Source organism: Streptococcus mitis (genome assembly GCF_946190065.1).
Lineage (GTDB): Bacteria > Bacillota > Bacilli > Lactobacillales > Streptococcaceae > Streptococcus > Streptococcus mitis_DE.
This window is the reverse complement of sequence record NZ_CAMHZD010000002.1, coordinates 56,823-113,289: the sequence shown is the minus strand read 5'-3', so window position 1 is coordinate 113,289 and position 56,467 is coordinate 56,823. Positions and strand designations below refer to the sequence as shown.

Annotated in this window: 62 protein-coding genes (2 of these 62 only partly in view); 48 read left to right on the top strand and 14 right to left on the bottom strand. The window is 39.5% G+C overall.

The annotated features are described in order from the left end of the window. The 7 genes from OCF96_RS01670 to OCF96_RS01640 form a co-directional block, all read left to right on the top strand. Positions 1-225 carry the 3' portion of a dihydroorotate oxidase gene (locus OCF96_RS01670; RefSeq protein WP_261445479.1) on the top strand. It extends 711 nt beyond the left edge of the window, so 225 of the gene's 936 nt are visible here — the last part of the coding sequence; its start codon lies off the left edge, out of view; the stop codon is at positions 223-225. Between the two features lie 32 nt (positions 226-257). Beyond that, on the top strand, positions 258-1,295 hold the full coding sequence (gene holA / locus OCF96_RS01665) for a DNA polymerase III subunit delta (RefSeq protein WP_261445473.1): 1,038 nt from the start codon (positions 258-260) through the stop codon (positions 1,293-1,295). Positions 1,296-1,565: 270 nt separating this feature from the next. Further along, the gene (gene sodA, locus OCF96_RS01660) at positions 1,566-2,171 is read left to right on the top strand and encodes a superoxide dismutase SodA (RefSeq protein WP_000974733.1); all 606 of its coding nucleotides are present in this window, start codon (positions 1,566-1,568) and stop codon (positions 2,169-2,171) included. A gap of 155 nt (positions 2,172-2,326) precedes the next feature. Beyond that, a complete protein-coding gene (locus OCF96_RS01655) occupies positions 2,327-2,857 on the top strand; it encodes a YutD family protein (RefSeq protein ID WP_261445469.1) in 531 nt (176 codons plus the stop codon). Positions 2,858-2,877: 20 nt separating this feature from the next. Next, positions 2,878-3,963, top strand: coding sequence for a dual-specificity RNA methyltransferase RlmN (gene rlmN, locus OCF96_RS01650; RefSeq protein WP_261445462.1), 1,086 nt, complete (start codon positions 2,878-2,880; stop codon positions 3,961-3,963). Continuing rightward, positions 3,963-4,445 carry a VanZ family protein gene (locus OCF96_RS01645; protein ID WP_261445459.1) on the top strand — a complete coding sequence of 161 codons (483 nt, stop codon included), beginning with the start codon at positions 3,963-3,965 and terminating at the stop codon, positions 4,443-4,445. Before rlmN ends, OCF96_RS01645 begins: the two co-directional genes overlap by 1 nt. Before the next feature lies 1 nt (position 4,446). Then, entirely contained in the window at positions 4,447-5,988 is a 1,542-nt protein-coding gene (locus OCF96_RS01640) for an ABC-F family ATP-binding cassette domain-containing protein (protein ID WP_261445456.1), read from the top strand. Between the two features lie 54 nt (positions 5,989-6,042). Here OCF96_RS01640 and OCF96_RS01635 read toward each other — a convergent pair whose 3' ends face one another. From OCF96_RS01635 to OCF96_RS01625, 3 genes are all read right to left on the bottom strand, one after another. Further along, the gene (locus tag OCF96_RS01635) at positions 6,043-6,846 is read right to left on the bottom strand and encodes a peptidylprolyl isomerase (protein WP_261051510.1); all 804 of its coding nucleotides are present in this window, start codon (positions 6,844-6,846) and stop codon (positions 6,043-6,045) included. A 305-nt stretch (positions 6,847-7,151) separates the two neighbouring features. Then, on the bottom strand, positions 7,152-7,376 hold the full coding sequence (locus tag OCF96_RS01630; protein WP_001041097.1) for a helix-turn-helix transcriptional regulator: 225 nt from the start codon (positions 7,374-7,376) through the stop codon (positions 7,152-7,154). Positions 7,377-7,378: 2 nt separating this feature from the next. Beyond that, entirely contained in the window at positions 7,379-7,975 is a 597-nt protein-coding gene (locus tag OCF96_RS01625; protein WP_261445453.1) for a hypothetical protein, read from the bottom strand. Between the two features lie 797 nt (positions 7,976-8,772). On the opposite strand from OCF96_RS01625, the gene rpsP reads away from it, so the two are divergent. The 7 genes from rpsP to OCF96_RS01590 all read left to right on the top strand — a co-directional run bounded on the left by rpsP (position 8,773) and on the right by OCF96_RS01590 (position 12,470). Then, the gene (gene rpsP / locus OCF96_RS01620; RefSeq protein WP_000268760.1) at positions 8,773-9,045 is read left to right on the top strand and encodes a 30S ribosomal protein S16; all 273 of its coding nucleotides are present in this window, start codon (positions 8,773-8,775) and stop codon (positions 9,043-9,045) included. Positions 9,046-9,064: 19 nt separating this feature from the next. After that, on the top strand, positions 9,065-9,304 hold the full coding sequence (gene kphA, locus OCF96_RS01615; RefSeq protein WP_000379617.1) for an RNA-binding protein KphA: 240 nt from the start codon (positions 9,065-9,067) through the stop codon (positions 9,302-9,304). Between the two features lie 14 nt (positions 9,305-9,318). After that, positions 9,319-9,966 carry a hypothetical protein gene (locus tag OCF96_RS01610; protein ID WP_238395607.1) on the top strand — a complete coding sequence of 216 codons (648 nt, stop codon included), beginning with the start codon at positions 9,319-9,321 and terminating at the stop codon, positions 9,964-9,966. 107 nt (positions 9,967-10,073) lie between these two features. Continuing rightward, a complete protein-coding gene (locus OCF96_RS01605; RefSeq protein WP_125416551.1) occupies positions 10,074-10,862 on the top strand; it encodes an alpha/beta fold hydrolase in 789 nt (262 codons plus the stop codon). A 30-nt stretch (positions 10,863-10,892) separates the two neighbouring features. After that, positions 10,893-11,411, top strand: coding sequence for a ribosome maturation factor RimM (rimM, locus tag OCF96_RS01600; RefSeq protein WP_261445450.1), 519 nt, complete (start codon positions 10,893-10,895; stop codon positions 11,409-11,411). Next, complete coding sequence (gene trmD, locus OCF96_RS01595; protein ID WP_153223461.1) at positions 11,401-12,120, top strand: tRNA (guanosine(37)-N1)-methyltransferase TrmD; 720 nt, start codon at positions 11,401-11,403, stop codon at positions 12,118-12,120. Before rimM ends, trmD begins: the two co-directional genes overlap by 11 nt. A gap of 11 nt (positions 12,121-12,131) precedes the next feature. After that, positions 12,132-12,470: an ATP cone domain-containing protein gene (locus OCF96_RS01590; RefSeq protein ID WP_001196038.1), complete on the top strand. Its 339-nt coding sequence runs from the start codon at positions 12,132-12,134 to the stop codon at positions 12,468-12,470. A 29-nt stretch (positions 12,471-12,499) separates the two neighbouring features. On the opposite strand, the gene OCF96_RS01585 is transcribed toward OCF96_RS01590, so the two are convergent. Next, on the bottom strand, positions 12,500-12,820 hold the full coding sequence (locus OCF96_RS01585; RefSeq protein ID WP_261445444.1) for a hypothetical protein: 321 nt from the start codon (positions 12,818-12,820) through the stop codon (positions 12,500-12,502). Positions 12,821-12,918: 98 nt separating this feature from the next. Here OCF96_RS01585 and OCF96_RS01580 point away from each other — a divergent pair, with 98 nt between their 5' ends. After that, positions 12,919-13,134: a YdbC family protein gene (locus tag OCF96_RS01580; RefSeq protein ID WP_000807437.1), complete on the top strand. Its 216-nt coding sequence runs from the start codon at positions 12,919-12,921 to the stop codon at positions 13,132-13,134. 53 nt (positions 13,135-13,187) lie between these two features. On the opposite strand, the gene OCF96_RS01575 is transcribed toward OCF96_RS01580, so the two are convergent. Then, entirely contained in the window at positions 13,188-13,724 is a 537-nt protein-coding gene (locus OCF96_RS01575; protein ID WP_102210716.1) for a biotin transporter BioY, read from the bottom strand. A 196-nt stretch (positions 13,725-13,920) separates the two neighbouring features. After that, a complete protein-coding gene (gor, locus tag OCF96_RS01570; protein WP_001209567.1) occupies positions 13,921-15,267 on the bottom strand; it encodes a glutathione-disulfide reductase in 1,347 nt (448 codons plus the stop codon). A gap of 285 nt (positions 15,268-15,552) precedes the next feature. On the opposite strand from gor, the gene OCF96_RS01565 reads away from it, so the two are divergent. The 15 genes from OCF96_RS01565 (at position 15,553) to ciaH (ending at position 30,677) form a co-directional block, all read left to right on the top strand. Further along, positions 15,553-16,758: an efflux RND transporter periplasmic adaptor subunit gene (locus OCF96_RS01565; protein ID WP_261445649.1), complete on the top strand. Its 1,206-nt coding sequence runs from the start codon at positions 15,553-15,555 to the stop codon at positions 16,756-16,758. Then, positions 16,742-17,443 carry an ABC transporter ATP-binding protein gene (locus OCF96_RS01560; protein WP_000811469.1) on the top strand — a complete coding sequence of 234 codons (702 nt, stop codon included), beginning with the start codon at positions 16,742-16,744 and terminating at the stop codon, positions 17,441-17,443. The genes OCF96_RS01565 and OCF96_RS01560 overlap by 17 nt, the downstream gene beginning before the upstream one ends. Before the next feature lies 1 nt (position 17,444). After that, the gene (locus OCF96_RS01555; protein ID WP_001180432.1) at positions 17,445-18,704 is read left to right on the top strand and encodes an ABC transporter permease; all 1,260 of its coding nucleotides are present in this window, start codon (positions 17,445-17,447) and stop codon (positions 18,702-18,704) included. A 123-nt stretch (positions 18,705-18,827) separates the two neighbouring features. Then, positions 18,828-20,825 carry a methionine--tRNA ligase gene (metG, locus tag OCF96_RS01550; RefSeq protein ID WP_261445427.1) on the top strand — a complete coding sequence of 666 codons (1,998 nt, stop codon included), beginning with the start codon at positions 18,828-18,830 and terminating at the stop codon, positions 20,823-20,825. A gap of 136 nt (positions 20,826-20,961) precedes the next feature. Further along, positions 20,962-21,282 (top strand): PadR family transcriptional regulator, encoded by a 321-nt coding sequence (locus tag OCF96_RS01545; protein ID WP_261445422.1) that lies wholly within the window; start codon positions 20,962-20,964, stop codon positions 21,280-21,282. A gap of 3 nt (positions 21,283-21,285) precedes the next feature. After that, positions 21,286-22,101, top strand: coding sequence for a hypothetical protein (locus OCF96_RS01540; RefSeq protein WP_261445421.1), 816 nt, complete (start codon positions 21,286-21,288; stop codon positions 22,099-22,101). A 74-nt stretch (positions 22,102-22,175) separates the two neighbouring features. Further along, a complete protein-coding gene (locus OCF96_RS01535; RefSeq protein WP_261445419.1) occupies positions 22,176-23,102 on the top strand; it encodes an aldo/keto reductase in 927 nt (308 codons plus the stop codon). Between the two features lie 99 nt (positions 23,103-23,201). Then, on the top strand, positions 23,202-23,438 hold the full coding sequence (locus OCF96_RS01530) for a DUF2829 domain-containing protein (protein ID WP_000141914.1): 237 nt from the start codon (positions 23,202-23,204) through the stop codon (positions 23,436-23,438). After that, positions 23,431-24,129 (top strand): 3-oxoacyl-ACP reductase, encoded by a 699-nt coding sequence (locus OCF96_RS01525; protein WP_261445415.1) that lies wholly within the window; start codon positions 23,431-23,433, stop codon positions 24,127-24,129. The genes OCF96_RS01530 and OCF96_RS01525 overlap by 8 nt, the downstream gene beginning before the upstream one ends. A gap of 10 nt (positions 24,130-24,139) precedes the next feature. After that, positions 24,140-24,640 (top strand): NUDIX hydrolase, encoded by a 501-nt coding sequence (locus OCF96_RS01520; RefSeq protein WP_261445414.1) that lies wholly within the window; start codon positions 24,140-24,142, stop codon positions 24,638-24,640. Next, positions 24,618-25,493, top strand: coding sequence for a putative PEP-binding protein (locus OCF96_RS01515; RefSeq protein ID WP_261445647.1), 876 nt, complete (start codon positions 24,618-24,620; stop codon positions 25,491-25,493). Before OCF96_RS01520 ends, OCF96_RS01515 begins: the two co-directional genes overlap by 23 nt. Beyond that, positions 25,462-25,902 carry an ASCH domain-containing protein gene (locus OCF96_RS01510; RefSeq protein ID WP_261445413.1) on the top strand — a complete coding sequence of 147 codons (441 nt, stop codon included), beginning with the start codon at positions 25,462-25,464 and terminating at the stop codon, positions 25,900-25,902. Before OCF96_RS01515 ends, OCF96_RS01510 begins: the two co-directional genes overlap by 32 nt. Before the next feature lie 121 nt (positions 25,903-26,023). Beyond that, positions 26,024-28,570 carry a M1 family metallopeptidase gene (locus tag OCF96_RS01505; RefSeq protein ID WP_261445410.1) on the top strand — a complete coding sequence of 849 codons (2,547 nt, stop codon included), beginning with the start codon at positions 26,024-26,026 and terminating at the stop codon, positions 28,568-28,570. Positions 28,571-28,678: 108 nt separating this feature from the next. After that, on the top strand, positions 28,679-29,353 hold the full coding sequence (ciaR, locus tag OCF96_RS01500) for a two-component system response regulator CiaR (RefSeq protein WP_000590636.1): 675 nt from the start codon (positions 28,679-28,681) through the stop codon (positions 29,351-29,353). Further along, positions 29,343-30,677, top strand: a complete 1,335-nt coding sequence (gene ciaH / locus OCF96_RS01495; RefSeq protein WP_261445406.1) for a two-component system sensor histidine kinase CiaH — start codon at positions 29,343-29,345, stop codon at positions 30,675-30,677. Before ciaR ends, ciaH begins: the two co-directional genes overlap by 11 nt. 33 nt (positions 30,678-30,710) lie before the next feature. Here ciaH and OCF96_RS01490 read toward each other — a convergent pair whose 3' ends face one another. Continuing rightward, positions 30,711-30,998, bottom strand: coding sequence for a DUF3270 domain-containing protein (locus OCF96_RS01490; RefSeq protein WP_261445400.1), 288 nt, complete (start codon positions 30,996-30,998; stop codon positions 30,711-30,713). 139 nt (positions 30,999-31,137) lie between these two features. On the opposite strand from OCF96_RS01490, the gene OCF96_RS01485 reads away from it, so the two are divergent. The 7 genes from OCF96_RS01485 (at position 31,138) to ezrA (ending at position 40,959) form a co-directional block, all read left to right on the top strand. Next, a complete protein-coding gene (locus OCF96_RS01485; RefSeq protein ID WP_261445398.1) occupies positions 31,138-32,067 on the top strand; it encodes a peptidase U32 family protein in 930 nt (309 codons plus the stop codon). A 198-nt stretch (positions 32,068-32,265) separates the two neighbouring features. Further along, positions 32,266-34,716 carry a bifunctional DnaQ family exonuclease/ATP-dependent helicase gene (locus tag OCF96_RS01480; protein WP_261445397.1) on the top strand — a complete coding sequence of 817 codons (2,451 nt, stop codon included), beginning with the start codon at positions 32,266-32,268 and terminating at the stop codon, positions 34,714-34,716. Between the two features lie 35 nt (positions 34,717-34,751). Then, on the top strand, positions 34,752-35,975 hold the full coding sequence (locus OCF96_RS01475; protein ID WP_261445394.1) for an FtsW/RodA/SpoVE family cell cycle protein: 1,224 nt from the start codon (positions 34,752-34,754) through the stop codon (positions 35,973-35,975). A 10-nt stretch (positions 35,976-35,985) separates the two neighbouring features. Continuing rightward, positions 35,986-36,540, top strand: a complete 555-nt coding sequence (locus OCF96_RS01470) for a DJ-1 family glyoxalase III (RefSeq protein WP_203213331.1) — start codon at positions 35,986-35,988, stop codon at positions 36,538-36,540. An 85-nt stretch (positions 36,541-36,625) separates the two neighbouring features. Next, positions 36,626-37,189, top strand: a complete 564-nt coding sequence (locus tag OCF96_RS01465) for an HAD family hydrolase (RefSeq protein ID WP_192855392.1) — start codon at positions 36,626-36,628, stop codon at positions 37,187-37,189. Between the two features lie 14 nt (positions 37,190-37,203). Beyond that, positions 37,204-39,150 carry a DNA topoisomerase (ATP-hydrolyzing) subunit B gene (gene gyrB / locus OCF96_RS01460; protein ID WP_061864016.1) on the top strand — a complete coding sequence of 649 codons (1,947 nt, stop codon included), beginning with the start codon at positions 37,204-37,206 and terminating at the stop codon, positions 39,148-39,150. A gap of 81 nt (positions 39,151-39,231) precedes the next feature. Beyond that, positions 39,232-40,959, top strand: coding sequence for a septation ring formation regulator EzrA (gene ezrA / locus OCF96_RS01455; RefSeq protein ID WP_261445383.1), 1,728 nt, complete (start codon positions 39,232-39,234; stop codon positions 40,957-40,959). A 46-nt stretch (positions 40,960-41,005) separates the two neighbouring features. On the opposite strand, the gene OCF96_RS01450 is transcribed toward ezrA, so the two are convergent. From OCF96_RS01450 to OCF96_RS01430, 5 genes are all read right to left on the bottom strand, one after another. Further along, positions 41,006-41,638: a GNAT family N-acetyltransferase gene (locus OCF96_RS01450; protein WP_261445382.1), complete on the bottom strand. Its 633-nt coding sequence runs from the start codon at positions 41,636-41,638 to the stop codon at positions 41,006-41,008. A gap of 134 nt (positions 41,639-41,772) precedes the next feature. Then, a complete protein-coding gene (locus tag OCF96_RS01445; RefSeq protein WP_000767189.1) occupies positions 41,773-42,072 on the bottom strand; it encodes a DUF1827 family protein in 300 nt (99 codons plus the stop codon). A gap of 58 nt (positions 42,073-42,130) precedes the next feature. Continuing rightward, complete coding sequence (locus OCF96_RS01440; RefSeq protein ID WP_020902950.1) at positions 42,131-42,583, bottom strand: NUDIX hydrolase; 453 nt, start codon at positions 42,581-42,583, stop codon at positions 42,131-42,133. Between the two features lie 131 nt (positions 42,584-42,714). Next, on the bottom strand, positions 42,715-44,973 hold the full coding sequence (locus OCF96_RS01435; RefSeq protein ID WP_261445380.1) for an ATP-dependent Clp protease ATP-binding subunit: 2,259 nt from the start codon (positions 44,971-44,973) through the stop codon (positions 42,715-42,717). Positions 44,974-45,203: 230 nt separating this feature from the next. After that, positions 45,204-45,434, bottom strand: coding sequence for a DUF1797 family protein (locus OCF96_RS01430; protein ID WP_000443570.1), 231 nt, complete (start codon positions 45,432-45,434; stop codon positions 45,204-45,206). Positions 45,435-45,624: 190 nt separating this feature from the next. Between OCF96_RS01430 and OCF96_RS01425 the strand changes: the two genes are divergently transcribed. From OCF96_RS01425 to OCF96_RS01405, 5 genes are all read left to right on the top strand, one after another. Next, positions 45,625-46,308, top strand: a complete 684-nt coding sequence (locus OCF96_RS01425) for an amino acid ABC transporter permease (RefSeq protein WP_004256547.1) — start codon at positions 45,625-45,627, stop codon at positions 46,306-46,308. Next, positions 46,308-47,042, top strand: a complete 735-nt coding sequence (locus tag OCF96_RS01420; protein WP_004256549.1) for an amino acid ABC transporter ATP-binding protein — start codon at positions 46,308-46,310, stop codon at positions 47,040-47,042. The genes OCF96_RS01425 and OCF96_RS01420 overlap by 1 nt, the downstream gene beginning before the upstream one ends. A 177-nt stretch (positions 47,043-47,219) precedes the next feature. Beyond that, positions 47,220-48,077: a bifunctional methylenetetrahydrofolate dehydrogenase/methenyltetrahydrofolate cyclohydrolase gene (locus OCF96_RS01415; protein ID WP_261445361.1), complete on the top strand. Its 858-nt coding sequence runs from the start codon at positions 47,220-47,222 to the stop codon at positions 48,075-48,077. 137 nt (positions 48,078-48,214) lie between these two features. Continuing rightward, positions 48,215-49,036, top strand: coding sequence for a phosphate ABC transporter ATPase (locus OCF96_RS01410; protein ID WP_261445360.1), 822 nt, complete (start codon positions 48,215-48,217; stop codon positions 49,034-49,036). Positions 49,037-49,050: 14 nt separating this feature from the next. Then, positions 49,051-49,902, top strand: a complete 852-nt coding sequence (locus OCF96_RS01405; protein ID WP_261445358.1) for an NAD(P)H-hydrate dehydratase — start codon at positions 49,051-49,053, stop codon at positions 49,900-49,902. Positions 49,903-49,926: 24 nt separating this feature from the next. Here the strand turns inward: OCF96_RS01405 and OCF96_RS01400 are convergent, their stop codons facing one another. Next, positions 49,927-50,112, bottom strand: a complete 186-nt coding sequence (locus OCF96_RS01400; RefSeq protein WP_143952243.1) for a hypothetical protein — start codon at positions 50,110-50,112, stop codon at positions 49,927-49,929. A 231-nt stretch (positions 50,113-50,343) separates the two neighbouring features. Between OCF96_RS01400 and rpiA the strand changes: the two genes are divergently transcribed. The 6 genes from rpiA (at position 50,344) to deoD (ending at position 56,029) form a co-directional block, all read left to right on the top strand. Continuing rightward, entirely contained in the window at positions 50,344-51,027 is a 684-nt protein-coding gene (gene rpiA / locus OCF96_RS01395; protein ID WP_143952242.1) for a ribose-5-phosphate isomerase RpiA, read from the top strand. Positions 51,028-51,050: 23 nt separating this feature from the next. Next, on the top strand, positions 51,051-52,262 hold the full coding sequence (locus tag OCF96_RS01390; protein ID WP_261445351.1) for a phosphopentomutase: 1,212 nt from the start codon (positions 51,051-51,053) through the stop codon (positions 52,260-52,262). Between the two features lies 1 nt (position 52,263). After that, entirely contained in the window at positions 52,264-52,824 is a 561-nt protein-coding gene (locus tag OCF96_RS01385) for a DUF1697 domain-containing protein (RefSeq protein WP_261445350.1), read from the top strand. Beyond that, entirely contained in the window at positions 52,821-53,630 is an 810-nt protein-coding gene (locus tag OCF96_RS01380) for a purine-nucleoside phosphorylase (RefSeq protein ID WP_000143375.1), read from the top strand. The genes OCF96_RS01385 and OCF96_RS01380 overlap by 4 nt, the downstream gene beginning before the upstream one ends. A 2-nt stretch (positions 53,631-53,632) precedes the next feature. Continuing rightward, the gene (locus tag OCF96_RS01375) at positions 53,633-54,916 is read left to right on the top strand and encodes a chloride channel protein (RefSeq protein ID WP_143952238.1); all 1,284 of its coding nucleotides are present in this window, start codon (positions 53,633-53,635) and stop codon (positions 54,914-54,916) included. Between the two features lie 402 nt (positions 54,917-55,318). Then, complete coding sequence (gene deoD, locus OCF96_RS01370; RefSeq protein ID WP_049524900.1) at positions 55,319-56,029, top strand: purine-nucleoside phosphorylase; 711 nt, start codon at positions 55,319-55,321, stop codon at positions 56,027-56,029. Between the two features lie 26 nt (positions 56,030-56,055). On the opposite strand, the gene OCF96_RS01365 is transcribed toward deoD, so the two are convergent. Then, a protein-coding gene (locus OCF96_RS01365; protein WP_143952236.1) for a DNA topology modulation protein crosses the window boundary here: on the bottom strand, positions 56,056-56,467 show its 3' portion. Its footprint extends 113 nt past the window's final position; the window shows 412 of its 525 coding nt (coding positions 114-525); its start codon lies off the right edge, out of view; its stop codon occupies positions 56,056-56,058.

Here is a 56,467-nt window from a genome sequence, read left to right as displayed (position 1 = left end):
TTAAATCCTCAAATCCAAATCATTGGAACCGGTGGCGTTCTGACTGGTCGTGATGCCTTTGAACATATCCTCTGTGGAGCAAGTATGGTGCAGGTGGGAACAACCCTTCATAAAGAAGGCGTTGGTGCTTTTGACCGCATTACCAATGAACTGAAAACAATCATGGAGGAAAAAGGTTACGAAAGCCTAGAAGATTTCCGTGGGAAATTGCGCTATATTGATTAAATGAACGAAAAAGTTAGAAGAAAGGAGAGAAGATGCTAGCCATTGAAGAAAGTCAGAAGTTGACTTTATCAAATTTACTGAGCCTGAGCCTTTTTACAGGGACAGATCAGGGTCAGTTTGAAGTGATGAAGAGTCAAGTATTGAAACAGATTGGTTATGATTCTGCCGACCTCAACTTTGCCTACTTTGATATGAAAGAAGTAGTATACAAGGATGTGGAACTGGAGTTGGTCAGCCTTCCTTTCTTTGCGGATGAGAAAATCGTAATATTAGATCATTTTGTCGATATCACGACTGCTAAAAAGCGTTTTTTGACAGATGATGAGCTCAAGTCGTTTGAGGAATACCTTGACAATCCTTCACCAACAACCAAGCTGTTAATCTTTGCGGAAGGAAAGCTGGATAGCAAAAGAAGGTTGGTTAAATTACTGAAGCGTGATGCCAAGGTTTTTGATGCAGTAGAAGCCAAAGAACAAGAACTGCGCCAGTATTTCCAAAAGTGGAGTCAGAAACAAGGCCTGCAGTTTACTAATAATTCTTTTGAAAATCTCCTCATCAAGTCGGGTTTTCAATTTAGCGAAATCCAGAAAAATCTCCATTTTTTACAGTCCTATAAGGAAGATTCTGTTATCGAGGAAGAGGATATTGTCAACGCTATTTCCAAGACCTTACAGGACAATATTTTTGATTTAACTCAGTTTATTCTGACTAAAAAGATGGACCAGGCGCGCGATTTGGTTAGAGACTTGACCTTGCAGGGTGAAGATGAAATCAAGTTGATTGCAGTCATGCTAGGACAATTTCGAACTTTTACTCAGGTGAAAATTTTGTCGGAGTCTGGGCAAACAGAATCGCAGATTGCAAGTAGTCTAGGAAGTTTTCTGGGACGCAATCCTAATCCCTATCAAATCAAGTTTGCGCTAAGGGATTCGCGAGGACTTTCCTTGAGCTTTTTAAAGAAAGCTATTTCTTATTTGATTGAGACAGACTATCAGATTAAGACAGGTCTTTATGAAAAAGGTTTCCTTTTTGAAAAGGTACTCTTACAGATTGCTAGTCAGGTCAATTGACATTTTTTTGAAACTAAAACCCGCGTCAGGATTATCTTGTCGTGGGTTTCTTAGTGATTTGCTTATTCTATACTCAATGAAAATCAAAGAGCAAACTAGCCGCAGGCTATACTTGAGTACGGCAAGGCGACGTTGACGCGGTTTGAAGAGATTTTCGAAGAGTATTATTAGAAAGTATTTTAGTGATTTCTTCATCTATAAGCAAAAAACTTGAAAAAAGTGAATGTTTGCGTTATCATTTTCATATAGAAAGAAAAAGAGGTATTACAGATGGCTATTATCTTACCAGATCTTCCATATGCATACGACGCTTTGGAACCATACATCGATGCGGAAACAATGCACTTGCACCATGACAAACACCATCAAACTTATGTCAACAATGCTAATGCAGCTCTTGAAAAACACCCTGAAATCGGTGAAGATCTTGAAGCCTTGCTTGCTGATGTAGAATCTATCCCAGCTGATATCCGTCAAGCGCTTATCAACAATGGTGGTGGACACTTGAACCACGCTCTTTTCTGGGAATTGATGACTCCTGAGAAAACAGCTCCATCAGCAGAACTTGCAGCAGCAATCGATGCAACATTTGGTTCATTTGAAGAATTCCAAGCAGCCTTCACTGCAGCAGCAACAACTCGTTTCGGTTCAGGATGGGCATGGTTGGTGGTCAACAAAGAAGGTAAACTTGAAGTGACTTCAACAGCAAACCAAGACACACCAATCTCAGAAGGTAAAAAACCAATCTTGGGCTTGGACGTTTGGGAACATGCTTACTACGTGAAATATCGCAACGTGCGTCCTGACTACATCAAAGCTTTCTTCTCAGTGATCAACTGGAACAAAGTAGATGAATTGTACGCAGCAGCTAAATAATGATAGTTGGAGGGAAGAATTGTTCTTCTCTTTTTAAGGTTATAGATTCTGGTCTGACAAAATCGTCAGACTTTTTTCATTTTTATGAGAAACGTGCTAACTGCTAGAAATTATGGTAGAATAAAGTATTAAGTAATCGTGGAAAAAGGATATCTATGCGAAAAGAAATTGCACCTGAATTATACAACTATAACAAATTTCCTGGTCCTGAGTTCCATTTACACGGGGACAAGGTCGAAACGGAAGGGATCGCTTTTTCCTTGGTGGAAAATAGCAAAGATGCCTTCAATGTGACGGCTTTTAATCAGCGTTTTTCAGAAGTCTTAACCAAGTTTGATTATATCGTGGGAGATTGGAGTAACGAACAACTTCGCCTACGCGGTTTTTACAAGGATGACCGAACAGAAGAAAAACTTGAAAAAATTAGTCGTTTACAAGACTATCTTTTAGAGTATTGTAGTTATGGTTGTGCCTATTTTGTCCTAGAAAATGAAGCCCCTAAGCGAGCATCATTTGACAAGAAAATGCGTAAGAAGGAAGAAGAACCGTCTTCTAGAAAAGGAAAGAAACCGGCTCAAACCAAACGAAAACCGAATGCAGATAAGAAAAATAGACGTCGTCAGAAAGACCAGCATTCTCAGAAAGAGGATAAGGGACAACGTCATTTTGTCATTCGTCAGAAGTGAGTAGAGAATAAGGAGAAGAAATGAAACCGTCAATTTATAGTTTAACACGTCAAACCATGCAGGAATGGGTTTTGGAGCAGGGAGAAAAGAAATTCCGTGCAAATCAAATCTGGGAATGGCTCTACCGTAAACGTGTCCAGTCATTTGAAGAGATGACCAACCTTTCCAAGGATTTGATTGCTAAGCTTAATGACCAGTTTGTGGTCAATCCCTTGAAACAACGTATCATTCAAGAGTCTGCTGATGGTACGGTCAAATATCTTTTTGAATTGCCTGATGGTATGCTAATTGAGACTGTACTGATGCGTCAGCACTACGGTTTGTCAGTCTGTGTGACCACTCAGGTCGGCTGTAATATCGGTTGTACCTTCTGTGCCTCTGGTTTGATTAAGAAACAACGTGACCTTAATAACGGTGAAATCGTAGCGCAAATCATGCTAGTGCAGAAATACTTTGATGAGCGTGGTCAGGATGAACGCGTCAGCCATATCGTTGTCATGGGTATCGGTGAGCCTTTTGATAACTACAACAATGTCTTGAATTTCGTTCGTACTATCAATGATGATAAAGGAATGGCCATCGGTGCTCGTCACATTACGGTTTCAACCTCAGGTTTGGCCCATAAAATTCGTGATTTTGCTAATGAAGGGGTTCAGGTCAATCTTGCCGTTTCTCTTCACGCACCTAACAATGAATTGCGCTCAAGCATCATGAAAATTAACCGTGCCTTTCCGATTGAAAAACTCTTTGCTGCTATTGAGTACTACATTGAGACAACAAATCGTCGTGTGACCTTTGAGTATATCATGCTCAATGAAGTTAATGACGGTGTAGAACAAGCCTTGGAATTGGCTGAATTGCTCAAGAATATCAAGAAATTGTCTTATGTAAACTTGATTCCTTATAACCCAGTTAGTGAGCATGACCAATATAGCCGTAGTCCCAAAGAGCGTGTCATGGCCTTCTATGATACGCTTAAGAAAAAAGGGGTTAACTGTGTTGTTCGTCAAGAGCATGGTACAGATATTGATGCAGCTTGTGGACAATTGCGCTCTAACACAATGAAACGTGACCGTCAGAAAGCAGTCGCTGCAGTCAATCCTTAATGATGAAGAAAACTTATAATTATATTTTAGTCTGGGGAGTCATTTTCTATAGCATTTGTATCGTCTATTTTTGCTTTACTCCTCAAGAACAATCTCCCGTGGGAGTGGAAACTCCAGGTATTCAGCATCTTGGACGCCTGGTTTTTCTTTTGACTCCTTTCAATTCTCTTTGGAAACTGGGCGAAGTGAGTGATATAGGACAATTATCTTGGATTTTTTTACAAAATATCCTTAATATTTTCTTACTTTTTCCTCTGATGTTCCAACTCCTTTATCTCCTTCCAAACTTGCGGAAAACAAAAAAGCTCCTTCTTTTTAGTTTTCTAGTGAGTTTTGGAATCGAGTGTACGCAGTTAGTATTGGACTTTTTCTTTGATTTTAATCGCGTCTTTGAAATTGATGATTTGTGGACCAATACCTTAGGTGGCTATCTGGCTTGGCTCCTCTATAAACAATTACATAAAAACAAGATAAGGAATTAAAATGAGTATTTTAGAAGTTAAAAATCTGAGTCACGGTTTTGGTGACCGTGCAATTTTTGAAGATGTGTCCTTCCGTCTCCTCAAGGGGGAACATATCGGTCTGGTTGGTGCTAATGGTGAAGGGAAATCAACCTTTATGAGTATCGTGACTGGTAAAATGTTGCCAGATGAAGGGAAGGTTGAGTGGTCTAAATATGTGACTGCTGGTTACTTAGACCAACATTCTGTCTTGGAAGAAGGACAGTCGGTGCGTGATGTTCTACGTACAGCCTTTGATGAGCTTTTCAAAGCAGAAGCCCGTATCAATGACCTCTATATGGAAATGGCTGAAGACGGAGCGGATGTTGATGCTCTCATGGAAGAAGTGGGAGAACTTCAAGACCGTCTGGAGAGTCGTGATTTTTATACCTTGGATGCCAAGATTGACGAAGTAGCGCGTGCCCTTGGTGTCATGGACTTTGGCATGGATACGGATGTAACTTCTTTGTCAGGTGGGCAAAGAACCAAGGTGCTTTTGGCTAAACTTCTCCTTGAAAAGCCTGATATCTTGCTTCTAGACGAGCCGACCAACTACTTAGATGCTGAGCATATTGACTGGCTTAAGCGCTATCTCCAAAACTATGAGAATGCCTTTGTCCTTATTTCGCACGATATTCCATTCCTCAATGATGTGATTAATATCGTCTATCATGTGGAAAATCAACAGCTGACGCGTTACTCTGGTGACTACTACCAGTTCCAAGAAGTCTATGCCATGAAGAAATCTCAGCTAGAGGCAGCCTATGAACGTCAGCAAAAAGAAATTGCAGACCTCAAGGACTTCGTCGCGCGAAACAAAGCGCGTGTTGCAACACGAAACATGGCCATGTCTCGTCAGAAGAAATTGGATAAGATGGATATTATCGAGTTGCAAAGTGAGAAACCAAAACCATCCTTTGATTTCAAACCAGCTCGTACGCCAGGGCGCTTTATCTTCCAAGCCAAGGATTTGCAGATTGGTTATGATCGTCCTCTTACTAAGCCCTTAAATCTTACCTTTGAACGCAATCAAAAGGTTGCCATTATCGGAGCAAATGGTATCGGGAAAACGACTCTCTTGAAGAGTCTCTTGGGAATAATTCCACCAATTGCTGGGGAAGTGGAACGCGGTGACTACCTAGAACTCGGTTACTTTGAACAGGAAGTAGAAGGCGGTAATCGCCAAACTCCTCTTGAAGCTGTTTGGAATGCCTTTCCAGCTCTCAACCAAGCAGAAGTTCGTGCAGCCCTTGCCCGTTGTGGTTTGACAACTAAGCATATCGAAAGTCAAATTCAGGTTTTGTCAGGTGGGGAACAAGCCAAAGTTCGTTTCTGTCTCTTGATGAATCGTGAAAACAACGTTTTAGTGCTGGACGAGCCGACCAACCATTTGGATGTGGATGCCAAGGATGAACTCAAACGTGCTCTCAAAGAATACAAGGGATCTATCCTTATGGTCTGCCACGAACCAGACTTTTATGAAGGTTGGATGGACCAAATCTGGAACTTTAACAAGCTAACTTAAAAATGAGGAAAAAAGAAATACAGTATCGAATGCGGATACTGTATTTTTTGGTTTTTAAGATTTAAAATCGTAGTCTTTCACCACTTCGATGCTGTCGATTGTGATAGCAGTAATTGGCTTGTCTTTTTCATCTTTTTCGGCTTTGGCAATTTTATCTACTACATCCATACCGTCAATCACTTGACCAAAGACTGGGTGTTTGCCATCTAGACTAGGGTTTCCCCCTTCTTTATAGGCTTCGATGATTTTCTTTGGATACTTGCTTGTAGGGAGTTTAGCAGAGGTATCTGTAGAGTTTTGGTTGATGAAGAACTGGCTACCATTGGTGTTTGGTTGACCAGTGTTAGCCATAGAAAGAGCACCACGGATGTTATAGAGATAAGGAGTAATTTCGTTCTTGAAACCAGTTCCCTTGTCTTTTGTCTTATCCTTGTCATGCCAGATGGACTGACCACCTGTACCGTCCCCTTTTGGATCTCCAGTTTGGACCATAAAGCCATCGATGACACGGTGGAAGGTAATGCCGTTATAGTAGCCTTCTTTGGCATGAGTGAGGAAGTTTTCAACCGCTAGAGGAGCGAGTTTAGGGAAGAGTTTAATGCGAATATCACCTTGGCTTGTGTGGAGAATCACTTCGGCTTCATCTTCAGCTACTTCCTTGGAAAGTTGAGGGAAGTTGGCCTTTTCGTTTGTCAAAGCATCATTTAATTCCTTGGTAGATTGGGCAGCTGCTTTGGAACTTTCTTCAGCAGCAAGACTGGAATCAACATAGTCATCACCACGCAGACTGCGTTGGATGCTGCTACATCCAGTTAAGGCTACAGTGGACAGTAAAAGAAGGGTTGCTAGTTTTTTCATTCTGATCCTTTCAAAAATTCATTTCTACCATTGTACCCTAAAAGGAAGTGGATTTCAAATGTTAGTGACAAGGTAGTTTTAGAGGAAGCCAACCTGAAAGTCGCTTGTTTAGAGGTATCAATACCATAAGTGTACTCGAAGTATTTAGGAAACCAGATCTTAAGAAAGCTCGTAAAGCATCACAATTAGTAAACGTTAATTCGAAAGAATTACTATATTTTAAAAGAGCACATTTTCAAAGGATTTTTTCTTTTGGCTTCAATTTCTAATTAGTCAATGAACTTAATACTAGGTCTCGAAAAGAATTATGCTTCCTCTTTCTGTCTGAGTTCAAAGAGGTCTTCTACTTTCAGATTAAAAACTTGAGCAATTTTAAGAGCCATTTCCAGCGAAGGATTGTAACGGTTATTTTCCAAGTGCAGAATTGTCTCGCGTCGCATGCCGATGAGGTCGGCTAACTCTTGCTGGGTCATGCCTGTGGACTCACGAACAGATTTGAGATTAGTAATAATCTTGCTTTCTTTGGCCATGCTTATCCTCTCCGTTCCAAGATAAAATAGACAACCGCAAAGATTAAAATCAAGGCAGCTATATTAATAAAGATCTGGCCCATGTAAAGCGTGAGAGACCCTATATATCCAATGATAACTGCTAGGATCATCAGTGCACCTAGCATAAAAACAAACATCAAGCTAGCTGCCTTTGCTAAATTAGCATAAAAGCGTTCGTCCGGAGTTTCCTTGACATTTTTTAAAGAGAAAAAACCAAATAGAATCACTTCAATAACGAGGATAATTCCGAAACTCCATTCTTTAATACCAGAACTTACGCTAGGGGTTGCAACCCAAAGCCCTACTGTATAAAAAATGCTTGCTGCCAACACAAGTATCGTGTAAAGCTTAGCAGACAAGTCGAAAATAATCTTTCCCTTACCATTCTGACTTTTATGAGGCCATGGTTTCCTATGTAGCCAGCCCCAAATAGCTATAATTTGACCTAACACTGAAATACCAGTAATAACTAACTTGGGTCCCCAACTAAGATTAGAACCAAATAAAACAGTAAAATCAATAAAGAGAGCTACGGCAATCACTGCAATGAGGCCACGCATTTTTTGACTTTTTTTCATGATAGACTCCTTTTTTATGTTATAAATATATAACACTTAAATTTTATGTTATAAATATATCACATTTAAATTTGAAAAGCGAGAATTTATGTGCCAAGGTGGCAATTATTTGAAAAAATTTTTTAATAAAAACCCTCGCTAGTCAAACAACTAAAGAATTCTTTGAAGCAATCATCGGATTTGGATAGTTTCGTTAATAATATTTGATGATAAAGAATTTTTGGAAAATCTAGATACTGTATGAATCTCTATTTATTCTTAGACTGTTATAAAGTCTGTCAGAATAAGCGTTATAGGTGTAGAAGTTAATTTTTACAGAACTAAATTATTCCCCTATTTAGAATCTATTAATTTATATTTTATAAATTAATTAGTAGATATCATTCTTAAAATCCTTGATATTTCGTTTGGGAACGGGCTTAGAATTTAGGAGCCAAGTATCCAAATCTCGTTCAGGCGATATGAAGGGTTTGACTTGATGGTCTTTATAAAATGTTTCTAATACTCTTCGAAAATCAAATTCAAACTACGTCAGCTTTACCTTGCCGTACTCAAGTACAGCCTGCGGCTAGCTTCCTAGTTTGCTCTTTGATTTTCATTGAGTATAAAATAGTATTCACGGATAGCTTCTTTCAAACATTTATTTCCTACTTCTAACAAATTTCTAAATGGTTTAAAAATTTTATAGTCTGTCAAGTTTTTTTCTTGACACCTGCCAGAAATCTGCTATAATAGAACATGTGATAAATAGCTCAGCTATTTCACCGAAATAAAAAATAAGAAAAGAGACTTTAAAAATGGCAGTTAAAATCCGTTTGACTCGTATGGGTTCTAAGAAAAAACCTTTCTACCGTATCAACGTAGCAGATTCACGTTCACCACGTGACGGACGTTTCATCGAAACAGTTGGAACTTACAACCCACTTGTTGCTGAAAACCAAGTAACTTTGAAAGAAGACCGCGTTCTTGCATGGTTGGCTGATGGAGCTCAACCTTCAGATACAGTTCGCAACATCCTTTCAAAAGAAGGTGTATTGAAGAAATTCCACGATTCTAAATTCTCAAAATAAATTTAAAGTAGGTTGACAGATGGATACGATTGAAAATCTCATTATTGCGATTGTGAAACCCTTGATTTCACAACCAGATGCCTTAACTATCAAGATTGAAGATACACCAGAATTTTTGGAATATCATTTGGATCTTGATCAAAGTGATGTGGGTCGTGTAATCGGTCGTAAGGGTCGCACTATTTCTGCGATAAGAACGATTGTCTACTCTGTCCCAACTGAAGACAAAAAAGTAAGAATCGTTATTGACGAAAAATAAGAAGAGCGGGACGGATGTCTCGCTTTTTTTGCGAGAAGTGTAAAATTGCAGCCATTAAGTACCAACATGAACGTGATTTGGAAGGCTTTTTAAAGGGGGACTGGAAAAGAATGAACATTGATTGTATTTTAAACATAGATTGGGCAATGTACATTGATTGGTTATTGCGAATTTTACAGATTTCGACTTTTATAGGTGTAATTTTAAAAATTAGTTTTCAGAATAAGGCCTATATCAATAATATCGAAATTCAGGTAATTAAACCAATCGAATTTGATTCCTTACATACGAGATTTCATCATATATATGAGTTTAAACATGATGAAAATGATAAACATTATAACCATTTGATTTTTTATCCAAAGGAAGTTGATATTGAAATTATAGAATTTTATTCTTTAATCTATGATTCAAAAAGTAATCGTTTAGTTGATAATGATAAACTGCATACAGTTAAAAATTTAAAGAATTATACATGCTTATTGATTCATACAAATTTACCAGAGAATATGCCTAGTTTAAGAATGAAATGGAAAACAAGTCAGGGTGAAATTGGCGAGTATACATTTTATAGTAATATGTATAATGGGAATGTGAATATCTCATCTTTCAAATATAAATTAACATTAAAGAGGAAACTATTAGCACTTTTTGGACTATAGCGACATCTCTATGTATCTTCCTCCAACTTGAGAAAATCCTTGGAACGTGTTAAAATAAAGGATAAGGGTTTTTAATAATTCATTATATAGAACGAGTGGATTTCTTTATGAAGAGGATTGAAGTATCTACAGAAATTGGTAGTCTCTCTGTTACTTATCAAAAGCAAAAGAAAATGCTAGTTTGTTTAAGTGGTGCAGGTTTGCTACCAAGTTATGAAAATTTTTCACTTATACTTGAAAAACTTCCTCCTACAATTGGTTATTTGACTATTGATTTTCCGAACACAGGTAGGAGTCCGATTCATGACCAAGCTGGAAAAAATCTGGATAATCTTGCAGATGCAGTTTATGAACTATTTGAAGAATTGGCGATTTCTGAATATATACTTTGTGTACATAGTTTGAGTGGAATTTTAGCTTGCAAATTGCTCAACAAACCAATTAAGTGTCAGGCTTTACTAGCAATTGAACCGACAACTAAAAAAGTCATGTTTGCTGATTTTTCAGAAAATCCTTATCCAGAAATGGAAGAGCAGATGAGGCTGATTGACGAGTGTGGTCCTGAACTTTATTTTAAGAACTTAACTCAAGCAACATTTAGCCCTGAAATTAATAAAGAAATCTGGGAAATAATGCAAGAAAAAGGTTCAGAGTTGGAAAATCAAGATCAAGGATTTCAGATATCTGGAGAGATTACTGAGGAAGATTTTGAGAATGTATTTGTAGAAGCTCATATCCCTGAGTTTATTTTTTGTCAGGCTTATAGAGAAAAAGAGTACAGAGAATCAGAATATTGGACCTCCAATACTAAACTCATTTTAGGAGGGAATCACCATTATTTACAATGGTCAGAATCAGAAAAAATTGTGACTATTATTCGAGAATTGTCAGAATAAGATGGAAAGAAATAGAGTACAGGAGACAAGATGAACTACTTTAATGTTGGGAAAATCGTCAATACGCAAGGATTGCAGGGTGAGATGCGAGTCTTGTCTGTGACGGATTTTGCAGAAGAACGGTTTAAAAAAGGAGCTGAGCTGGCTTTGTTTGATGAAAAAGATCAGTTTGTCCAAACGGTGACCATTGCTAGCCACCGTAAACAGAAGAACTTTGACATTATTAAATTCAAAGATATGTACCATATCAATGCTATTGAAAAGTATAAAGGTTATAGTCTCAAGGTCGCTGAGGAAGATTTAAACGATTTAGATGATGGTGAATTCTACTATCACGAGATTATCGGTTTGGAAGTCTATGAGGGTGATAACTTGATTGGAACCATCAAGGAAATCCTACAACCAGGTGCTAACGATGTCTGGGTGGTCAAGCGAAAAAGTAAACGTGACTTGCTCTTGCCTTATATCCCACCAGTGGTTCTCAATGTCGATATTCCAAATAAACGGGTCGATGTGGAAATCTTAGAAGGGTTAGACGATGAAGATTGATATTTTAACCCTCTTTCCAGAGATGTTTTCTCCACTGGAGCACTCAATTGTTGGAAAGGCTCGAGAAAAAGGGCTCTTGGATATCCAGTATCATAACTTCCGAGAAAATGCTGAAAAGGCCCGCCATGTTGACGATGAGCCCTACGGAGGCGGTCAGGGGATGTTGCTCCGTGCCCAACCCATTTTCGATGCCTTTGATGCTATTGAAAAGAAAAATCCGCGCGTCATTCTCCTAGACCCAGCTGGCAAGCAGTTTGATCAGGCTTATGCTGAGGACTTAGCTCAAGAGGAAGAGCTAATCTTTATCTGTGGGCACTATGAGGGGTATGATGAGCGAATTAAGACCTTGGTAACGGATGAGATTTCTTTGGGTGACTATGTCCTGACTGGTGGAGAGTTGGCGGCTATGACCATGATTGATGCTACGGTTCGCCTGATTCCAGAAGTGATTGGCAAGGAGTCCAGCCATCAAGATGATAGTTTTTCTTCAGGCCTTCTAGAATACCCTCAGTACACACGTCCCTATGATTATCGAGGCATGATTGTGCCGGATATTCTGATGAGCGGGCACCATGAAAAGATTCGTCAGTGGCGCCTGTATGAGAGTTTGAAGAAAACCTACGAGCGCAGACCAGATTTGCTTGAACATTATCAACTGACAGCAGAAGAGGAAAAAATGCTGGCAGAAATCAAAGAAAACAAAGAATAAAGGAGAAACCTATGCAAGTAATCAAACGTGATGGAGAAATTGCTGAATTTAATCCAGATAAGATTTACCAAGCCATCTTAAAGGCGGCCCAGACTGTCTATGTATTGACAGATGATTTGCGTCAAAACCTTGCGCAAGTCACTAAGAAAGTGGTTTTGGATTTGGAAGAAGCCAAGGTGGAACGTGCTACCATCAGCATGATTCAGTCTTTGGTTGAACATCGTTTACTGGGTGCAGGTTACATTACCATTGCAGAACACTACATTTCCTATCGTCTACAACGTGACTTGGAAAGAAGTGGTTATGGAGATCATATCGCGGTTCATTTACATTTTGAACAAATTCGCTAAGAAAAAGAGTGGGATGAAGCAACTACATCTCACTCTTTCTTAAATCTATTTTTTTGGGCTGTTTGGACAGTTGAAGGGACAAATCGCAGGCGTTGAATATCGCTTATGCGGATAATACGGGTCACATTTTTGGCAAAATTTTTCACGATAATTTGCTGGCGTTGCTGATCGTTTTTGATGATGTCACCTGTAAAGCTTGTCTCAGACAAGATAAGGTGAACAGCGGTTTGTTTCTGGATAGCCTCTTCAATAGTGGCTGTAAGGGAGTTGGTTTCAGTCTGGTCAGGTTGGTCATGTCCATTTAAAAAGTCATGTATTTTATCTAGAACTTGATGGAATTTATGTCTCATAGTGGCCTCCCTTCTTTTATATCAATATTATATAAAATTTTCCTAAAATCTACAAGATTTTACGAATAAACTAATGAAAGCTAAAAAAGGAGAAGAAAATGGCAGAATTTACATTTAAAATCGAAGAGCACTTGTTGACTCTTTCTGAAAACGAAAAAGGTTGGACTAAGGAAATCAACCGTGTGAGCTTTAATGGTGCTCCTGCAAAGTTTGATATTCGTGCTTGGAGTCCAGATCATACTAAAATGGGTAAAGGAATTACTCTCTCTAATGAAGAATTTCAAACAATGGTGGATGCTTTTAAAGGCAACTAAGTTTTCAAAATGAAAGAAAAGGATATTGAGTCATGACAACTCGATATCCTTTTTTAGTTAGCAAAGTAAGCCTGATTTTTAAGGCGTTGAAGTAATGGACGGCTAATAAAACTAATAGCAATAATTTTACCAAGGTCTGGGATAATAAAGGGAAATACCCCCACAGCAAGAGCTTTTTCAAATGGCATTCCAGCTAGGAAATGTAATCCAATGATCCCACCAACAAAAACAAGTGTATCTCCCAAGAGATTTGCTAGAAAAATTCTGACAAAACCACTATCACTGTTAGTTAGAGAAGAGGTAAGTCCAGAATAAACAAGATAAAACCAAAGATATCCTGCAGTAGGACCAATCAAAGCATGAAATCCAGCTCCACCTCCTGCAAAGACAGGAAGACCGATAGCACCTAGAAGAAGATAAAGTCCAACAGAAAGTACAGCCTCTCTCGGTCTAAAGACAGTAGCAATCAAGCCGATTGCAAAGTTCTGCAGAGTGAAGGGAACAGGTCCAATTGGAAGACTGATTTGTGCTAAAACAGCAATGAGAGCAGCCCCAATAGCAGGGATAGCATAAACGTGAGCTTTTTTCAAAATAGTTAACCTCTTTTCTGATGTATAGTAACTATTATACTTAATTTAATATCATTGTCAACCTATTTTTATAACAAAGGTAACAAAAAACTGTAACGGCCGATTTTGCTTACTGGTTAAGTTGGATAATTGTTTTGTTGATTCGAAAACATCAAAAAAGAAGCCGACATATTTGTATCAGCTTCTTTTGTTTCGATTAACGCATGGTTACAAATTCTTCGGATGCAGTTGGGTGAATCGCCACAGTTGCATCAAAGTCTGCCTTGGTTGCTCCCATTTTGATAGCAACAGCAAATCCTTGAATCATTTCATCAACACCGTAGCCAATTCCATGAAGTCCGACAACTTTTTCTTCTGAACCAGTTGTGATCAATTTGAAACGTGTTTCTTGACGGTTGCAAGTGCAAGCAGAGTACATAGAAGTAAAGCTTGATTTGTAAACCTTGATTTGGTCTTGACCGTATTCTTTAATAGCTTGCTCTTCTGTCAATCCAACAGTTCCGATAGCAGGGTGTGAAAAGACAACGGTTGGAATAGTTGAGTAGTCCATTTTAGCAGTTGTTTTTCCGTTAAAGAGACGTTCAGACAAAGTACGTCCAGCCTTGATAGCAACTGGAGTTAGTTCTTTTTCGCCTGTTACATCACCTAGAGCGTAGATTCCTTCAACAACAGTATTTTGGTATTCATCCACTTGGATAAAGCCACGTTCGTTCAGAGTTACTCCAGCTTTTTCAAGTTGCAATCCCTTAACGTTTGGACGGCGACCTGTAGCCCAGATAACTTGGCTAGCTGTGTGACTAGTTCCGTCTTCAAAATGAATGGTAATGCCTTCAGCAGTTTTTTCTAACTTGACAGGGACTTTGTGAGTATGAAGTGGCAAGTTTGTTCTTTCCATTTCCTTGACCAAACCTTCAACGATGTAAGAATCAAAACCACGTAAAGGACGATCGCGGCGAACAAAGAGGTCTGTCTTGACACCAAAGGTGTGAAGTACTCCAGCCAATTCAACAGCGATATAACCAGCGCCTAGAATAGCAACTGACTCTGGCAATTCTTCCCAGGCAAATACATCATCAGAAGAGCCACCTAGTTCAGCACCAGGAATATTTGGAATACTTGGATAGGCACCAGTAGCAATCACGATATGTTTAGCACGAATCAGTTCACCATTTACGATGACAGTATGAGAATCTACAAATTCAGCATGACCTTCAATCAAGTCTACGCCGTTGCGTTTAAAACTGCCATCATAAGAAGAACGAGCGCGATCGATGTAGGCTTCACGATTGCGACGTAGGGTTGCAAAGTCAAAGTTAAGATCAGTAGTCTTAAAGCCGTAGTCTTCTCCAAATTGATGGAAAGTTTCAGCGATTTGCGCCCCGTACCACATGATTTTTTTAGGAACACAACCGACGTTGACGCAGGTTCCACCTAATTTCTTTTCCTCAATAACGGCCGCTTTAGCTCCGTGCTCACCAGCACGGTTCATAGTAGCAATTCCTCCGCTACCACCACCGATAGCAATGATATCGTATTCTCTCATTGAAAACTCCTTTGTACTCTTTTAAATAGTAGAGTGTCATTTTTTGATAGTCATATTCTATCTTTTTTTTGATTTGATTGCAAAAATCTGCTACGTTCAAAAAAATTAAAGAAAAGGCTTGCAAAAAAGAAAAATAAAGTGTATGCTATAACTAGTACAACGATAAAAAATTTCCGAACAATAAGTGAATCCTGAAATGTCATTATTTCGTTCTAAAATGTTATTGTTTCAAATTGATAATTTTTGTATAATATTGTTAAGAACTTTAAATCAAAAAGGAGTTTCATTATGAAAAAGAATGGTAAAGCTAAAAAGTGGCAATTGTATGCAGCAATCGGTGCTGCGAGTGTAGTTGTATTGGGTGCTGGGGGCATTTTGCTCTTTAGACAACCTTCTCAGACTGCTGTAAAAGATGAGGCTACTCATCTGGTTGTTGCCAAGGAAGGAAGCGTGGCATCCTCTGTTTTATTGTCAGGGACAGTAACAGCAAAAAATGAACAATATGTTTATTTTGATGCTAGTAAGGGTGATTTAGATGAAATCCTTGTTTCTGTGGGTGATAAGGTCAGTGAAGGACAGGCTTTAGTCAAGTACAGTAGTTCAGAAGCCCAGGCGGCCTATGATTCAGCGAGTCGAGCAGTAGCTAAGGCAGATCGTCATATCAACGAACTCAACCAAGCACGCAATGAAGCCGCTTCAGCTCCCGCTCCACAGTTACCAACACCAGCAGGAGGCGAAGGAACTGCAACGCAAACTCCAGCTCCAGTCGCAGGAAATTCAGTATCCTCTATTGATGCACAATTAGGTGATGCTCGTGATGCCCGTGCAGATGCAGCAGCGCAATTAAGCAAGGCTCAAAGTCAGTTGGATGCAATGACGGTTCTCAGTACCCTAGACGGGACTGTGGTCGAAGTCAATCGTAACGTTTCCAAATCTCCAACAGGAGCTAGCCAGGTGGTAGTGCATGTCGTAAGTAATGAAAACTTGCAAGTTAAGGGGGAATTATCTGAATACAATCTTGCAAACCTATCTGTAGGTCAAGAAGTAACCTTTACTTCTAAAGTTTATCAAGATAAGAGATGGACTGGTAAGATTAGCTATATCTCTGATTACCCTAAAAACAATGGCGAAGCAGCAAGTACAGCTACCGCAGCTGCTGGTAATTCTGGTTCTAAATATCCATATACCATTGATGTTACAAGTGAAATTGGTGACTTGAAACAAGGATTCTCAGTAAGTGTTGAGGTCAAGAATAAGAGTAAAGCTATTTTGGTTCCTCTAACAAGTATTGTGACCGAAAATGATAAGAACTATGTCTGGGTGCTTGACGAGCAGAAAAAGGCCAAGAAAGTGGAAGTTGGTTTGGGAAATGCTGATGCAGACAACCAAGAAATCACTTCAGGTCTGACAAATGGAGTCAAGGTCATCAGTAACCCAACGTCTTCTCTAGAGGAAGGAAAAGAGGTGAAGGCTGATGAAGCAACTAATTAGTCTAAAAAATATATGCAGAAGCTACCGTAACGGTGACCAAGAACTGCAGGTTCTCAAAAATATCAACCTAGAAGTGAATGAAGGTGAATTTGTTGCCATCATGGGACCATCTGGTTCTGGTAAGTCTACTCTGATGAATACGATTGGCATGTTGGATACACCAAGCAGTGGAGAGTATTATCTTGAAGGCCAAGAAGTAGCTGGACTGGGCGAAAAGCAACTAGCCAAGGTCCGCAACCAACAAATCGGATTTGTTTTTCAGCAGTTCTTTCTTTTATCCAAACTCAATGCTCTGCAAAATGTAGAATTGCCCTTGATTTACGCAGGAGTTTCGGCTTCAAAACGGCGCAAGTTAGCTGAGGAATATCTAGATAAGGTTGAATTGACAGAACGTAGTCATCATTTACCTTCGGAATTATCTGGTGGTCAAAAGCAACGTGTGGCTATTGCGCGTGCCTTGGTAAACAATCCTTCTATTATCTTAGCAGACGAACCGACAGGAGCCTTGGATACTAAAACAGGGAATCAAATCATGCAATTATTAGTTGACTTGAACAAAGAAGGAAAAACTATTATTATGGTAACGCATGAGCCTGAAATAGCTGCTTATGCCAAACGTCAGATTGTCATTCGCGATGGAGTTATTTCATCTGATAGTGCTCAGTTAGAAAAGGAGGAAAACTAAGATGCAGAATCTGAAATTTGCCTTTTCATCTATTATGGCTCACAAGATGCGTTCTTTGCTTACCATGATTGGGATTATTATCGGTGTTTCATCGGTTGTTGTGATTATGGCTCTGGGTGATTCTATGTCTCGACAGCTCAATAAAAATATGACCAGATCTCAAAAAAATATCAGTGTCTTTTTCTCTTCTAAAAAAAGTAAAGATGGATCTTTTACTCAGAAACAATCAGCTTTTACGGTTTCTGGAAAAGAAGAGGAAGTTCATGTTGAACCACCAAAACCGCAAGAATCTTGGGTCAAGGAGGCAGCCAAACTGAAGGGAGTGGATAATTACTATGTAACCAACTCAACGAACGCCATCTTGACCTATAAAGATAAAAAGGTTGAAAATGCTAATTTGACAGGTGGTAACAGAACTTATATGGAGGCTGTTAACAATGAAATTCTTGCAGGTCGTAGTCTGAGAGAACAAGATTTCAAAGAATTTGCAAGTGTCATTTTGCTTGATGAAGAATTATCCATTAGTCTATTTGGATCTCCTCAAGAGGCTATTAACAAGGTTGTAGAAGTCAATGGTTTTAGTTATCGAGTCATTGGTGTTTATACTAGCCAAGAATCTAAAAATTCAAAAATGTATGGTCTTGGCGGCTTACCCATTACCACAAATATCTCTCTTGCTGCGAATTTTAATGTAGATGAAATAGCTAATATTGTCTTTCGAGTGAATGACACAAGTTTGACTCAAACTCTGGGGCCAGAATTAGCACGAAAAATGACAGAGCTTGCTGGCTTGCAACAGGGAGAATATCAAGTGGCAGATGAGTCAGCTGCATTTGCAGAAGTTCAACAATTGTTTAGTTTTATGACGACGATTATTAGTGCCATCGCAGGAATTTCTCTCTTTGTTGGAGGGACTGGTGTTATGAACATCATGCTGGTTTCGGTGACGGAACGTACTCGTGAGATTGGTCTTCGTAAGGCTTTGGGTGCAACACGTGCCAATATTTTAATCCAGTTTTTGATTGAATCTATGATTTTGACCTTGCTTGGTGGAGTCATTGGTTTGACAATTGCGACAGGCTTAACCGCTATAGCTGGTATACTTTTACAAGGTTTGATTGCGGGTATAGAAGTGGGAGTATCAATTCCAGTTGCCCTATTTAGTCTTGCGGTTTCGGCTAGTGTTGGTATGATCTTTGGAGTCTTACCAGCCAACAAGGCATCGAAACTTGATCCAATTGAAGCCCTTCGTTATGAATAAGATCAACAAGATGGACACTCGTCTATCTTGTTTTTGTATGGATTTCCCTATCGAAAATCACTAAAAATGTGATATAATAAAGTGTTAGAAAAACAGGTTTCATTAGCCTGGAAAGGAAAAATTATGTCTGAAAAGAATTTTTATATTACAACGCCGATTTACTATCCATCTGGTAAACTTCATATCGGTTCTGCCTACACAACCATCGCCTGTGATGTCCTAGCACGTTACAAACGCCTGATGGGCTACGATGTCTTTTATTTGACAGGTCTTGATGAGCATGGTCAAAAGATTCAACAAAAAGCAGAAGAAGCTGGTATCACACCTCAAGCTTATGTTGATGGAATGGTAGTTGGAGTTAAAGAACTATGGCAATTACTAGATATCTCATACGATAAATTTATCCGTACAACTGATGACTACCATGAAAAAGTTGTCGCACAAGTCTTTGAACGCTTGCTGGCTCAAGATGACATCTATTTGGGTGAATATTCTGGTTGGTATTCAGTTTCAGATGAGGAATTCTTTACAGAAAGCCAGCTTGCAGAAGTATTCCGTGATGAAGCTGGAAATGTGACTGGTGGTATCGCTCCATCAGGTCATGAGGTTGAATGGGTTTCAGAAGAATCTTACTTCCTTCGCCTCAGCAAATACCAAGACCGCTTGGTTGAATTTTTCAAAGCTCATCCTGAATTTATCACTCCAGATGGGCGTTTGAATGAAATGCTTCGCAACTTCATCGAACCAGGTTTAGAGGATTTGGCAGTTTCTCGTACAACCTTTACATGGGGCGTTCCAGTACCATCAAATCCTAAACACGTTGTCTACGTTTGGATTGATGCTCTTCTTAACTATGCGACAGCTCTTGGCTACGGTCAAGACGAACATGGAAACTTTGACAAGTTCTGGAATGGCACAGTCTTCCATATGGTAGGGAAAGATATCCTTCGTTTCCACTCAATCTATTGGCCAATCCTTCTTATGATGTTGGATATTAAATTGCCAGATCGTTTGATTGCCCACGGTTGGTTTGTCATGAAAGACGGCAAAATGTCTAAGTCTAAAGGGAATGTCGTTTACCCTGAAATGTTGGTAGAGCGTTATGGACTAGATCCACTTCGTTACTATCTCATGCGTAGCCTTCCAGTTGGTTCAGACGGAACCTTCACTCCTGAAGACTATGTAGGCCGTATCAACTACGAATTGGCCAATGACCTTGGGAACCTCCTCAATCGTACGATTTCTATGATTAACAAGTACTTTGATGGACAAATTCCAGCCTATGTAGAGAGTGTAACAGAGTTTGATAATGCTCTTGCTGAGGTTGCAGAACAATCAATCGCAGACTACCATACACACATGGAAGCAGTTGACTACCCACGTGCTCTTGAAGCAGTCTGGACTCTTATCTCACGTACTAATAAATACATCGATGAGACAGCTCCATGGGTCTTGGCTAAGGATGAAGCACTCCGTGACCAATTGGCAAGTGTCATGAGCCACTTGGCAGCCAGCCTTCGTGTCGTTGCTCACTTGATTGAGCCGTTTATGATGGAAACCAGTCGTGCAGTCTTGACTCAACTTGGTCTAGCAGAAGTTTCTAGCCTTGAAAACTTGAGCTTGGCTGACTTCCCAGCAGATGTGACTGTAGTTGCCAAAGGAACACCAATCTTCCCACGTCTGGATATGGAAGAAGAAATCGCCTATATCAAGGAACAAATGGAAGGCAACAAACCTGCGGTCGAAAAAGAATGGAATCCAGACGAAGTCGAACTCAGACTAAACAAGGAAGAAATTAAGTTTGAAGACTTTGACAAGGTTGAAATTCGTGTTGCAGAAGTCAAAGAAGTTTCCAAAGTGGAAGGTTCTGATAAGTTGCTTCAATTCCGCCTAGATGCAGGTGATGGTGAAGATCGTCAAATTCTTTCAGGAATTGCAAAATACTATCCAAATGAACAAGAATTGGTCGGCAAGAAGGTCCAAATTGTTGCCAATCTCAAACCTCGTAAGATGATGAAGAAATATGTCAGCCAAGGTATGATCTTATCAGCTGAACATGATGGAAAATTAACCCTTCTCACAGTTGATCCAGCTGTACCAAACGGAAGTGTGATTGGGTAAAAATAGACAGGACTAGTTCATGCTAGTTCTGTTTTTTTTTATTTTAACTATTATGCTTTACAAACTAGTATAGAAGTAGTATACTATAGTTGAAGTTACTAGTAGGTATTACAAAATAGATTAGAAAGGGGAAGGAATGAAGGAAACTCAACTATTAAAAGGTGTTCTTGAAGGTTGTGTCTTGGATATGATTGGTCAAAAAGAGCGATATGGCTATGAGTTGGTACAGACTTTACGAGAGGCTGGCTTTGACACTATCGTTCCAGGAACCATTTATCCTTTATTACAAAAGTTAGAAAAAAATCAATGGATAAGAGGTGACATGCGTCCATCGCCAGATGGTCCAGATCGAAAGTATTTTTCGTTAACAAAAGAAGGAGAAGAGCGAGTCTCGGTCTTTTGGCAGCAATGGAACGATTTGAGTCAAAAAGTAGAAGGAATTAAGAATGGGGGTTAAACCATGAAGAAAATGAAGTATTACGAAGAAACAAACAATTTGTTGCATCAGTTTTCTGAGGATAATCAGCAGTATTTTGAGGAGCTCTGGGAAAGTTTTAATCTTGCTGGATTTCTCTATGATGAGGACTATCTTAGAGAGCAGGTTTATTTGATGATGTTAGATTTCTCGGAAGCAGAACGAGATGGCATGAGTGCAGAGGAGTATCTAGGTAAGAATCCTAAAAAATTAATGAGAGAGATGCTTAAGGAAGCACCACGCAGTTCTATCAAGGAGTCCCTTTTGACACCAATTTTTGTCCTAGCGATATTACGTTACTATCATCTACTGGGTGATTTTTCTAAAGGTCCTCTCTTAGCAGTCAATTTGCTTACGTTTTTAGGGCAACTTCTTCTTTTTTTGATTGGATTTTGGCTTGTAGCCACAATCTTACGATGGAGTTTAGTCCAAGATTCTTCTAAAATGAAAATTGGTACCTATATTGTCGTTGGGGTTCTTGTTCTGCTAGTTGTTCTGGGATATGTAGGAATGGCAAGCTTCATACAAGAAGGAGCCTTTTATCTTCCTGCTCCATGGGATAGTTTATCTATCTTTACCCTTTCTCTGGTCATCAGTATTTGGAATTGGAAAGAAGCGGTCTTTCGTCCCTTTGTCAGTATGATTGTTGCCCACCTTATTGTAGGCTCTCTGCTCCGTTACTATGAGTGGATGGGAATTTCAAATGTTTTTCTTACAAAATTCATTCCTTTAGGAATTCTCTTTATTGGAATCTTTCTCTTGTTCCGTGGGTTTAAGAAGATAAAATGGAGTGAAATATAGTCAAAAAGCCGTTGCAAAGCGGTTTTTTGTTATAATGAAGGGAAGAATATTAGAAATTTAAGGAGAAAAATTTGATGAGATACATAACTCTTGGTCAAGATGACAAAGAATTATCAGAAATTGTTCTCGGAATGATGAGAATAGAAAATAAGTCTGTAAAAGAAGTTGAAGAGCTTGTAGAAACAGCACTTTCTGTTGGAATCAATGCTTTTGACTTGGCTGATATTTATGGTCGTGGTCGTTGTGAAGAACTGTTAGGTCTTGTCCTAAAAAATCGTCCAGATTTAAGAGAAGAGATGTGGATTCAGTCCAAATGTGGCATTCGCATTGAGGAATTTACCTATTTTGATTTTTCTAAGGACTATATCATAAAATCAGTAGATGGTATTTTGCAAAGATTGAAGATAGATCATCTAGATAGCTTGCTTCTTCATCGACCAGATGCTTTGATGGAATCTGACCAAGTAGCAGAAGCCTTTGATCTCCTTTATAAACAAGGTAAGGTTCGAAATTTTGGAGTTTCTAATCAAAATCCTATGATGATGGAGTTACTTAAAAAAGATGTTAAGCAGCCGTTAGCTGTTAATCAGCTACAATTGAGTGCGGCTTTTACACCAGGATTCGAATCAGGTTTTCATGCTAATATGGAAGATAGTCAAGCAGCTATGCGAGATGGCAGCATTTTTGAATATTGCAAATTACACGATGTGGTCATTCAAGCATGGTCTGTCTTACAATTCGGGTATTTTAAAGGGAATTTTGTTGGAAATGAGAAATTTCAAGCTTTAAATCAAGTACTTGATCGTTTAGCTATTAAATATGGAGTAACCTCTTCAACTATTGCTATTTCTTGGATATTGCGTTATCCAGCAAAAATGCAGGCAGTCGTAGGTACCACAAATCCTAAGCACTTGAGAGAAGTTAGCCAAGCGGCAAACTTTAGCTTAACAAGAAAAGAATGGTATGAAATTTATCTTGCTGCAGGGAATAATTTGCCGTAAGTAGAAGCAGATGTAAATAAATCACAGTCAAAAAGCCGTTTTAAAGCGGTTTTTTTGTTATAATGAAGGGAAGAATTATTGATTTTAAAGGAGAAAAACATGACATTTGAAGAGATCCTACCTGGGTTAAAGGCTAAGAAAAAATACGTACGTACTGGTTGGGGAGGTGCTGAAAACTATGTGCAGCTTTTTGACACTATTGAACAAAACGGGGTTGCACTTGAAGTGACACCCTATTTCCTAATCAACGTGTCTGGGGAGGGAGAAGGTTTTTCCATGTGGAGTCCGACACCTTGTGATGTTTTGGCGACAGATTGGGTAGAAGTGAATGACTAAACGTGTATTGATTACAGGAGTGAGTTCAGGGATCGGTCTGGCTCAAGCTCGCCTCTTTTTAGAGAATAGCTATCAAGTTTACGGAGTTGACCAAGGTGAAAATCCACTCTTAGAGGGTGATTTTCACTTTTTACAGAGAGATTTGACCTTGGACTTGGAGCCAATTTTTGACTGGTGTCCTCAGGTGGATGTTTTGTGCAATACTGCTGGAGTTTTGGATGCTTACAAACCACTGTTGGAACAAACAGCGCAGGAAATTCAAGAGATTTTTGAAATCAACTACCTGACTCCTGTTGAGTTGACTCGCTATTATTTGACACAAATGCTAGAGAATAAAAAAGGGACCATTATCAATATGTGTTCCATAGCTTCGAGTCTAGCAGGAGGTGGTGGTCACGCCTATACTTCATCTAAGCATGCTTTGGCTGGATTTACCAAGCAGTTGGCTCTAGACTATGCTGAAGCTGGGATTCAGGTCTTTGGTATCGCTCCAGGAGCAGTCAAGACAGCTATGACTGCTGCGGACTTTGAGCCAGGTGGTTTAGCGGACTGGGTGGCTAGTGAAACACCAATCAAGCGCTGGATAGAGCCAGAGGAAGTGGCAGAAGTCAGTCTCTTTTTGGCCAGTGGAAAGGCATCTGCCATGCAAGGACAAATTCTGACAGTAGATGGTGGCTGGTCTTTGAAGTAGGAGTAATTGGATGGAAATCAAAAATCACTTTGGAGTCTATGGTGTTTGCTTTGAAAATGGGAAGTTACTCTGCATTGAAAAAACGATAGGCCCTTATCAAAATCGGTACGATCTACCTGGAGGCAGTCAGCAACTTGGTGAAGGGTTGACAGAAACTCTCAAGAGGGAAGTTTTGGAAGAGACGGGATTTACTGTTAGAAACTACTCTAATCCTCGAATCTACGATGTTTTCGTCAGGGAAGAGTTAAAAAACTTTATGGTTCACCATGTCATGGCCTTGTATGATGTTGAAATGAATGAGAGTGCACCTCAAGTTACGATTTCGGAAGCTGTGTCTGATGGTGCGAATGATTCGCTTGGATATATTTGGATGGATATTCAAGAAATCACAGAAGAAAATGCATCGCCATTAGTCTTGAAGGTTAAGTCTGAACTATTAGGATTTCCAGAACTGGACAAGACCTCTTACATGAATTGGAAGGTGAATGATGAGAAACCAACTAGCTCTTAGTGGCGAAAAAATTATTGAAAAAGTTTACCCACAACTATTTCACCACATTGGCATGATTCGTGGGGAATATTTGTTGAGAGAGCTCAATCAAAACATCCTATTACCAAGTTGTCGGCAATTTGTAAAAGATTATCTAGAGACTATCTGCTCCCTGTACTCAGATGAAGAAATTTGGTATCGTTTTTCTGAATTAACGAATACAGAAGCCAATTGTTTAGTGGGGACTAAAGAGTATTTTGATGAAAATCATCCCTTGTTTGGCTATAGAGGAACGAGGCGTTTATTGATGTGTCAAGATGAATTTCAGGCTGAAGCAAATGTTGTTACAGAAGTTTATCAAACCAATCCCAATCTGTCTCTTATTTTTCCTTTTGTCAATGATGCTGAGCAGTTAAAGCAAGCTATTACAGTATTGCGTCAGCAGGATTTTACTGGGGAAGTCGGCACGATGATTGAATTACCGTCAGCATATTTTGACTTGGACAGAATAATGGAAACGGGCATTTCAAAGATTGTAGTTGGAATGAATGATTTGACTTCCTTTGTTTTTGCGACTGTGAGAAATAGTCAATGGCATGATATGGAAAGTCCCATTATGTTAGATATGCTGAGACAGATGCAGGATAAAGCAAGGAAGAATAAGATTGACTTTACTGTAGCAGGCTATCTGAATCTTTCTTTTATACAAAAAATGAATCAGATGGGTATCGAATGCATTCTCCATTACAGCTCTATTCCAGAGATTTTTGATTTAGAAATTGACTATCCAGATCATCTTAAACACATAAAAGAAGAAAGTAAAAAATTACAAAGGAGCACCCATGACACCGCAAGAAATGTGGAATGCATATAAGAAAATCAATCCTTCTATCGGAGATGAAATAGATGCTTGGACTTTTGGAGTAGAAGCCGATCTCTTGGCAGATTTGGTTTTAAAAGGAGAAAAGACAGCAACCGCATCAGCCTACGACCTCTATGCACTAGAAGGCGAACCTCTTCCGCAAGAAGGAACATTTGATGTCATTTTAGACAGTCAAAATCAGGCTGTCTGCATTGTCGAAATTACAAAGGTTTCCGTTCAGCCCTTTAATCAAGTTTCTGCTGACCATGCCTACAAGGAAGGAGAGGGAGATAAATCCTTAACTCATTGGCGGCAGGTTCATGAGGACTTTTTCACCGAGTGGCTGAGAGAGGCTGGACTAACTTTTACACCTGATAGCAAGATTGTTTTAGAAGAATTTCGCAAGGTCTACCCCTTGTAAACTGTTAGAAGGAAGAAAGTTTTGGAAATGACCGTCCAATCCTTTTTTCTTAGACAAAACATGATATAATAAGTTTGTTTGAAGAAGAGTAGCAGCTCTTAAACTTAGATAGGAGAAAACTATGCAAGCAGTTGAACATTTTATTAAGCAATTTGTTCCTGAACATTATGATTTATTTTTAGACTTGAGTCGTGAGACCAAGACCTTTTCTGGGAAGGTGACCATCACTGGTCAAGCACAGAGTGACCGTATTTCCCTACACCAAAAAGAATTGGAAATCGCTTCTGTAGAAGTTGCAGGTCAAGCTTGTCCATTCACAGTCGATAATGAAAACGAAGCTCTTCATATCGAACTTGCAGATGCAGGTCAAGTTGAAGTGGTCATCGCCTTTTCTGGTAAAATCACAGACAATATGACAGGGATTTACCCATCTTACTACACAGTTGATGGAGTCAAGAAGGAAGTTTTGTCTACTCAATTTGAGAGCCATTTTGCACGCGAAGCTTTCCCATGTGTGGATGAGCCAGAAGCCAAAGCAACTTTTGACCTCTCTCTACGTTTTGACCAAGCAGAAGGTGAGTTAGTCTTGTCTAACATGCCAGAAATCGAAGTGGAAAACCGTAAGGAAACAGATATCTGGAAGTTTGAGACAACGCCTCGCATGTCTTCTTACTTGTTAGCCTTTGTAGCAGGTGATTTGCAAGGTGTGACGGCTAAAACTAAAAACGGTACCCTGGTAGGTGTTTACTCAACCAAAGCTCACCCATTATCTAACCTTGATTTTTCACTAGATATAGCAGTTCGCTCTATCGAGTTTTACGAAGATTACTATGGAGTTAAGTACCCAATCCCTCAATCTCTCCATATCGCCCTTCCTGACTTCTCAGCTGGTGCTATGGAAAACTGGGGTCTTGTAACTTATCGCGAAGTTTACTTGGTTGTGGATGAGAACTCAACATTTGCTAGCCGTCAACAAGTTGCCCTTGTTGTGGCACATGAATTGGCTCACCAATGGTTTGGTAACCTCGTAACTATGAAATGGTGGGATGATCTTTGGCTTAATGAAAGTTTTGCCAATATGATGGAATATGTCTGTGTGGATGCTATTGAACCAAGCTGGAATATCTTTGAAGATTTCCAAACAGGTGGTGTTCCGTCTGCCTTGAAACGTGATGCGACTGATGGTGTTCAGTCTGTTCACGTCGAAGTTAAACATCCAGATGAAATCAATACGCTCTTTGACGGAGCTATCGTCTATGCCAAAGGAAGTCGCCTCATGCACATGCTTCGTCGTTGGCTAGGTGATGCCGATTTTGCCAAAGGTTTGCATGCCTACTTTGAAAAACATCAATACAGCAATACAATTGGTCGTGACCTTTGGGATGCTCTTGGTCAAGCATCAGGACGTGATGTCGCAGCCTTCATGGATTCTTGGTTGGAACAACCTGGTTATCCAGTTCTCACTGTCAAAGTTGAAAATGATGTCTTGAAGATTTCACAAAAACAATTCTTCATCGGTGAGCACGAAGACAAGAACCGTCTCTGGGTTGTGCCACTAAACAGTAACTGGAAAGGCTTGCCTGATACACTCGAAACTGAAAGCATCGAAATTCCAGGCTACGAAGCTCTTCTTGCTGAAAACAAAACAGCCCTTCGTTTCAACACTGAAAATACAGCCCACTATATTACAGATTATCAAGGAGACTTGCTAGATGCCATTCTTGCTGACCTAGTTGATCTTGATAACACAAGCAAACTACAAATCGTCCAAGAACGTCGCTTGCTTGCTGAAGCAGGGCACATTTCTTATGCAGACTTGCTTCCAGTCCTTGATAAACTTGCTAAAGAAGAATCTTACCTTGTCGTTTCAGCTGTTTCTCAAGTGATTTCTGCTCTTGAGCGCTTTATCGATGAAGGAACAGAAGCTGAAAGAGTCTTCAAAGAATTGGTTGCTAAATTGGCTCGTCACAACTATGACCGTCTTGGTTTTGAAGCTAAAGATGGCGAGTCAGATGAGGATGAATTGGTTCGTCAGTTGGCTGTTTCGATGATGATTCGTTCAAATGATGCAGCAGCTAGTCAAGTCGCTAGTCAAATCTTCGCAACTCACAAGGAAAATCTTGCTGGCCTTTCAGCAGCAATCCGTTCACAAGTTCTTATCAACGAGATGAAACATCATGAGACCAAAGACTTGTTAGCACTTTACCTTGACACTTATACTCACGCAACAGATGCTGTCTTTAAACGTCAGTTGGCAGGAGCTCTTGCCTACAGTACAGATGCGGACAATATCCAAACCTTGATTGCTTCTTGGAAGGACAAATTTGTAGTTAAACCACAAGACTTGTCAGCTTGGTACTTCCAGTTCTTAAATCATCAAGCAACTCAGGAAACAGCTTGGTCTTGGGCACGTGAAAACTGGGCTTGGATTAAGGCAGCACTTGGAGGAGATATGAGCTTTGATAGTTTTGTTATCCTTCCAGCGCATGTATTTAAGACTCAGCAACGCTTGGCGGAATACAAGGAATTCTTTGAACCACAACTTTCTGACCTTGCTCTTAGTCGTAACATCGGTATGGGAATTAAGGAGATTGCAGCGCGTGTTGACTTGATTAACCGTGAAAAAGCTGCGGTCGAAGCAGTTGTTCTTCAATACGGAAGTAAATAAATAAGCCTAAAATAAAAAGAAAACTCAGCTATCTCATGTAAAATGCAGAGAGTTGAGTTTTTTTTAAGGCAAATTTGGTATAATGGTTTTAATAAGGAGGAGTTTCTCATGATAAAAATCTTATTGGTTGAGGATGACCTAGGCCTGTCAAATTCAGTATTTGACTTTTTAGACGATTTTGCAGATGTCATGCAGGTCTTTGATGGGGAAGAGGGTCTCTACGAAGCTGAGAGTGGTGTCTATGACTTGATTTTGCTCGATTTGATGTTGCCTGAAAAAAATGGCTTCCAAGTCTTGAAAGAATTGCGTGAAAAGGGAATTACGACACCAGTTCTGATCATGACTGCCAAGGAAAGTTTGGATGACAAGGGACACGGATTTGAATTGGGAGCGGATGATTATCTGACCAAACCTTTCTACCTAGAAGAACTCAAAATGCGTATTCAAGCCCTTCTCAAACGTTCAGGCAAGTTTAATGAAAACACCTTGACTTATGGAAATATTGTAGTTAATTTGTCAACAAATACCGTTAAGGTTGAAGATAATCCAGTCGAATTGCTGGGGAAAGAGTTCGATTTACTAGTTTATTTCCTTCAAAATCAAAATGTTATTTTGCCTAAGACTCAGATTTTTGATCGTCTATGGGGATTTGATAGTGATACAACGATTTCAGTTGTAGAAGTCTATGTTTCAAAAGTCCGTAAGAAATTAAAAGGAACCACTTTTGCAGAGAATTTGCAAACCTTGCGCAGTGTTGGGTATATTTTAAAAGATGTTCAGTAAACTAAAAAAAACATGGTATGCGGATGACTTTAGTTACTTTATTCGCAACTTTGGTGTCTTCACTCTGATTTTCTCTACCATGACCTTGATTATTTTACAGGTCATGCATTCGAGTCTCTATACTTCGGTGGACGATACGCTCCATGGTTTGAGTAATAATCCTCAGGCAGTTATTCGGCTTGCTGTAAATAGGGCAACAGAAGAGATTAAAGACTTAGAGAATGCGGCTACAGATACTAGTAAGACTGAGGTAAAACCCAATGTCAGTTCCAATACAGAGGTTATTCTTTTTGATAAGAATTTCACTCAGCTCCTTTCTGGAAATAGATTTTTGGGCTTGGATAAGATTAAGTTAGAAAAGAAAGAACTAGGCCATATCTATCAGATTCAGGTTTTTAATAGCTATGGACAGGAAGAAATCTATCGCATGATTTTGATGGAAACCAATATCAGTTCGGTTTCAACCAATATCAAGTATGCTGCTGTCTTGATTAATACCAGTCAGTTGGAGCAGGCCAGTCAAAAGCATGAGCGATTGATTGTGGTTGTGATGGCAAGTTTCTGGATTCTGTCTTTGCTTGCCAGTCTCTATCTAGCTAGGGTCAGTGTTCGGCCCCTACTTGAGAGCATGCAGAAGCAGCAGTCCTTTGTGGAAAATGCCAGTCATGAGTTACGAACTCCACTTGCTGTTTTGCAAAATCGCTTAGAGACTCTTTTTCGTAAGCCAGAAGCTACCATTATGGATGTGAGCGAAAGTATTGCATCGAGTTTGGAAGAAGTCCGAAATATGCGGTTTTTGACGACGAACTTGTTGAATTTAGCTCGTAGAGATGATGGGATTAAGCCTGAACTTGGAGAAGTTCCAACTAGCTTTTTTAATACAACTTTCACAAACTATGAGATGATTGCTTCGGAAAATGACCGTGTCTTCCGTTTTGAAAATCGGATTCATCGAACGATTGTCACAGATCAGCTCCTTTTGAAACAACTGATGACCATCCTATTTGATAATGCTGTCAAGTATACTGAAGAGGATGGTGAAATTGATTTTGTGATTTCAGCGACTGATCGTAATCTCTATTTACTTGTTTCGGATAACGGAGTCGGTATTTCCGCAGAAGATAAGAAGAAAATTTTTGACCGTTTTTATCGAGTAGACAAGGCTAGAACCCGTCAAAAAGGTGGCTTTGGTTTAGGATTATCTCTAGCCAAGCAGATTGTAGATGCCTTAAAAGGAAGCATTACTGTTAAAGATAATAAACCAAAGGGAACAATCTTTGAAGTGAAGATTGCCATCCACACACCATCTAAAAAGAAAAAATAAAAATATCGCTCCAGTTGGGGCGATATTTTGGATTTATCTTCTACGTTTTCGTTTGATAATAGATCGTTGTACTTTTAAAACAAGTAAGCTGGATCCGATTGCTGCGGCAAAGGCAAGAGCAGGTGATAATTTTAATGCTAAAAAGATGAAACTAAAGATAGCAATACAGATACAAAAAACAGCGATATTAACAAAAAATAGGATTTCCTTGAGATTAGCATCAGATTGCGCTTCAGGTGTGTAATCTTGATAGCGAGGAACCTGCTGGTTTAATTCTTCTTGATAGTCTACCTCATAGGATTGTAATTTTCTTACGGGCATTATTCTCTCCTTAACAGTACATACCTATTTTATCATTTTTTCAGCAGAGAATTATTACAGAAAGGTTACAAAAAGAATAAAGTCCCTTTTCATTTTCAAAGAATAGCTGATTTTGGAGAAATGTGGTATAATTTTCCTTATGGAAAAGATTATTATTACAGCAACTGCTGAAAGTATTGAACAAGTTAAACAACTGCTTGAAGCTGGCGTAGACCGTATCTATGTTGGTGAGAAAGATTTTGGCCTTCGTCTGCCAACAACCTTTAGTTATAACCAATTGCGTGAAATCGCTAAGCTGGTTCATGAAGCTGGTAAGGAACTGATTGTTGCGGTTAACGCCCTCATGCACCAAGACATGATGGATCGTATCAAGCCTTTCTTAGACTTTTTGGAAGAAATTAAGACAGATTACATTACGATTGGGGATGCAGGTGTCTTTTACGTGGTCAACCGTGATGGCTATTCTTTCAAGACTATCTACGATGCTTCAACTATGGTGACAAGCAGTCGTCAGATCAACTTCTGGGGACAAAAGGCTGGCGCATCTGAGGCTGTTTTGGCGCGTGAAATTCCATCAGCTGAACTCTTCAAAATGCCAGAAATTTTGGAAATTCCTGCTGAAGTGTTGGTTTACGGAGCTAGTGTCATCCATCATTCTAAACGTCCGCTCTTGCAAAACTACTATAACTTTACGCATATCGATGATGAAAAGACTCGCAAGCGTGACCTCTTCTTGGCTGAGCCAAGTGACCCAGAGAGCCATTATTCCATTTTTGAAGACAATCATGGTACCCACATCTTTGCCAACAATGACCTTGATTTGATGACCAAATTGACAGAATTGGTAGAGCATGGTTTCACTCACTGGAAACTAGAAGGGCTCTACACACCTGGTCAGAACTTTGTTGAGATTGCAAAACTCTTTATCCAAGCGCGTAGCTTGATCCAAGAGGGTAACTTTAGCCATGACCAAGCTTTCTTGCTGGATGAGGAAGTGCGTAAACTTCACCCTAAAAACCGTTTCCTTGATACAGGATTTTATGACTACGATCCTGATATGGTTAAATAAAGTAAATGATTCATTGAGAGAAGGAAGATTTAAAATTTCTTTTCTCAATTTTTCTTATTTCTTCACTATTTTCAAAAAATCAGAAGGCTAGGATGCTCTATTTGGTGGGATTTTTAAGCTAAGTAGTGTCCATGAGTTTGAAAATTATCCCATGTTTGCAGGTGCCAAATGGCCCTTTTTTTGGTATAATTTTTTATAATGAAAACGATTGGTAATCGCTATGTTGTGGTTGATTTAGAGGCAACTAGCACAGGTAGTAAGGCTAAAATTATCCAAGTGGGAATTGTCGTGATTGAGGACGGAAAAATCGTTGATCACTATACGACGGATGTCAATCCACATGAACCTTTGGATGCTCATATAAAAGAACTGACAGGACTGACTGATCAACGTCTGGCGCAAGCACCTGATTTTTCGCAAGTTGCCAGAAAAATCTTTGACTTGGTGGAGGATGGGATTTTTGTAGCCCATAATGTTCAGTTTGATGCCAATCTCTTGGCGGAAAATTTATTTTTTGAAGGCTATGAACTAAGAAATCCTCGTGTTGACACGGTCGAATTGGCCCAGGTCTTTTTCCCAGAACTGGAAAAATATAGTTTGCCTATTTTGTGCCGAGAATTAGGAATTCATCTAAAACACGCTCATACAGCCCTTTCAGATGCCCAAGCCACTGCGGAATTACTCCTTTTTCTACGGAAAAAAATGGCCCAGCTTCCTAAAGGTCTCTTGGAACGTTTGTTGGAAATGGCTGACGCTCTCTTATACGAGTCCTACCTGGTTATTGAAGAAATTTATCGCAGTCAATCTATCCTGAGTTCTCCAGACTTGATCCAAGTTCAAGGATTATATTTCAAGAAAAATGAAGCTCCCCTGGAGACACGAAAACTATCTCAAGATTTTTCTAAAAATATTTCTCTATTGAATCTTGAAGTGAGGGAGGAGCAAGAAAATTTTGCTAAAGAAGTCGGCTTGCTATTGGAAGATGAGACTGTCTCTCTGATTCAAGCACCGACAGGGATTGGAAAAACCTATGGCTATCTCTTACCCGCTTTATCTCAGGTGAAAGAGTGTCAAATTGTTCTTAGTGTTCCGACAAAGATTCTTCAAAATCAAATCATGGAAGAAGAAGGTAAACGTCTCAAGGAAGTGTTCCATATAGATATTCATAGTTTAAAGGGGCCACACAATTATTTGAAGTTGGATGCCTTTTATCGTTCCTTGCAGGAAAATGATGAAAATCGCTTATTTAGACGCTTCAAAATGCAACTCTTGGTCTGGCTGACTGAGACAGAGACAGGAGATTTGGATGAAATTGGGCAACTTTACCGTTACCAGCATTTTCTGACAGATCTTCGTCATGACGGGAATTTATCATCTCAAAGCTTATTTATGACGGAAGATTTTTGGAAACGTAGTCAAGAAAGGGCACAAACCTGCAAGCTTTTAGTGACCAATCATGCCTATCTTGTAACCAGACTGGAAGATAATCCTGAATTTGTCAGCGACCGTTTATTGATTATTGATGAAGTTCAAAAGATTTTGTTGGCTTTAGAAAATCTGCTTCAAGAGACCTACGATATCCAGTCCATTATCGATTTGCTTGACAAGGCTTTACTGGACGAGCAAAATAAGGTCCAGCAACGAATACTAGAAAGTATTCGCTTTGAGTGTCTCTACTTAATAGAACAATTCCAGTCTGGAAAATCTAAGAAAAATATCTTATATTCTCTTGCCAATCTCCACCAGTATTTTTCAGAATTAGAAGTAGAAGGCTTTGAAGAACTGGTTCGCTATTTTACAACTGACCGAGATTACTGGCTTGAAGCAACTGAAACGAGTCAAAAGAAAATTCAAATTTCTTCTACGAAATCAGGCCGTATTCTTTTATCTTCTTTAGTGCCTAATTCATGTCAAGTCTTGGGAGTGTCGGCTACTCTTGAGATTAGTCAGAGAGTTTCTTTGGCAGACCTTCTAGGCTATCCTGAAGCCAAATTTGTCAAGATTGAAGCTCGGGGAAAACAGGAGCAAGAAGTGGTCTTGGTTAAAGATTTCCCTCTGGTAACAGAAACTTCCTTAGAAGTTTACGCAAAAGAGGTAGCTAACTTGCTGATGGAAGTTCAAGCTTTCCAGCAACCGATTTTAGTACTCTTTACTGCTAAAGACATGCTTCTAGCAGTATCGGATTTACTTCCAGTTAGCCACTTAGCCCAGTATAAAAATGGCGATGTTCATCAGCTTAAGAAACGCTTTGAAAAAGGTGAACAGCAAATCCTGCTTGGTGCAGCAAGTTTCTGGGAGGGAGTTGATTTTTCAAGTCATCCTTTTGTGATTCAAGTTGTACCAAGACTTCCTTTTCAAAATCCTCAAGAGACTTTGACGAAAAAGATTAATCAGGAACTGAATCAAGAAGGAAAAAATGCCTTTTATGATTATCAATTGCCAATGGCCATTATTCGTTTAAAGCAGGCTTTGGGAAGAAGTATGAGACGCGAACACCAACGTTCCTTAACTCTTATTTTGGATAGGAGAATTGTCGGAAAGAGGTATGGCAAACAAATAGTGGCATCTCTAGCAAAAGAAGCGACTGTTAAAACTCTCTCTCAGTATGAAGTTAGTGAAGTTATTGATAAATTTTTAAATGAACTTTGATAGTAGCATAGTATGAAAGTATAAGGTTAGTATATATGAAACGTTCTCTCGACTCTAGAGTCGATTATAGTTTGCTCTTGCCAGTATTTTTTCTACTGGTTATTGGCGTAGTGGCTATCTACATAGCCGTTAGTCATGATTATCCAAACAATATTCTGCCCATTTTAGGGCAGCAGGTCGCCTGGATTGCCTTGGGGCTTGTGATTGGTTTTATCGTCATGCTCTTTAATACAGAATTTCTTTGGAAGGTGACCCCCTTTCTGTATATTTTAGGTTTGGGACTTATGGTTTTGCCTATTGTCTTTTATAATCCAAGTTTAGTTGCATCCACGGGTGCCAAAAACTGGGTATCGGTAAATGGTATCACCTTGTTCCAGCCGTCAGAATTTATGAAGATATCCTATATCCTCATGTTGGCCCGTGTCATTGTCCAGTTTACAAAAAAACATAAGGAATGGAGACGAACAGTTCCACTGGACTTCTTGTTGATTTTTTGGATGATTCTCTTTACCATTCCAGTCTTAGTTCTTTTGGCACTTCAAAGTGACTTAGGGACGGCCTTGGTTTTTGTAGCTATTTTCTCAGGAATCGTTTTATTATCGGGGGTTTCTTGGAAAATTATTATCCCAGTATTTGTGACTGCTGTAACAGGAATTGCTGGTTTCTTAGCTATTTTTATCAGCAAGGACGGTCGGGCTTTTCTCCATCAACTGGGAATGCCGACCTACCAAATCAATCGTATCTTGGCTTGGCTTAATCCATTTGATTTCGCTCAAACAACGACCTATCAGCAGGCTCAAGGACAAATTGCCATTGGGAGTGGTGGCTTATTTGGCCAAGGGTTTAATGCTTCTAATCTGCTTATTCCAGTTAGAGAGTCGGATATGATTTTCACGGTCATTGCAGAAGATTTTGGCTTTATTGGCTCTGTTCTTGTTATTGCTCTTTATCTCATGCTGATTTACCGTATGTTGAAGATTACACTTAAATCAAATAACCAATTCTACACCTATATTTCCACAGGTTTGATTATGATGTTGCTCTTCCATATCTTTGAGAATATCGGTGCTGTTACTGGCTTGCTTCCCTTGACTGGGATTCCTTTGCCTTTCATTTCTCAAGGTGGATCGGCTATCATCAGTAACTTGATTGGTATTGGCTTGCTTTTATCGATGAGTTACCAGACAAACCTAGCTGAAGAAAAGAGCGGAAAAGTCCCATTCAAACGGAAAAAAGTTGTATTAAAACGAATCAAATAAGGAGAAAATCATGGTTAAAGTAGCAGTTATATTGGCTCAGGGATTTGAAGAAATTGAAGCTTTGACAGTTGTGGATGTTTTGCGTCGTGCTAATATTACTTGTGATATGGTAGGATTTGAAGAGCAAGTGACAGGTTCGCACGCAATCCAAGTAAGAGCAGATCGTGTCTTTGATGGTGATTTATCAGACTATGACATGATTGTTCTTCCTGGAGGGATGCCTGGTTCTGCACATTTACGGGATAATCAGGCCTTGATTCAAGAGTTGCAAAGCTTCGAGCAAGAGGGGAAGAAACTGGCAGCCATTTGTGCGGCACCAATTGCCCTCAATCAAGCAGGAGTTCTGAAAAACAAGCAGTACACTTGCTATGACGGCGTTCAAGAGCAAATTCTTGATGGTCAATACGTTAAGGAAACAGTAGTGGTAGATGGTCATTTGACAACCAGTCGAGGCCCCTCAACAGCCCTTGCCTTTGCCTACGAATTGGTGGAGCAATTAGGAGGAGACGCAGAGAGTTTACGAACAGGAATGCTCTATCGAGATGTCTTTGGTAAAAATCAGTAAAACGGGAGTCAAACTCTCGTTTTTTTATGTGGGAAACTCAGGGAAATCATCGCTTTTTTCATAAAAAAATGCTATAATGAAGGGTATGAAATATCACGATTACATCTGGGATTTAGGTGGAACTTTACTGGATAATTACGAAACTTCAACAGCTGCATTTGTTGAAACATTGGCATTGTATGGCATCACACAAGACCATGACAGTGTCTATCAGGCTTTAAAGGTTTCTACTGATTTTGCGATTGAGACATTCGCTCCCAACTTAGAGAATTTTTTAGAAAAGTACAAGGAAAATGAAGCTAGAGAACTTGAACACCCGATTTTATTTGATGGAGTTTCTGATTTATTGAAAGATATCTCCAATCAAGGTGGCCGTCATTTTTTGGTTTCTCATCGAAATGATCAGGTCTTGGAAATTTTAGAAAAAACCTCTATAGCAGCTTATTTTACAGAAGTGGTTACTTCTAACTCAGGCTTTAAGAGAAAACCAGATCCTGAGTCCATGATTTATTTAAGAGAAAAGTATCAGATTAACTCTGGTCTTGTAATTGGTGATCGACCGATTGATATCGAAGCCGGGCAAGCTGCAGGACTAGCTACCCACTTGTTTACCAGTATCGTGAATTTAAGACAAGTATTAGACATGTAAGAAAAAGGAATAAGATGACAGAAGAAATTAAAAATCTGCAGGCACAAGATTATGATGCCAGTCAAATTCAAGTTTTAGAGGGTTTAGAGGCTGTTCGTATGCGTCCAGGGATGTATATTGGGTCAACCTCAAAAGAAGGTCTTCACCATTTAGTCTGGGAAATTGTTGATAACTCAATTGACGAGGCCTTGGCAGGATTTGCTAGCCATATTCAAGTCTTTATTGAGCCAGATGATTCGATTACTGTTGTTGATGATGGGCGTGGTATCCCAGTCGATATTCAGGAAAAAACAGGTCGACCTGCCGTTGAGACTGTCTTTACTGTCCTGCACGCTGGAGGAAAGTTTGGCGGTGGAGGATACAAGGTTTCAGGTGGTCTTCACGGAGTGGGGTCTTCAGTAGTTAATGCCCTTTCCACTCAATTAGACGTTCATGTCCACAAAAACGGTAAAATTCATTACCAAGAATACCGTCGTGGTCATGTTGTCGCAGATCTTGAGGTGGTTGGAGATACGGATAAGACTGGAACAACAGTTCACTTCACACCGGACCCAGAAATCTTTACTGAAACAACAACCTTTGATTTCGATAAATTAAATAAACGGATTCAAGAGTTGGCCTTTCTAAATCGTGGTCTTCAAATCTCCATCACAGATAAGCGTGAGGGGTTAGAACAAACTAAGCATTACCACTATGAAGGTGGGATTGCTAGCTACGTTGAATATATCAATGAGAACAAGGATGTAATCTTTGATACACCAATTTACACAGATGGTGAAATGGATGATATCACAGTCGAAGTAGCCATGCAGTACACAACGGGTTACCATGAAAATGTCATGAGTTTCGCAAACAATATTCATACTCATGAAGGTGGAACGCATGAACAAGGTTTCCGTACGGCCTTGACACGTGTTATCAACGATTATGCTCGTAAGAATAAACTGCTTAAAGACAATGAAGACAACTTGACAGGGGAAGATGTCCGTGAAGGATTGACTGCAGTTATCTCAGTTAAACATCCAAATCCACAGTTTGAAGGGCAAACCAAGACCAAACTGGGAAATAGCGAAGTGGTCAAGATTACTAATCGTCTCTTCAGCGATGCCTTCTCTGATTTTCTCATGGAGAATCCACAGATTGCTAAGCGAATCGTGGAAAAAGGGATTTTAGCTGCTAAGGCTCGAGTCGCTGCCAAGCGTGCGCGTGAAGTCACTCGTAAAAAATCTGGTTTGGAAATTTCCAACCTTCCAGGGAAACTAGCAGACTGTTCTTCTAACAATCCTGCTGAAACAGAACTCTTCATCGTCGAAGGAGACTCAGCTGGTGGATCAGCCAAATCTGGTCGTAACCGTGAATTCCAGGCTATCCTTCCAATTCGCGGTAAGATTTTGAACGTTGAAAAGGCAAGTATGGATAAGATTCTTGCTAATGAAGAAATTCGTAGTCTTTTCACCGCGATGGGAACAGGATTTGGAGCAGAATTTGATGTTTCGAAAGCCCGTTACCAAAAACTTGTTTTGATGACCGATGCCGATGTCGATGGAGCCCACATTCGTACCCTTCTTTTAACCTTGATTTATCGTTATATGAAACCAATTTTAGAAGCTGGTTATGTTTATATCGCCCAACCTCCAATCTATGGTGTCAAGGTTGGAAGCGAGATTAAAGAATATATCCAGCCAGGAGCAGACCAAGAAATTAAACTCCAAGAAGCATTAGCCCGCCACAGTGAAGGTCGCACCAAACCGACTATTCAGCGTTATAAAGGTCTTGGTGAAATGGACGACCACCAATTGTGGGAAACAACCATGGATCCAGAACACCGCTTGATGGCTAGAGTTTCTGTGGATGATGCTGCAGAAGCAGATAAAATCTTTGATATGTTGATGGGGGATCGAGTAGAGCCTCGTCGTGAGTTTATCGAAGAAAATGCCGTCTATAGTACACTTGATGTCTAAAAAATCGGGAGAAGTAGTTCCCTTGGTCTAAAAAATATGATATAATCATTACGATTGTTTCAAGTAAAAAAGGAGTTTAATATGTTTGGTGGACTAGTAATTTATCTTGCAATTGCAGTTGCAATTTTCTTAGTAATTGCCTATGCTATCGCAATCTACGTACGAAAACGAAATGAAAGTAAATTAGCAATTTTAGAAGAGAAAAAAGAAGAGCTGTATAATCTTCCAGTAAACGATGAAGTTGAAGCTGTAAAAAACATGCACTTGATTGGACAAAGTCAAGTGACTTTCCGTGAGTGGAACCAAAAATGGGTTGACCTATCTCTTAACTCTTTTGCTGATATCGAAAATAATCTTTTTGAAGCAGAAGGCTATAACAACTCATTCCGTTTTTTCAAGGCCAGTCATCAAATCGACCAAATCGAGAGCCAAATTACCTTGATTGAAGAAGATATTGCGGCAATTCGCAATGCCTTGGCAGATTTGGAGAAACAAGAGTCTAAAAATAGTGGACGTGTTCTTCATACCTTGGACTTGTTTGAAGAGTTGCAACACCGAGTTGCTGATCATTCTGAAGAATATGGCCAAGGTTTATCTGAAATTGAAAAACAATTGGAAAATATCCAATCAGAGTTTTCTCAGTTTGTAACTTTAAATTCGTCAGGTGACCCAGTAGAAGCTGCTGTGATTTTGGATAATGCTGAAAATCATATCTTGGCTTTGACACATATTGTTGATCGTATACCAGCAATTGTAGCAACATTATCTAAAGATCTACCTGATCAACTGGAAGATTTAGAAGATGGCTACCGTAAGCTTTTAGATGCTAATTATCATTTTTCTGAGACAGATATTGAAGCGCGTTTCCAACTGCTTTATGAAGCTCTCAAGAAAAATCATGAGAATATTGCGAAACTAGAATTGGATAATGCAGAGTACGAAAATACTCAAATCCAAGAAGAGATTAATGCACTTTATGATATCTTTACACGAGAAATCGCTGCTCAAAAAGTAGTAGAAGGCTTAGTTACAACCCTTCCTACATATTTGAAACACATGAAAGATAGTAATGCTGTTTTAGTGGAAGATATTCAACGATTGAGTAACAATTACCTACTATCTGAAACGGATGTTAGTCATGTTCATAGATTACAAGCTGAGTTAGAATCTTTAGAAGAATCTGTATTGGAATTAACTTCTGAACAAGAGGAACATTCTGAGCCTTATTCATTGCTTGAAGATCGTTTGGAAAACTTACAAGCGACTTTGAAGGAAATTGAAGATGAACAAGTTGCGGTTAGTCAACGTCTTGCTCAGATTGAAAAAGATGATATTAATGCTCGCCAGAAGGCAAATGTTTATGTTAATCGTCTTCACACAATTAAGAGATATATGGAAAAACGCAATCTTCCAGGTATTCCTCAGAGTTTCTTACAGTTGTTCTTCACAGCAAGTAATCATACAGAGGAGTTGATGGCTGAACTTGAAGAAGCCCAGGTCAATATCGAAGCTGTGAACCGTATGCTTGAAATTACGACAAATGATATGGAAGAACTTGAAGAAGAAACCTATAATATTGTTCAATATGCAACGTTGACAGAACAATTACTACAGTATTCAAACCGTTATCGCTCATTTGATGAACGAATTCAAGAAGCCTTTAATGAATCATTAGAAATTTTTGAAAAAGAATTTGATTACCATGCTTCATTTGATAAGATTTCGCAAGCTTTGGAAGTTGCAGAACCTGGTGTAACCAACCGTTTTGTCACTTCATATGAAAAAACACGTGAAACAATTCGTTTCTAATATAATAAAAAGATTTGGTTCTGTGAGAAGCAGAACCAAATCTTTTTTATTTATTTATTGTTTTTAAAAATGCCCAGTTACCAATTGATTTTGATCCGTATTCTAAGTCCATATGGTCCAGTAATACATAATCATTTTTTTCGTAGAATGAGGCATTTCTTGCTGTGCTTGTAATGAGGTCCAAGTGCTTACAGCCTTGTGATTTGACATAGGGTTCAATTCCTTGTTTCAAAAATGTACTGCCTATTCCCAGCCCTTTATTTGATACATTGACAGCTAAGGCCATCAAATACCAATCAAACTCTCCAGATTTTTCTAAATGTTTTTTGGAACGTTTTACAAAGTCAAAGTATTTAAAAAGATTTTGTGGTCGAATGTAGCGAAAAATGTTTGTTCCACCATTTCGTAGATAGGATAGTATACAGAAATCCTTTTGTTGCAAAAGGGCAACTGCTAGTAATTCTCCATCTTGTTCCGAAACTAAACAGTTTCCTTTTTGAATATAGACTCTGGTAAGCATTGTTTGCATCGCTTCTACAAACGCAGGATAGGAATCAGGTTTCTTTAAATCATCAGTTATAATCGTTAAAAAGGGATAGTCAAGAAAAGACTTGGCTAATAATTTTCCAATTTTTTTGCTTTCTTCAATTCTTGCCTCTCTATATATGATGTGTCCCATGTTTGTCTCCTTAATTATCTATAAAATCTTGTATGATAAGATTTCAAGATAAAAAATTGGAGATGATTTAAAAAGATAAATAAACCTAATTTTGTTCCATAAGGTTCAAAGTACTTTCTAATCTCTCCAAGATTTTATTTGGTCGGAATTGAAATTCCAATTAATTTTTCTGAATAGAGGGTTTTGATATTGGCCTCATCAATAGAGTCCTTATCAATTTTACGTTTCAAGAAAAATTCTTGAATAGCTTCGATTTCAGGTTCGCGGATAGCGCGGTGTTTGTTTGAGATGAGGATTTCATAGTGAAGCGGAGCTTGGGTAAAAATAACATCGGTATTCCCTGCAGAATAGACCTCAACAAGGGTTGCGTCTGTACTTTCTAGCTGGCTTTTAACAAGTTGCGAGTGTGAGTTTGTCGTATTGATTAGCTTCATAACATTTCCTCCGATTTTCTAATTCTATTATAGCACTTTTTGAATAAAGTAGCTTGATTTAGTCAATCTTATGCTGTTTTTTCCAAGATTGGATTGCCCATTTATGGCTACCACGTTTGAGATTTTCAATAGCCTCGTCAATAGGGAACCAGGCGATATGATTAAAGTCTTCTAGTGGCTTTTGCACTTCTTTGAAAGAAGTCGCTTCATAGAGGTAGGCAGGATTGTAGTAGTAGGTGTCACGATGACGAGAGTAGAAATATTCGTCAGCTTGTCCGTAATAGGCACCAATTTCAGCTGTGAAGCCAAGCTCTTCAATCAATTCACGTTTTAGGGCTTCTTGATGATTTTCACCTGCTTCAATTTCACCACCAGGTAAGAACCAAGCGCCATTAGGTGCTTGAACAAGAACAATTTGTTTTTGTTCAGCATCAGGGATAACTGCATATACGCCATAGCGTGACACATAGTCTGTATTTGCTTTCTTTTCTCCGAAAGTTGGGTTTGCCATTGCATTTTCCTCATTATCTAGTATCGTTATTATTATCATAATGGACAAAGGACGAGCTGTCAAGAAATTACAGTTATTTTAGTAAAAAAGAAGCAGAAACATTTCATTTTCTACTCCTTTTTTATAGAAATTTATTTTTCTTTTTCAGAAGTTTTTACTTCAGCTTTTTTGGCAGATTTGATTTGAATGTTGCCCTTGCTGGTCATAACTGCCTTGAGGTCTTTTTCGCTTGGATTTTCAAGGTAGTAGTCAGTGATTAAGTCCTCGATATAGTCTTGAATAGTACGACGAAGTGGGCGCGCCCCCATTTTTGGATCATAACCGAGGTCAACTAATTTTTCCTTGACCTTGTCAGTTACATCCAAATGAATGTTATTGCTAGAGAGGCGTTTGTTAACATCTGCTAACATGAGCTCGACAATCTGAAGGAGGTTGACCTTGCTGAGAGCCTTAAATTCGATAATACCATCAAAACGGTTCATAAACTCTGGACTAAAGAAGTTGCCGAGTTCACCGAGAACAGAGTTGGTACGTCCTTCTCTAGCAGCACCAAATCCAACGCTGGCTTCTGCCTTACCTGTACCTGCATTTGAGGTCATGATAATGATGGCATCCTTGAAGCTAACGGTACGTCCTTGCCCATCTGTCAAATGACCATCGTCTAAGACTTGTAGAAACATGTGCATAACATCTGGATGGGCTTTTTCCACTTCATCCAAGAGGATAAGTGAGTAGGGATTACGGCGGACTTTTTCAGTTAATTGCCCAGCCTCATCGTAGCCAACATAACCTGGAGGGGCACCAACTAATTTAGCTACACTGTGTTTTTCCATATATTCACTCATGTCAAAGCGAATCATACTGTCAGCAGAACCAAAGAGTTCGATAGCTAGTTGTTTGGAAAGTTCTGTCTTACCGACACCAGTTGGTCCGACAAAGAGGAAGCTTCCAATTGGACGGTTAGGCGTACCGAGACCGACACGATTACGGCGAATAGCCTTGGCAATCTTATCGACTGCATCATCTTGGCCAATAACATGAGACTTGAGATCTTCGGCTAGGTGGATGAGTTGAGATTGTTCTTTCTCTTTCAAATCGCCAACAGGAATGTTGGTTTTCTGCTCGATAATGTGCTCAATGGTTTTTTCACTGATGATAGGAGTATCCTGGTCTGTGACCTTTTTCTTTTGCATTTCCTTATACTTGGCAATCTGGTCGCGGAAGTAGGCAGCCTTCTCAAAATCTTCCTCTCGTGTAGCTTGAGATTTGAGATTTTCAGCCTCAATCAAGCGCTGATCGATCACTTTAGGATCAACAAAATTCAAGGTCAAGTTCATCTTAGAACCCGCTTCATCTAAGAGGTCAATGGCCTTGTCAGGCAAGAAGCGATCTTGGATGTAGCGATTTGAAAGAGTTGCGGCTGCTTCAATTGCGGCATCGGTGTACTGAACGTGGTGGTAGTCTTCGTATTTCTTTTGAATCCCTTTGAGGATAGTGATTGTTTCTTCCACTGTTGGTTCATCGACTTTAACCGGTTGCATACGACGCTCTAGGGCCGCATCTTTTTCAATGATACGGTATTCATTGAGGGTAGTAGCACCGACCAGTTGCAGTTCCCCACGAGCAAGGGCTGGCTTGAGGATATTTCCTGCATCCATATTGCCATCGCCAGCAGAACCAGCACCAACAATTTCATGGATTTCATCGATAAAGAGGATGATGTCCTCACGTTTGCGAATTTCTTCCATGAGTTTTTGCATGCGTTCTTCAAATTGTCCACGGATACCCGTTCCTTGAACTAGGCTAACCACATCCAGACGGATGACCTGTTTGCCTTGTAGTTTATGTGGAACGTCGCCATCAACGATTTTCTGAGCTAGACCTTCGACAACGGCCGTTTTTCCGACACCTGGTTCACCGATAAGAACAGGATTATTCTTGGTTCTACGATTGAGAATTTCGATGACACGGATAATCTCATCGTCGCGCCCAATAACGGGGTCAATATCTCCACGACGAGCAATTTCAGTTACGTTGATACCAAATTCTTCCAGTAGGCCTTTTTCTTGGCTTGGTGGAGGAGTTTGAGCAGGTCCACGATTTTGGGAACCATAACCGCCATTTCCACCGTAACCTCCACCTGATTGGGTTGGGGGAGTCGGAGGAGTATTGTTAGAAGGCCTGAAATTGTTTAGGTCATTGAAGAAATCACCAAAGGGATCAAAGTCACGATTGTTCAGATCCGTAATACCTTTAAAGAGGCTATTGTTAGGATCTGTCTTGATAATCTTATAGCAGTTTTGACAGAGGTCAATTTGTTTTTGCTTTCCATTGAGATTGGTATAAAGATGAATCGTTGAGTCGTTGATTTTACAGTTTTGACAAAGCATACATCTACCTCATTTCTTTCTTTAGCCTGACCTGTTTAATGGTCAAAAATAGTCAAATTTCTATACTCTCATTATAACAGGATTGGGGTGTAAAGCAAGTAAAAAGATTGCAGCTTTGAGAAGTTGTTACAATGAAAATTTTTGAGATTTTAGGGAATAAAAAAATCCTATTTGTGAGACAAAAAGGATTTTGGTTAGACATGCAGGGTGTAATCCCAGCTTGTTTTGTATTAGTAAAGGAGTTCGTAAATCTCCATTGCAATCAAGTCAATGCTATCAAACGTATAAGTTTCGCGAGCTTCGACATCACGAAGGGTAAAGATTGAGCCGTTTTCTTCGTCGTGACTGTATGCAACTTCTGCAACAACAACTCCTTCGCGTTCAAAATTACGTTTTAAATTTCCGCCGTCTTTTGCCATTGCTTCAAGGCGGTTGATGATTCTAACCAAATGTGATTCCATTTTGATTCTCCTTCATTTCTTATCGTTACTATTTTACCATAAAGGAGGCCAACTTGCCTAGAAAAAACTAAGATTTCTCGCTAATTCTACTAGCTTAAAGTTTTTTTGAATAAATTAGACAAAAGATTTGAATTTTAATTCAATTGATGTTATAATCATACAGTATTCTATTTTAGAAAGCAGTGTGACTATGAATTTTTCTTTTTTACCTAAGTATTTACCTTATTTTAACTATGGGGCTGTTGTGACGGTTCTCATTTCTATCTGTGTTGTCTTTTTGGGAACTATTTTGGGTGTTGTCTTGGCTTTTGGGCAACGTTCAAAGTTTAAACCGCTTGTTTGGCTAGCCAACTTGTACGTTTGGATTTTCCGCGGGACGCCAATGATGGTTCAGATTATGATTGCCTTTGCTCTTATGCATATCAATGCTCCGACTATTCAGGTTGGGATTTTAGGTGTTGACCTTTCTCGTCTGATTCCAGGGATTTTGATTATTTCTATGAACAGTGGTGCTTATGTTTCTGAGACTGTTCGGGCTGGGATTAATGCGGTTCCTAAGGGGCAGTTAGAGGCGGCCTATTCTTTAGGGATTCGTCCTAAAAATGCGATGCGCTATGTGATTTTGCCACAAGCTATCAAAAATATTTTGCCAGCATTGGGGAACGAATTTATCACTATTATCAAGGATAGTTCCCTCTTATCAGCTATCGGTGTTATGGAGTTGTGGAATGGAGCTACAACAGTTTCTACAACAACCTATCTACCTTTAACACCACTTTTATTTGCAGCCTTTTACTACTTGATTATGACCTCTATTTTGACAGTAGCCTTGAAAGCTTTTGAAAAACGAATGGAACAAGGAGATAAAAAATAATGACAGAGACCTTGATAAAAATTGAAAATTTACATAAATCTTTTGGAAAGAATGAAGTATTGAAGGGCATCAACCTCGAGATTAAAAGAGGAGAAGTTGTCGTTATCATTGGTCCTTCAGGAAGCGGAAAATCTACCTTGCTTCGTTCTATGAATTTGTTGGAAGAAGCAACAAAAGGGAAGGTTATCTTTGAGGGAGTTGATATTACGGACAAGAAGAATGACCTGTTTGCCATGCGTGAGAAGATGGGCATGGTTTTCCAACAATTTAATCTCTTTCCTAATATGACTGTGATGGAAAATATTACCTTGTCTCCTATCAAGACCAAAGGTGAAAGTAAGGAAGTTGCAGAGAAGAGAGCTAAGGAGCTTTTGGAAAAAGTTGGCTTACCAGATAAGGCAACTGCTTATCCACAGAGTTTGTCAGGTGGCCAGCAACAGCGGATTGCTATTGCGCGTGGCTTAGCTATGGAACCAGATGTTTTGCTCTTTGACGAGCCAACTTCAGCCCTGGACCCTGAAATGGTAGGTGAAGTGTTGGCTGTTATGCAAGACCTAGCCAAGTCAGGAATGACCATGGTTATCGTAACACATGAGATGGGATTTGCTCGTGAGGTGGCAGACCGTGTCATCTTTATGGCAGACGGTGTGGTTGTTGAAGACGGAACACCTGAACAGATTTTTGAACAAACTCAAGAACAACGGACTAAAGACTTCTTGAGTAAGGTTTTATAAGTTAGCTTTGTTTAGCTATTTGTAGCCAACTTTACATATAAAATATAGATTAATGAAAAGCTCGAACCGAGCTTTTTCTTATAGTTTGAAACTATAGGGTTGCCTAAGAAAGAAGTGTTAGAGGGGACTAGCAGTTTTTGGTATAATGGAAGATATTTGAAAGAAAAGAGAAGTGATATGACACAGATTATTGATGGGAAGGCTTTAGCGGCCAAATTGCAGGGGCTGTTGGCTGAAAAGACTGCAAAATTAAAGGAAGAAACAGGTCTAGTACCTGGTTTGGTAGTGATTTTGGTGGGAGATAATCCTGCAAGCCAAGTCTATGTTCGTAACAAGGAACGTTCTGCTCTTGCGGCTGGTTTCCGTAGTGAAGTTGTGCGAGTTCCAGATACCATTACTCAAGAGGAATTGTTAGACTTGATTGCCAAATACAATCAAGATCCAGCTTGGCATGGAATTTTGGTCCAGTTACCATTACCAAAACATATTGACGAAGAGGCAGTTTTATTAGCTATTGATCCTGAAAAGGACGTAGATGGTTTCCATCCCCTAAACATGGGGCGTCTTTGGTCTGGTCATCCAGTCATGATTCCTTCTACACCTGCAGGAATTATGGAAATGTTCCATGAATACGGGATTGACTTGGAAGGTAAAAATGCGGTCGTCATCGGTCGTTCCAATATTGTTGGAAAACCTATGGCCCAGCTTCTTTTGGCAAAGAATGCTACAGTGACTTTGACCCATTCACGTACTCATAATCTTGCCAAGGTGGCTGCTAAAGCAGATATTCTGGTTGTTGCAATCGGTCGTGCCAAGTTTGTGACTGCTGACTTTGTAAAACCAGGTGCAGTTGTCATCGATGTCGGGATGAACCGCGATGAAGATGGTAAGCTCTGTGGGGATGTTGATTATGAGGCAGTTGCCCCACTTGCTAGCCATATTACGCCAGTTCCTGGAGGTGTCGGTCCTATGACCATTACCATGCTGATGGAGCAAACTTATCAAGCAGCACTCCGGACATTGGATAGAAAATAAGAGAAAAATTTTCTGAGGAAAGTGTATTTTCTATAGCTATATCTAAAATGGCAGAAATGAATATTAAATTTTAGAAATAAGTTTATAAAAGGAGGTATGCGCCTCCTTTTTGTTGTATAATGGAGTGAGGTGATTAGATGATTTTAAAAATTTATAATGGGGAATATAGTTTACAATGGGATGGAATATACTACTTAGCACTGATTGATTATCCAAATATTCAAGAATGGGAATTAGAAAAAATTGCTAAATTTATAGCTTACGAAAAGCTTCATAAACGTCAAACAAATATTGAGTGTGCTGATTCTTGTTTAAAAAAAGAGGTTTTAGATTACATCTTTCAGCATTCCTTTCTGCCACCATTTACCCCTACAGATAAAATAGTAGCCTCGACTTATGATCTATATAAGAGCTTAGTGACTTCAGACTACTGTAGTCATACTACGACTATAGATGCAGCAATTTCTATATTTAAAACAGGCCAGCTCTTGTCTGCTGTGAAAGCCTTTGGGCGAGATGCTGAGGAGTTGGTTTTGGATAGTCGAAATGCTGCATCGGATCCGATAGATTATTTTGACTATGTCATGTTAGGGTGGTCAAATACAAGTTCTGGTTATCGATTAGCGATGGAACGTTTATTAGGTCGAGCTCCTTCAGAGAAAGAATTACAAGACAAGTTTATTCCTGGAGTGAGTTTTCATTTTATCTATACAGATTTGATTAAACTTACTGGTTATATTTTTGATGGCTACCATGTTGCAAAAATTAAGGACATGTTGAATTTATTTAGTGAGTTATATATTTGCATTATTCCAACTCATAATAAGAGCCAATTTGAAAATATTATTCCAACTAAAATACAAGATAGGGTGCATTATCTTGAATATGCTGGAGAAGACTTAGAAGAGTGGACTAAGAAAGTCTATCAAGTTGTTTTAAAACAATCAGATAAAGGATAGTTGAGGAAAAAACGATGAAAGTTATTGATCAAACCTTACTAGAAAAAGTCATTATTGAACGTTCTCGTGCAAGTCATAAAGGAAACTACGGTCGTTTGCTGTTGCTAGGTGGTACCTATCCTTATGGTGGTGCCATCATCATGGCTACTTTAGCAGCTGTAAAAAGCGGTGCAGGATTGGTGACTGTTGGAACAGATAGGGAAAATATCCCAGCTTTGCACAGTCATTTACCTGAGGCTATGGCCTTTTCTCTTCAAGACCAGCAATTGTTAAAAGAGCAATTGGAGAAGGCAGAAGTTGTCCTGCTGGGGCCTGGTTTACAAGACGATGCTTTTGGAGAAGATCTAGTCAAACAAGTCTTTGTTAATTTAAGCCAAAAACAGATTTTGATTGTAGATGGTGGTGCCCTGACCATTCTTGCTAGAACAAGTTTATCATTTCTATCTAATCAGCTTATCCTAACTCCCCACCAAAAAGAATGGGAAAAGCTGTCTGGTATTACGATTGAAAATCAAAGCGAAGATGCAACAGCTAGTGCCCTGACTTCTTTCCCTCAAGGAACAATTTTGGTAGAAAAAGGTCCAGCTACTCGTATTTGGCAAGCTGGCCAATCTGATTATTACCAGTTACAGGTTGGCGGTCCCTATCAGGCGACTGGGGGAATGGGAGATACTCTTGCTGGAATGATTGCAGGATTTGCAGGCCAATTCCGACAGGCCAGTCTCTATGAACGTGTGATAGTAGCGACCCATCTTCATTCAGCCATAGCCCTAGAACTATCTCAAGAAAATTATGTGGTCTTGCCGACGGAAATCAGCAGTCATCTTCCCAAAATAATGAAAAAAATATCTCAAAAAGGCACCTGATCGTTTCAGGCGCCTTTATATCTTTTAGAAAAATCCTTTAATCTTTCCAACGAGGCCATCTATACCTTCTGAACCAGAAATCAACTGCTGAGCTTGGGAGAAGTATTCTCCAAGCTGTTCTTGATTTTCTGCAACAAATGTTTTTGCAGCTTCGAAATCTTTTGTTTCGATTAATTCTTTTACTTGGTTAAACAAATCTAATGGGTTCATTCTATTTCTCCTTTTCTGTACTTAACTATTTAATCATCTTTATGATAAAAAATCAACTGTTGTTGCTTTTGGCTAGGACCTGTTTTTATCTACAAGTTCTCATAACTAAGATTCTAACTACCAAAACAAGGTGGACATAAAAATAAAAATGTTCGGTTTTTTCTAGTGTATCCATGAAATAAAAACGGATACATGGTATAATAGAAATAGCTCTTTAATGGAGGTGTTTGAGTGGAAAATCTGAAGAAAATGGCAGGTATCAAGGCTGCTGAATTTGTCAATGATGGCATGATTGTCGGACTGGGAACGGGTTCTACTGCCTATTATTTTGTCGAAGAAATTGGTCGTCGTATCAAGGAAGAAGGGTTGCAGATTACAGCTGTAACGACTTCTAGTGTGACTAGTAAACAGGCTGAAGGGCTTAATATCCCACTCAAGTCTATTGACCAAGTAGACTTTGTCGATGTGACAGTCGACGGGGCGGATGAAGTGGATAGTCAGTTTAATGGAATCAAAGGTGGTGGTGGTGCCCTTCTGATGGAGAAGGTTGTTGCAACGCCCTCAAAAGACTACATTTGGGTAGTGGATGAAAGCAAGCTGGTCGAGAAACTAGGTGCTTTTAAATTGCCAGTAGAAGTAGTTCAGTATGGCGCAGAACAAGTATTTCGTCGTTTTGAGCGAGCTGGCTATAAACCAAGTTTCCGTGAAAAAGACGGTCAACGTTTTGTGACAGATATGCAGAATTTTATCATTGACCTTGCCTTGGATGTCATTGAAGATCCAATTGCCTTCGGGCAAGAATTGGACCATATCGTTGGTGTCGTAGAACACGGTTTATTCAACCAAATGGTGGATAAGGTCATCGTTGCTGGACGAGATGGGGTTCAGATTTTAACTTCAACAAAAGCAAACTAATCAACATAATAAGGAGATACACTATGTCAAAATTTAATCGTATTCACTTGGTGGTACTAGATTCTGTGGGAATTGGTGCTGCACCAGATGCTAATAACTTTGTCAATGCAGGGGTTCCAGATGGGGCTTCTGACACATTGGGACACATTTCAAAAACAGTTGGTTTGAATGTGCCAAACATGGCTAAAATCGGCCTAGGAAATATTCCTCGTGAAACTCCCCTTAAGACTGTTCCAGCTGAAAGCAATCCAACAGGTTATGCAACAAAATTGGAGGAAGTATCTCTTGGTAAGGATACTATGACTGGACACTGGGAAATCATGGGACTTAACATTACGGAGCCTTTCGATACTTTCTGGAACGGATTCCCAGAAGAAATCTTGACAAAAATCGAAGAATTCTCAGGACGAAAAATCATTCGTGAAGCCAACAAACCTTACTCAGGAACAGCTGTTATTGATGACTTTGGACCACGTCAGATGGAAACTGGAGAGTTGATTATCTATACTTCAGCTGACCCTGTTTTGCAAATTGCTGCCCACGAAGATATTATTCCTTTGGACGAATTGTACCGTATCTGTGAATACGCTCGTTCGATTACGCTTGAGCGTCCAGCCCTTCTAGGACGTATCATTGCTCGTCCTTATGTAGGTGAACCAGGTAACTTCACTCGTACAGCAAATCGTCGTGACTTGGCCGTATCTCCATTTGCACCAACTGTTTTGGATAAACTCAATGAAGCAGGTATCGATACTTATGCTGTTGGTAAAATCAACGATATCTTTAACGGTGCTGGTATCAACCATGACATGGGCCACAACAAGTCAAACAGCCATGGAATTGATACACTATTGAAGACCATGGGCCTTGCTGAATTTGAAAAAGGATTCTCATTCACAAACTTGGTTGACTTTGATGCCCTTTACGGCCACCGTCGTAATGCTCACGGCTACCGTGATTGCTTGCATGAGTTTGATGAACGCTTACCTGAAATTATCGCAGCCATGAGAGAGAACGACCTTCTCTTGATTACTGCGGACCATGGAAATGACCCAACGTATGCAGGAACAGACCACACTCGTGAATATATTCCATTGTTGGCCTACAGCCCTGCCTTTAAAGGAAATGGTGTCATTCCAGTAGGACATTTTGCAGATATCTCAGCGACTATTGCCGATAACTTTGGTGTTGAAACTGCCATGATTGGGGAAAGTTTCTTAGATAAATTGGTATAAGATGACGCGCTATGCTTTACTTGTTCGGGGCATTAATGTCGGTGGGAAAAATAAAGTTGTCATGGCGGAGCTTCGGCAAGAACTGACAGAGTTGGGACTGGAAAAAGTTGAAACCTACATCAACAGTGGCAATATTTTCTTTACTTCGACAGATCCCAAAGTCCGATTGGTTGAAAAGTTAGAGGCTTTCTTTGCAGTCCATTATCCATTTATTCAGAGCTTTTCTTTGCTGAGTCAGGAAGATTATGAAGAAGAGCTGAATAATCTGCCAGATTGGTGGATCAAAGATTTGGCACGAAAGGATTTCCTCTTTTACACTGAGGGATTGGATGTTGTTCAAGTCATTGAGACAGTTGAATGTTTGGAATTGAAAGATGAAATCGTTCATTTTGGAAGACTTGGGATTTTCTGGGGGAAATTCTCTGAGGAATCCTACTATGCAACTGCCTATCACAAATACTTACTCAAGATGCCTTTTTATCGCAACATCACCATTCGTAATGCTAAAACTTTCGACAAAATCGGTCAAATGCTAAAAAATAATAAAGGAGACATACAATGACATTTTTAGATAAAATCAATGAAACTGCTGCCTTCCTGAAAGAAAAGGGTATCCTAGCGCCTGAGTTCGGTCTAATCCTTGGATCAGGACTTGGAGAATTGGCAGAAGAAATCGAAAATCCAGTTGTAGTAGATTATGCAGATATCCCAAACTGGGGCCGTTCTACAGTAGTCGGACACGCTGGGAAATTGGTATATGGAGAACTTGCAGGTCGTAAGGTCTTGGCTCTTCAAGGTCGTTTCCATTTCTACGAAGGCAATCCTCTGGAAGTTGTGACCTTCCCAGTTCGTGTGATGAAAGTCCTCGGATGTGAAGGTGTCATTGTAACCAATGCAGCTGGTGGTATTGGTTATGGGCCTGGCACTTTGATGGCTATCTCAGACCATATCAATATGACGGGGCAAAACCCATTGATGGGTGAAAACTTAGATGAATTTGGTCCTCGTTTCCCAGATATGTCTAAGGCCTACACACCAGAATACCGTGCTACTGCCCATGAAGTGGCTAAAAAACTTGGTATCAAACTTGATGAAGGTGTCTATATCGGTGTTACTGGTCCGACTTATGAAACACCAGCAGAAATTCGTGCCTATAAGACACTGGGAGCTGATGCAGTCGGTATGTCTACTGTTCCTGAAGTTATTGTAGCAGCCCACTCTGGCTTGAAAGTTCTAGGAATTTCATGTATTACTAACTTTGCAGCTGGATTCCAAGAAGAACTCAACCACGAAGAAGTTGTAGAAGTGACTGAACGTGTTAAAGGTGATTTCAAAGGTTTGCTTAAAGCAATTCTTGCTGAATTGTAATCATGTTAATAGAATTGAGGAGTATTTTTCGAAAGATTCCTTATAATTTTAGATTATTCCTAGCAGTAATTCTGCAAGGAATAGTTTCGGGTTTATCTGGTATAGTTCTCCATTATCTTTTAGAGATGGTGGAGGAGCTAGCTTTTGGTCAGTCAGAGCATCATACTGGATTTTTGACAGATGGAGTTTCCTCGTTACGGATAGGACTAAGTTTAATAATTGTGGGTCTTGGTTCATCCTTGGTCTGGTACTTCTTGCAAAAAAGGTCGAAGATTTATTCCATCAAAGCTCAGATGAAGGATGAGACTTCACAATACAAGCTTCATTTTTTAAGACAGCTATTTCATTCAATTTGTCAGATCATTGCAGTTGGAGGGGGAGCGCCTATTGGTAAAGAAGCTGCGCCACGAGAGATTGGAACTCTATTTGCAGGGCCAATTGGAAAAATATGTATACTGTCTATGAAGGATCGCATCTTTCTCCTTGCTTGTGGTGCTGGTGCTGGTTTAGCGGCTGTCTATCAGGTTCCATTAACAAGTGTCTTCTTTGTTTTTGAAACCCTAGGAATTGATCTATCTATTAAACGATTTGTCTTAGTCGGTTTGACTACCTATGTCTCAACCTATATAGCAGGCTGGGTTATTTCAGATCAGGCTCTCTACCAGATTCCAGTCATCACATGGTCATTAAAGCAAATATGGATTATTCCCTTATTACTTCTTTTCTTAACCCCACTAGCTTGGCTTTTTGGTCGCTTAAGTAAGGCAGCGTCTTCAAACAGAATAAAAGATAAACGAATACTTCTAACATTGCCCTCAGCTTTTCTTTTTCTTATTGGATTAGCAAGTTATTTTCCACATCTACTTGGAAATGGACGTATGATGGCTCAGGAAGTATTGAATGGTAGCAATGGCAAAACAGTACTCCTTTTGTTTATATTAAAAGCATTAGTTGTTCTTATTACTCTGTGGGCAGGGGCCTATGGTGGTACACTTACGCCATCTTTTGCCTTGGGGATGGCTGGAGCTGCTCTCTTTGGAATGATTCTAGGTGGGGATAGCCAGCCAAGCATTTTGCTTTTGGGATCTGTTTGCTTTTTGTCTGTGACCTTGAGGGCTCCCTGGTCTGCAACTGGATTAGTAATAGGCTTCACTGGGCTAGGTATAGAATCTCTTCCGTATATCTTAGTAACAGCTGTTTTAGCCTATGAATTTGCAAAAATATTAGACCGTTTTTCTTGGGCTAACATACTGTGTCAGAAGTCAAAGAATAAAGTAATTAGGTAGGAAATGCCCATTTCTTCTAATCAAGGATTTGATTTAAAAGATAAAAAAATACTCTCAATTTATTTATAACTGTTTTAAATAAAAATGTAGTAGGATTATCGGAGTCATTGTTGAATCCGATTTTTCCTAGCTATGAAATATAAAAATAAAAAAAGAAAGGTAGAGCGAGATGTTCTAATTTGAACACGAGCGGAAAACTTTTCTAAAAACTCAGAAGAGAAGGGGAGTTCGGATTTGAATTGAAACCGGTCTAATCTTCTCAATATCATCAAAATTAAGAAAGAAAGGAATTGAACCCACCCTAAAAGCAGTGGGAAAAAGATAGTTGGTCTAGCGAGCATCGCTCACTGCACCCAACTCCTATTTTCCCTTTGCTTTTTGACGGGTTTGGTATCTTATATTATGTCTATCCATATTGCTGCTCAGCAGGGTGAAATTGCTGATAAAATTCTTCTTCCTGGGGATCCTCTTCGTGCTAAGTTTATTGCGGAGAATTTCCTTGAAGATGCTGTTTGTTTTAACGAAGTGCGTAACATGTTTGGTTACACTGGTACTTACAAGGGCCACCGTGTATCTGTCATGGGAACTGGGATGGGGATGCCATCTATTTCGATTTATGCGCGTGAGTTGATCGTAGACTACGGTGTGAAGAAATTGATCCGTGTGGGAACTGCAGGTTCTTTGAATGAAGATGTTCACGTTCGTGAATTAGTTTTGGCGCAGGCAGCTGCAACCAACTCAAACATCGTCCGTAATGACTGGCCACAGTACGATTTTCCACAAATCGCTAGTTTTGATTTGCTAGATAAGGCTTATCATATTGCCAAAGAACTTGGTATGACCACACACGTTGGGAACGTTTTGTCTTCTGATGTCTTTTACTCAAACTACTTTGAAAAGAACATCGAACTTGGTAAATGGGGAGTCAAGGCTGTGGAAATGGAAGCAGCAGCGCTTTACTATCTCGCTGCCCAATACCATGTTGATGCGCTAGCTATCATGACCATCTCTGATAGCCTGGTCAATCCTGACGAAGACACAACTGCAGAAGAACGTCAAAATACCTTCACCGATATGATGAAGGTTGGATTAGAAACTTTGATTGCAGAATAATTATAGCAAGAAAAGGAAGCCCTTCTTTATGAATTGGAGGACTTCCTTTTCTTATCCAGAAATTGGTCTATCTCCTTTTGTGATCTGAGGATGACAACTTTATCTGGATAGGTTTCTTGAACCCACTTGTAGCGTTCCTTGGCGGATTTGCTCCGTCCGTCCCAAAGAATCCATCGAATAAACTCCCAATTAAACTGTTCTTGACAACCAGCTGCCATACTTTCTCTGACCTTGCCTCGGTATGTGAGGTAACGTTTAAAGGCTCGACAGAGACAGGTCAATGGGGAAAAATTGAGAAAGATGATTTGGTCAGCTTCCTGCATTCTTTCCTCATAGAAACACCAAGAATAATTACCATCGATGACCCAGGCTTCATGCTTGGTGAGAAAGTTTTTCATCTCATCCAACATCCAGTCACGGTCACTGTCTTGCCAACCG

Coding starts and splice junctions, on each gene's coding strand:
- holA (WP_261445473.1), top strand. CDS start 258: ATGCTAGCCATTGAAGAAAGTCAGAAGTTGACTTTATCAAATTTACTG.
- sodA (WP_000974733.1), top strand. CDS start 1,566: ATGGCTATTATCTTACCAGATCTTCCATATGCATACGACGCTTTGGAA.
- OCF96_RS01655 (WP_261445469.1), top strand. CDS start 2,327: ATGCGAAAAGAAATTGCACCTGAATTATACAACTATAACAAATTTCCT.
- rlmN (WP_261445462.1), top strand. CDS start 2,878: ATGAAACCGTCAATTTATAGTTTAACACGTCAAACCATGCAGGAATGG.
- OCF96_RS01645 (WP_261445459.1), top strand. CDS start 3,963: ATGATGAAGAAAACTTATAATTATATTTTAGTCTGGGGAGTCATTTTC.
- OCF96_RS01640 (WP_261445456.1), top strand. CDS start 4,447: ATGAGTATTTTAGAAGTTAAAAATCTGAGTCACGGTTTTGGTGACCGT.
- OCF96_RS01635 (WP_261051510.1), bottom strand. CDS start 6,846: ATGAAAAAACTAGCAACCCTTCTTTTACTGTCCACTGTAGCCTTAACT.
- OCF96_RS01630 (WP_001041097.1), bottom strand. CDS start 7,376: ATGGCCAAAGAAAGCAAGATTATTACTAATCTCAAATCTGTTCGTGAG.
- OCF96_RS01625 (WP_261445453.1), bottom strand. CDS start 7,975: ATGAAAAAAAGTCAAAAAATGCGTGGCCTCATTGCAGTGATTGCCGTA.
- rpsP (WP_000268760.1), top strand. CDS start 8,773: ATGGCAGTTAAAATCCGTTTGACTCGTATGGGTTCTAAGAAAAAACCT.
- kphA (WP_000379617.1), top strand. CDS start 9,065: ATGGATACGATTGAAAATCTCATTATTGCGATTGTGAAACCCTTGATT.
- OCF96_RS01610 (WP_238395607.1), top strand. CDS start 9,319: ATGTCTCGCTTTTTTTGCGAGAAGTGTAAAATTGCAGCCATTAAGTAC.
- OCF96_RS01605 (WP_125416551.1), top strand. CDS start 10,074: ATGAAGAGGATTGAAGTATCTACAGAAATTGGTAGTCTCTCTGTTACT.
- rimM (WP_261445450.1), top strand. CDS start 10,893: ATGAACTACTTTAATGTTGGGAAAATCGTCAATACGCAAGGATTGCAG.
- trmD (WP_153223461.1), top strand. CDS start 11,401: ATGAAGATTGATATTTTAACCCTCTTTCCAGAGATGTTTTCTCCACTG.
- OCF96_RS01590 (WP_001196038.1), top strand. CDS start 12,132: ATGCAAGTAATCAAACGTGATGGAGAAATTGCTGAATTTAATCCAGAT.
- OCF96_RS01585 (WP_261445444.1), bottom strand. CDS start 12,820: ATGAGACATAAATTCCATCAAGTTCTAGATAAAATACATGACTTTTTA.
- OCF96_RS01580 (WP_000807437.1), top strand. CDS start 12,919: ATGGCAGAATTTACATTTAAAATCGAAGAGCACTTGTTGACTCTTTCT.
- gor (WP_001209567.1), bottom strand. CDS start 15,267: ATGAGAGAATACGATATCATTGCTATCGGTGGTGGTAGCGGAGGAATT.
- OCF96_RS01560 (WP_000811469.1), top strand. CDS start 16,742: ATGAAGCAACTAATTAGTCTAAAAAATATATGCAGAAGCTACCGTAAC.
- OCF96_RS01555 (WP_001180432.1), top strand. CDS start 17,445: ATGCAGAATCTGAAATTTGCCTTTTCATCTATTATGGCTCACAAGATG.
- metG (WP_261445427.1), top strand. CDS start 18,828: ATGTCTGAAAAGAATTTTTATATTACAACGCCGATTTACTATCCATCT.
- OCF96_RS01545 (WP_261445422.1), top strand. CDS start 20,962: ATGAAGGAAACTCAACTATTAAAAGGTGTTCTTGAAGGTTGTGTCTTG.
- OCF96_RS01540 (WP_261445421.1), top strand. CDS start 21,286: ATGAAGAAAATGAAGTATTACGAAGAAACAAACAATTTGTTGCATCAG.
- OCF96_RS01535 (WP_261445419.1), top strand. CDS start 22,176: ATGAGATACATAACTCTTGGTCAAGATGACAAAGAATTATCAGAAATT.
- OCF96_RS01530 (WP_000141914.1), top strand. CDS start 23,202: ATGACATTTGAAGAGATCCTACCTGGGTTAAAGGCTAAGAAAAAATAC.
- OCF96_RS01525 (WP_261445415.1), top strand. CDS start 23,431: ATGACTAAACGTGTATTGATTACAGGAGTGAGTTCAGGGATCGGTCTG.
- OCF96_RS01520 (WP_261445414.1), top strand. CDS start 24,140: ATGGAAATCAAAAATCACTTTGGAGTCTATGGTGTTTGCTTTGAAAAT.
- OCF96_RS01515 (WP_261445647.1), top strand. CDS start 24,618: ATGAGAAACCAACTAGCTCTTAGTGGCGAAAAAATTATTGAAAAAGTT.
- OCF96_RS01510 (WP_261445413.1), top strand. CDS start 25,462: ATGACACCGCAAGAAATGTGGAATGCATATAAGAAAATCAATCCTTCT.
- OCF96_RS01505 (WP_261445410.1), top strand. CDS start 26,024: ATGCAAGCAGTTGAACATTTTATTAAGCAATTTGTTCCTGAACATTAT.
- ciaR (WP_000590636.1), top strand. CDS start 28,679: ATGATAAAAATCTTATTGGTTGAGGATGACCTAGGCCTGTCAAATTCA.
- ciaH (WP_261445406.1), top strand. CDS start 29,343: ATGTTCAGTAAACTAAAAAAAACATGGTATGCGGATGACTTTAGTTAC.
- OCF96_RS01490 (WP_261445400.1), bottom strand. CDS start 30,998: ATGCCCGTAAGAAAATTACAATCCTATGAGGTAGACTATCAAGAAGAA.
- OCF96_RS01485 (WP_261445398.1), top strand. CDS start 31,138: ATGGAAAAGATTATTATTACAGCAACTGCTGAAAGTATTGAACAAGTT.
- OCF96_RS01480 (WP_261445397.1), top strand. CDS start 32,266: ATGAAAACGATTGGTAATCGCTATGTTGTGGTTGATTTAGAGGCAACT.
- OCF96_RS01475 (WP_261445394.1), top strand. CDS start 34,752: ATGAAACGTTCTCTCGACTCTAGAGTCGATTATAGTTTGCTCTTGCCA.
- OCF96_RS01470 (WP_203213331.1), top strand. CDS start 35,986: ATGGTTAAAGTAGCAGTTATATTGGCTCAGGGATTTGAAGAAATTGAA.
- OCF96_RS01465 (WP_192855392.1), top strand. CDS start 36,626: ATGAAATATCACGATTACATCTGGGATTTAGGTGGAACTTTACTGGAT.
- gyrB (WP_061864016.1), top strand. CDS start 37,204: ATGACAGAAGAAATTAAAAATCTGCAGGCACAAGATTATGATGCCAGT.
- ezrA (WP_261445383.1), top strand. CDS start 39,232: ATGTTTGGTGGACTAGTAATTTATCTTGCAATTGCAGTTGCAATTTTC.
- OCF96_RS01450 (WP_261445382.1), bottom strand. CDS start 41,638: ATGGGACACATCATATATAGAGAGGCAAGAATTGAAGAAAGCAAAAAA.
- OCF96_RS01445 (WP_000767189.1), bottom strand. CDS start 42,072: ATGAAGCTAATCAATACGACAAACTCACACTCGCAACTTGTTAAAAGC.
- OCF96_RS01440 (WP_020902950.1), bottom strand. CDS start 42,583: ATGGCAAACCCAACTTTCGGAGAAAAGAAAGCAAATACAGACTATGTG.
- OCF96_RS01435 (WP_261445380.1), bottom strand. CDS start 44,973: ATGCTTTGTCAAAACTGTAAAATCAACGACTCAACGATTCATCTTTAT.
- OCF96_RS01430 (WP_000443570.1), bottom strand. CDS start 45,434: ATGGAATCACATTTGGTTAGAATCATCAACCGCCTTGAAGCAATGGCA.
- OCF96_RS01425 (WP_004256547.1), top strand. CDS start 45,625: ATGAATTTTTCTTTTTTACCTAAGTATTTACCTTATTTTAACTATGGG.
- OCF96_RS01420 (WP_004256549.1), top strand. CDS start 46,308: ATGACAGAGACCTTGATAAAAATTGAAAATTTACATAAATCTTTTGGA.
- OCF96_RS01415 (WP_261445361.1), top strand. CDS start 47,220: ATGACACAGATTATTGATGGGAAGGCTTTAGCGGCCAAATTGCAGGGG.
- OCF96_RS01410 (WP_261445360.1), top strand. CDS start 48,215: ATGATTTTAAAAATTTATAATGGGGAATATAGTTTACAATGGGATGGA.
- OCF96_RS01405 (WP_261445358.1), top strand. CDS start 49,051: ATGAAAGTTATTGATCAAACCTTACTAGAAAAAGTCATTATTGAACGT.
- OCF96_RS01400 (WP_143952243.1), bottom strand. CDS start 50,112: ATGAACCCATTAGATTTGTTTAACCAAGTAAAAGAATTAATCGAAACA.
- OCF96_RS01390 (WP_261445351.1), top strand. CDS start 51,051: ATGTCAAAATTTAATCGTATTCACTTGGTGGTACTAGATTCTGTGGGA.
- OCF96_RS01385 (WP_261445350.1), top strand. CDS start 52,264: ATGACGCGCTATGCTTTACTTGTTCGGGGCATTAATGTCGGTGGGAAA.
- OCF96_RS01380 (WP_000143375.1), top strand. CDS start 52,821: ATGACATTTTTAGATAAAATCAATGAAACTGCTGCCTTCCTGAAAGAA.
- OCF96_RS01375 (WP_143952238.1), top strand. CDS start 53,633: ATGTTAATAGAATTGAGGAGTATTTTTCGAAAGATTCCTTATAATTTT.
- deoD (WP_049524900.1), top strand. CDS start 55,319: ATGTCTATCCATATTGCTGCTCAGCAGGGTGAAATTGCTGATAAAATT.